Raw genomic sequence first — 57671 nt, forward strand, 5'->3', positions numbered from 1 at the left:
GGTGTGGGATAAAGATGGTTTATCTGCGTTAGTCGCGTTTGCACAATTAACCGCAGAGTTGCACGCTAAAGGGCTGACTATTTGGGATCAATTAGAAGCTATCTATCGTGAGCATGGTTTGTATATTAATGCGCAACGTAGTATTGCACTGGATCCAACCGCAGCGCCTATCGGTGATACATTACGCCATCAACCACCAACAGAGATTGCAGGGTTACCGATTGTATGTACAGAAGATTATAAACAATCGTTGAGAACATTTAGTGATGGTACGGTTGAAGGTATTGAATTACCCGTTAGCGATGTATTGATTTATCACTTACAAGGTGGGGCTCGCGTTATTGTCAGACCTTCAGGAACTGAGCCTAAGATAAAATGTTACTACGAAGTAGTAGAGCCAATGTTACATGAAGATACCATGATTCATGCCCAGCAACGTGCTCAAGAAGCGATGGATATGTTGATTGAAAAGCACCAACAGTCATTGTAGGTAAATCGATCGAGTAGAACGATGATGAGTGCTGCATTAATAGATCACTAATGATCTATTTTGTCGCATTTTTTATGCCGGTGAGTGTGGTAAACAACTTAGAACTAGCGGTGTAGATTAAAGGCCATTTGGCTATGCACGCTAAACGGTAAACAAGATGCTATCGTGAAACATTTACGTGTATAATCAGCAAATAATATACTATTTAAAAGTTAGGGTTTTCCTATGCATGATTTAAATTTATCTATACCTGATGATTACGAAAAAGAGCCAGAGCTTCCTATTCCAGAGCTTGATGAGCAGAAGAAAATTGTTGCTGAATTAAAGCGATTAGAAGAGGCTGGTGAACTAACACCAGAAATTCTTCATGCATTTATGACCGGTGAAAGAAAACCGGAATAAGTATCAATGAAGCCTCTGTATTTAAATGATTCTGTCGAATATACAGGGGCTTCATTTTTTTATAACTATCGATACTAACCAATTGATAGTATGAATAAAAAACATTTAATATGGGTTCTAAGTAGTAACGAAATAGCATATGGAGTAAGCACTTAATTGCATTGTTATGTGTTTATTATTATGGCTGTGCGAGCTTACCTATATATGTATTATGTGACCGCAAAGAATATTTGTTAAGTGGCTGGGGGCGTGCAGGTAAGTTTGATTGTTATGTTTGTATTATGTGTAAAACTAGGCATGAAGCAAGTATTGTTGCAGTGAATGCACGACATCGTTCAGATCTGCAGCGAGTAAAAATACATTCAAAAGTCCCATTATCGTTAACCGAAGATACGTTAAAGGTTGGTCGACATATCCTTACTGCTTATATTGTAAAAGTGCTCGATAAAACTACAGAGCCTAAACTATTTATGCCGAATTATTTTCAATATAGTTCTAAACCGAAAATACTAAAACAATAGTTAAGGTGTCTTATGGGCAGTATTTAGGATCTAATGCAATAACAATACGGTGAAGATCAGATCCTAAAGTATTCAATTAGTGGTGTTTCACGCCGTTACGAACAATGTCTTTACCATTATCATAAACATCTTGGCTTAACCAGCGTCCGTAAATCAACTGCTGATTCTTATCAAAAACAGCGATGAAAGGGCGACCATCAGCGTTATTTTTAGCTAAGCCAATGCCTTCTACATCTTTTAAGCCTAAACCACCATTTTCAATTGAGATAATAAAGGTTTTTAGTTCTTCTAGCGTTTCAATAACGTCTTGTTCAATTTTCATTTGTTAATTACCAAATAGTAAAATAAACGTAAGCTATTTATAAAATAACTTAGATCTGAATTTAACTCTACAGTGTAATACTTGTAGTGGCATAGTGAATTTGGTCACTTAGTTAGAGGTGATATCATCACTTCATACGTTAACAGGTGACACTATGACAAATCGTACAAGACGACTATTCAGCGCAGAATTCAAGCTCGAGGCTTCACAGTTAGTGATTGATCAAAATTACTCAGTGGCAGAAGCCGCCCAAGCCATGAATGTGGGTAAATCCACGATGGATAAATGGGTTCGTCAGCTTAAACAAGAACGACAAGGCAAAACGCCAAAAGCTTCGCCTATGACCCCTGAGCAAATAGAAATTCGGGAATTAAAAAAGAAGTTAGCTCGTCTTGAAGAGCATAATGAAATATTAAAAAAAGCCACGGCTCTGTTGATGTCGGACTCACTGAACAATTCTTGATGATCAAGAAACTCAAGCAGAGCTATAGCGTAAAAACATTATGCGAAGTCTTCAATGTTCATCGAAGTAGTTATAACTATTGGCTAAAGCGTCCAACAGCGATTAGGGCGGAAACAGTCAAACTTCGCAGCTTAGTTAGTGAGGCCCACGCAGCAAGCAACGCCTCTGCGGGAGCGAGGACTATTGCAGATATAGTCACAAATCAGGGTTTAAAACTGAGCCGATACCGAGCAACAAAACTCATGAGAGAGCTTGGTTTAGTCAGTTGCCAACAGCCAAAGCATCGATACAGAAAGGCTTCTCAAGAACATGTTGAGGTTCCAAATCACTTGGGCCGACAGTTTGCTGTTACCGCCCCAAATGAAGTTTGGGTTGGTGATGTTACGTATATTTGGACAGGAAATCGCTGGATGTATTTAGCGGTTGTTATTGATCTTTTTGCCCGCAAAGTGATTGGTTGGTCGATGTCTTTATCACCTGATTCCAGTCTGACAGGCAAAGCTCTTTCAATGGCTTATGAGTCGCGTGGTAAGCCGAAAGGCGTCATGTTCCACAGCGATCAAGGTAGCCACTATACAAGTCGAAAGTACCGTCAATTACTGTGGCGTTTTAAGATAAAACAGAGTTTATCTCGCCGAGGAAATTGCTGGGATAATGCACCAATGGAGCGTTTCTTTAGAAGCTTAAAGACCGAATGGGTGCCAACAGTGGGTTATCGTAGTTTTGCTGAAGCTCAACAAGAGATCATCCGCTACATTATCGGGTATTACTGTCAACTCAGGCCGCATCAATATAATGGCGGCCTAACTCCCAACGAATCAGAACGATTATATTGGGAAAACTCTAAAACCGTGGCCAATTTTAGTTGACCACTACAACTCTACCTCTGATGCTTTATTTTTGAAATGGCTAGCTATGTACCGGATAAGATTAAGTTAAATAAATGAAAGTTTCACAAACGGACTGCATAAAAAACAGCCATATAAACATGATGATATGGCTGGAGATTGCTTGATATTAAAGGTTTTCATTGGCTATACATTGATTCGCAATATACTTTAATTCTGTCAATGGGTAGCGTTTATAAAGTTCACTACAACTGTATATCAGCGTAATCGTGTGATCGTTTCAAGCCAACTTAGGTGAGGGGAAGTCGGTAATACATCACGAGGTTGCTGAAGGTTTTTTCCTACTGTCGCAAAAGCTGCTGTATAACTTTGCCAAAACCATTGTAATGCTGTTTGTTGATCTGGGAAATATTGTAACAGCTCGATAAAAGCGTGAAGGGCAGTAATACCATGTAATAAAGTAGAGTTATTTGTCTTACGGTAATACTCAACGACTAACTGCAATACTTTTTCTATTGTTATATCCACAGGAACGGGGGCAAGCTTTAGATAGTTAGGATGCTGTGCGACTTCAAAAATACGCTGACTCATATTATTCGCTTGGAATGAGCTATTTGAAAAAGCATACGCCAGTTGTTTTAGCTGCTGCTCTGCGTTGTATTTCTCTGTTAACGATAATGGAGTAATAAGTTGATAGCTTTGAACCCAATAGGCTAATGCATAAGCGATCTCACGTTGCTGCTGGCTTTTTATCGCACAAGATAACCGTATCATGCACTGGAAAGCTTGTGCATTAAAACTAGCTATTAACCTTGGCATATAGGCGAACAGTGTTGTTTCAACGCCATCATTCTTAATATGTTGTTCTATTTCATTCGCTTGTTTAATGAAGGACTCATTCGAGCGACGTTTTCAAGCTGTGTTATATATTGATGATAAAAAAGTAATATACACTCGTCTTTAGCACCCATTTGATCAAGTGCAACTAAAGTCATTGGTAAATGAATACTTATCCCATTTTTATAGCTTGGTTGAAATTGTAATCCCGCTACAATTAATTCGTTGGTTAATAATGATGTTTTCATATATCGCTTCCATGCAATTTACAACATGTTCAATATTAGACGTTCAAAATAAGAGTGCCTACTTTAAATAGTTTAACTGATTGAAAAATAGCCATATAACGGCAGCTTTTAATAAATATAAAATAAGCATATTGATGAGGTTTCTAGCAAAAGTTATGAAATCTTATAACTGAGTAATAACACCATACATTTGCAAACTACATTCTTCTATTAAGAGATGATTAATAGGTTGTAGTTTATGGCTTGGCGAATATTTTTAACATTGATAGCGTGCGGTTCAATGATGGCCTGTAATAGTGATAATGCAAATGCAGTAAAAGTAAATACAATACCAGAGCCTGAGCAATCAGAATCGGTTGAAGGCCAAACGGTAGATGATAGCTTGTCTGAGTCTGAGTCTGAGTCTGAGATCTTGACTCAATCGACACCAGAACCTGAATGCGACTTAGAAAGTGTTAATTTACTCGATTTTGTCCCTTGGCAACGTGAAGCAGGCTGGTGGGTTGGCGAATATACTTTTTTAGGCGCAGATGGTGATCCCAATGTTTCTGCAAGTTGGCCATATCGTTACGATCACTATCGTGGATTTATCCATTTAGAAGTCATTGGCAATAGTATTAAACAGCGTAACGTATTTTTGTACCCAGCTAAAAATTCATCTGAATGTGATTCTGTTGAAGATGTTGTTGGCTCTGGTATATGTGGTGATAATGGTAATGAAAAAGTCTTTAGTGCTGATCAAAGCGCGTCAGATTGTGATGGTAATTTATCTGGACCATTTGAAGCTTTTGGCATGACGCTAAGTACAACAACAACATTGATTGGTGATGATACTTTGTTGTATCAAGTGCGTTTACCCGATGGAAGTTTTACCCAAAATCAGCTAACAACACTTCCACCGAATGATACGCGAGTGCGTACTGCTCAAGGTTTCTTTATGGGAGCATCTACATACGTGAGTTACTATCGAGAGCGTAAGGTGACAAAAGAAGAGTTTGTGCAGTTATTAGAACAAACACGCCAAGAATACAATATATTAGAGCTTGATTATTGTGGCTATGATTCGACAGGTAACCCAAGCAATGTATCCTGTGATGAACATTTTGGTGTGGCGTTAGGGAATTAAAATAAAGACTAACAAAACATGTTGGTCTTTATTTTTATAATTACTTAATACTGCGGCTCATTTCAACATTGCCATGAGCTTGAATCGATGTGCCTTCTGACAGTGAGTGAGCACAGCCGATAATGAATATGCTAACAAAGGCTAATATAATCCAATTATTCATTATTTATCTCAGTTATTCGTAGTAAGGAAGGCAACTTTACGCAGTTAAATAAAGAGATTCAAGTGGGCAGAATTTTGTGTGTATCATGAGTAAAGTAAGATGATTAATATTAATCAAAATATTGACGTTATAGATAAGAGAATCAGTTCGTTAAAATTAGAGAGCAGGTCTTGATAAAGATTGGAGCGGATAACGGGAATCGAACCCGTGTCTTGAGCTTGGGAAGCTCAGGTAATACCATTATACGATATCCGCTCTGTGGTTTTACCATAAGTTTTGAAAAGTTCTGAGTCAATTAAAAAATGATAAAGATATATAATTATTAACAAAATGAATTCAATACAGAATTTCTATAACTTATAGCAATTTGTATATGTATGATTTCGATTTCAGATATATATGCCTTGGAATAGTTAGCTATTATAACGCTACGCCAATTCACATTACATATTTAATAATATGAAGAAAAGTTATACAGGTAAGTTAATACTTCGTGTTCGATTATTGTCTGCAAGATTTATGATAAGAAATCTTGAACGTGCAATACGCTTCTGCGTATCTCATCACTATAATAGTATGGCAAATCGACTTTTAAGCCGTTTAGATACTGCTTTTTGACGTTTGAACAGTTATATAAGCAGAAGGTGAGGTAATCCACAACTGTCTATTTAAGAGCGTTAAAGAGCCTTTATGACTAAGATGCGAGCTGTTCTCATTCCCAATGTGTGATACTTGTCACATTTAAAGCTGTTGTTCAAGTTTAGATAAAGAAATGTCATTTTCCTAACAAAAAATTATCGTTGGAGTGGACAATGTCATTCACATATTAAACTTGTATTATCTTACGTTGGATTTCAAGAAATGTCGTTAATTGCTATTAGTAGAAATAAAATTAAAACTATTCGTGAGAATATCAAAATCTGTGTTAAGAATGGTGATGTTGCAAATGTTTCATTATTGTTGTCAGAACTTGAATCAGAATTAAATATTTTTGAGTCATTATACTCATCACCTAAAGAAATATAATCAATAAAGGATTAATAGATAATTATATTTACGAGAGATATTTAAAGATAAATAACGTATTATAATTAGCCCGATAATTTATTGTTTATATACATATGGAAAGGCAAAATATTGCTCCGCCATCAAGTGAAGATGCTTTATCTCGATTGAAGACTGCTTTTAAAGCTGGTGTTACCGCGACACTAGCCAGTATTTCTATTGGGTTTTTATTTAAGATTTGGCTCGCTCAGTGGGTTAATAAAGACGATTTAGCACTATTTAATAGTGTAATAGATATTGTATCTCTGTCGTTAATATTAATGACAGGTTTTCGCTCTTCTATGGTTGTGACTTACAGCCAAACAAATAATGATCGTGACATTATTAACATTTTCCGATTTTGTTTGATCACGATTGTTCTCTTAACATGGGGAGTTGTGCTCCCATACATTAAACACGAATTACACATTAACGTTGGCTATTTTGAAATGGTTGGTGTGATTTTTAGCATGGGAATGAAGGTTTATTTTACCAACTTGATAGCCATGTATCGCTTGTATGATGTGTCTAATAAAGTAACTTGGATAGAGCCAGTTACGAATGTTGTAGGTTTTATTTTTTGTTATTACGTGTTGTACTTTACGCCACTTGCCTCCTTGTTTTACAGCATGGCATTTTCATCGCTTGTTGCTGCCCATTTTATGTATTGGAAGCGACGTAAACAAATTGCCACTAAACCAATAAAATCTGTTCAACTTGATCCTAATATGCGTAATTATGTTCGTAAAAGCTTCACTGCCTCATTAGAAGCAGGAGCGAGTATCTTGATGATTTATATCACGGTTTTATTGACTATCACGCATTTTAGCTTAGATGAGCTTGGTGACTTCCAAGTCGTTGTTCGTCCGATCTTCACTTACATGACGATGTTATTTGTATTTCCTATTTATCGTTTTGTTTTGCCAGAGTTAACCTTATGCATTAAGCAAGGTGTTCACCAACAAATAAAAGCAATAAGGCGTTGGATTTTTCGTCTCGCAGCAATGGTAAGTGTAACATTTTTCCTCATCATGCTTATCGGTGGACGTGAAATTATAGGTTTTGTATTTCCCCCTCAGTATCACGGGGCTGTTATTGTATTATTTCATTTTTCTATGTTCTTTATTTTTATAATGCTAAATGCTTACCAATTAGCCTATATAAAAGCTCATGGGAAATTCACACTAAGTTTACTCATTCGTCTTAGCGGAATCATCACACTAATAGTAAGTTATTATTTATTATCGATATTTACTGCAAATGTTGTCGCTATTATTGTCGCATTATGTTTAGGTTATGTGATGATGTTCATTCTATCGACGATAGCTGAACGTAAAATATTAAGCGGGTATAAGCTGGCCTTATCTAATTGCTAGCTTGTACTTAATACTGTATTGGATTGATTTTAGGGAAAGATAAAATGGCTGGTATCACTGACTTAACAGAACTTCTTGTGAATTTACAACCAGAATTAAGCTTTACGAGGTATATTTTTTGTTGCACAGAAAATACTAATTTAGATGCTATTGCTTCTATGTCACCATTAGCGACATTTCGTGAAGAAGAAGGAATGACATTTATTTTAAGCTATGAAAGTGCAGTCCAATATAATATTGAAATCAATAATGTGTATCGATGTATTACATTAAAAGTACATTCTAGTTTAGAAGCTGTTGGTTTAACTGCTGCAGTAGCATCAGAACTTGCTAAGCATGGAATTAGTGCCAATCTGATGGCAGGGTTTTATCATGACCATATTTTCGTCAATGAAAATCATGCAGATCAAGCTATGCTAGCGTTAACTGAACTATCGCAACGCTAGCTAGCATAGAAAAGTTTTATCTAGAGTACAGGTGACATCCCATAGCTTTGACTATTAAGCAGCAGTAAACCAAGCCCTGTGAGTAATAACCCACCAAATAGCTTAAATACTAATGGGGTAAATGAATGCTGGTGATCCGAGTACGCAAGATATTTTGTCACCAGTTTTTTACCTGAAAGTGTCATAGTCGCAATCGTTGAAGTAGTCAGCGCAGTTCCCACTGCCATCAGTAAAGCACTCACAACACCTAACCAATACATATCAACCATATTGGCAAAAAGTAGTGCTAATATCGCGCCTGTACATGGACGAATACCAATACTTGCGATAATTGCAATGTATTCACGCATATTGGTTGCTTGATTAATACTATCAGCATCAGCAAAGTGTTTGTGCCCACAACCACAATCACTACTATGACTATGACTATGACTATGACTATGACTATGACTATGGTCATGTTTATGTTTTTTCTGTTTGTATAATTGCCAGCTTTGTTTTAAAGCTCGGTAAGCAACAATGACACCCAGTAATAACATGGCAACAAAGCTAAGCGTGATGAATCTGTCTGCTGCGCTATTAATTTCGCGCATAGATGAATTAAAAAATACCAGTAGCACAGTGACTAGTACTATAGCGACAAATGCTTGTAAAAAAGCAGAGATAACCGTCATAATTAAGCTTGCTTTTACTTTCGCTGGGTTTGTTGCTAAGTAGGTCGTTACAATCATTTTGCCATGTCCAGGGCCTAATGAATGGAATACACCATATAAAAAGCTGAGGCCAGCGAGCGAGTAGATTGCGGCTGGGTTTTCTTTTGCATCATAAAGCAAGTCACTTAATTGGCCGTTTATTTCACGTTGCCATTTTATGGTGCTAAGCATTAATGTTGGCCAGTTATTCCAGAGTAAATAACCGACAATAATTAGAAAAGTGGCAACAAGGGTTGCGCCTAACCAATAATTTTCTTTATTCGTATGAGAATGCTGCTCGGAATGATGATGCTCCATGGGAATCCTTTAATAAGAGTTAGTCGGCTGATTTGCAATGCAGTTTTACTGTTTGGGTAAATAATTGACCAAGTGCATTATCAGGATCGGCATCAGGTGGTAATGATTGGGCATAAAGCATCTGCTCGGGAGTTGGGTTAGGCTCAATGAGTTTAAAAGTACAGGCTTTACTTAGCTCTGGCGATAATATGATGTCATTTTTCGCTTTCCATGACATATCGACATAGTAACTTGGTTCAAAGATAAGTAGTCGTAATGAATCTTTGGTTAATGGCTGAGGCTTAGATAATGGAAGTTCAAATGTCAGTGTCGCTTTCGCGCGATCTTTTGTTAATACTCCATCGGTAGCGATTTTATATTTGATTGGTTCTTGGTCATTATAAAAATAAGTGAAGTAGTGCTCATTCATCATATTCTTCATTACAGAATCACCAACACGAGCAAGCGTTTCTGTTTTGCTTTCCGGCGACATATCTTCACCGTCTAGCATATATGCTGTAGTCATGGCATCAAAAGTCCATACCATTTTAAAGCCTGTGATTTGATGTTTATCACCTTGGATATAGGTTTTCATATCAATCCATGAGTGTGGATGTGCTTGGCTAGCAGTTGAAAACAAGGTTAAAGATGAAAGTAATATTGCAGGAAAAGAAATCCAACGCATAGAAAATGCTATCTCCATATTTACAAGCTTGGCACTATGTTTAAGCATCAAAGAAGACTAAGGTAATGTTATATTATAACAGTGCTTCTTGCTTGCTCAAAGTGAATTCAGTGCAAATAATCTTGAGGATATATGGTAATTAAGGTTAGGGCTTTAATTCGGCGAGTAAAAATGCAGAAGTCGCAATAATGATACCACCAAAGATGGCAAGTGGTTGGTTATGTTCAAAACCAGCAATCAGCGTTAACACTACGCCTAGTGAGATATATAGCTTCTGTCTGATGATCATCGAACACTCCAATATGATGTGATTATTTATTAATAACATGTAAAGCGGTAGGTGTGTTAACGACATGTCAAATCTTAGTTGTTAGAATACACGTAGTTTAATTAACTGATTGATAAATGTTTTATATCGTTTAGTGTTTGTAGTTGTATAATTCTGTTATATAAATATGTGCTGTAAGATAATCTATGAACAGGCACTTAGTCTGTAGATAGCACTAATGTTGAACCATGTGATACAGGTAAGGTTAAACTTGGTATTAGTGGTTGTTTTGATAAAATAAAAAACGCCATTTCAAATTATTCATAGCTTTGCCGCTATTTGCTGACTTTCAAGGTATAATAAGCAAAGAAGAAGTAAATAATAGAGTAGAAGAAACTAAGTATGAAATTAAAGCTATTTGCAGCTGGATGTATGTTGTTACTAAGTTCATCAACATGGGCTGAAAAAACAGATACACAACTCCCTATCCAGTTGGAAGCAACTACACAAGATGTTGATGTTATTAATAATGTTACAACATTAACTGGAAATGTTGATATCACACAGGGTGGCGTTCAGATTAAAGCTGATAAAGCCGTGATAAAGTTGGACACTAAAACAAAAGCACTAAAGAGTGTGGAAGTCTATGGTAAACCAGCTTACTTCCATCGTGTAATGGAAGATGGAAAGGTTGTGGATGGAGAGTCGCTTTACGGCATTTATACACCAACAAAAAACATGATGGTTTTAAAAGATAAGGCCAAAATAACTCAAAATGGCAGCACGATCCAAGCTGCTGAAATAAGCTATAATTTGGCGTCTGAGGTGATGAAAGCAAAAGGCTCTAAGTCACGCCAGGTAAACACTGTTTTATTGCCTGAAAAGTTTCAATAATCAATGTGTAAAACAAACAGATATACTTATTGGTTGCTCTTATTTATTTTAGTCAAATTGACATAGATTTTGCACGTTGTTCAAAGAACTGATCAATGATCTTAAAGAAAGACAAATAAAATAGAGAAAGAAGGTCGCTGCAGTGGAATTAGTACAAGTTAATGCTTCAAACATGTCCATTTATTTAAATTTAACTCAGGCATATGAAGCTGAGTTTTCACCACTGACGAAAAAAGTGCCTGATAATGATGGTAAATTTGCGCTGGATACGCCAATAGAAGGTAATGTACTTGGCTTTCTTTTGTATTTTGATGGTGTGCCAGCGGGATTAGCGGCTATTGCTGATTATGGTAACAGTCATTATGAGGTATGTGATTTCTATGTTGTGCCTGTATTTCGTAAAAATAAAGCAGGTCAACGTTTCGCACATAGTTTATTTTCAATGATGCCTGGTGAATGGGAAAGTAAGCAAATTGAAGGCGCAGTGCAAGCGATTGCTTTTTGGCGTCGTGCTATTGGCGCATACACGAATGAACAGTACGTCGAAGATATTTATCACGATAGTTATTGGGGTGATGTTACTCGCCAGCGTTTTACTATTTCAGTTTAGGAATAACAGAATTGATTAAAGGGAGCTTATGCTCCCTTTTTTATAGTGTTACCGTATTGCAAGATAAACTTATAATGCAGTCATTAAGATTTTACGGCTGATCTCTGGCGTTATATCGTGATGTTCACTTAATGCAATCATGCCATGTTTTTTAAGACTTTCGATAAGAATATCGATATCTTTTTCACCTAAATCAACATCAGCAAGTGTTGTTGGTACACCCATTTGTTTGAAAAAGGCGATGGTTTTTTCAATCGCAGCATCAATACGTTGATCTGCTGTGCCTGTAGTTAGACCAAAGATACGCTCAGCATATTGTAATAATTTTGCTTCTTTTTCTTTACGACGTACTTGCATTACTGCCGGTAATACAATACTTAACGTACGAGCATGATCAATACTGTAATTACCTGTTAGTTCATGGCCAATCATATGTGTTGTCCAATCTGATGGAACGCCAACCCCAATTAAACCATTGAGTGCTTGAGTGGCAGACCACATAATATTGGCTCTAACGGCAAGATCATCGGGTGTGGCTAATGCTTTTGGACCTTCTTCAATTAAGGTATGCAGTAAACCTTCAGCAAAACGATCTTGTACTTTTGCATTCACAGGATAAGTTAAGTACTGCTCCATTGTATGAACAAAGGCATCAACAACACCGTTTGCTACTTGGCGAGGAGATAAACTTAATGTTGTTTGTGGATCTAAGACAGCAAATGCGGGTTTTACGAGTGGCGAGCCAAAGAATAACTTGTCTTTACCACGCGAAACGACGGAACCACCGTTACTTTCTGAACCCGTTGCAGGCAAGGTTAATACACAACCAAGAGGAACAACCTTAGTGACAGGCTCTTGCTTAAGTAAAATGTTCCAAGGATCTTCTCCCTGATAACAAGCAGCAGCGGCAACAAATTTAGTACCATCAACAACTGAGCCACCACCTACCGCTAATAGATAATCATAACCTTCTGTTTTAACCAGTTCGACGGCCTTCATCAGTGTGTCATACTGTGGATTAGGCTCAACGCCTGAGAACTCTCCCCAGTTAAATCCGTCTAACGCCGCTGTTACTTGGTTATAAACACCATTTGATCTGATAGAACCACCGCCGTAAATAACCAATACTTTTTTATCTTTAGGAATCGCTTGGCTAATTGACGCGATTTGACCTTGACCAAAATGAATGCTTGTAGGGTTTTGGTAGGTAAACTTATCCATTGTAGGCTCCGTTATATCGTTGTGATATTGATATTCTAATTGTTGTGTTGAGATCTCTAGTGTAGAAGCGAACGTAGGATAAACTAAATACATAATCCTCTTTATTTCTTGCCTATTTCTGTTTTAACTACGTTGCTGTGATATGTTCGTTATAAGGTAAATAAGTGTAGAATGACAAAACAATGACTGTTATGTCGATCGTTAATAAATAGGTTTGATGGGTTTATAATGAGAGCTGAGCTTAAAAGACAGCTAGCTGTAGTTGCTAGTCAATTATGTAATTATTACAAAATATCAGATCAAACTAATCGGGTGCATACGTTGCTTACAGGCGTGCGATTATTTCGTATTGATCGTTATCATAAGCTGACGCCACAAATGTATGAGCAAGGAATAGTTGTTATTTTTCAGGGAAGTAAAATAGGGCATTTAAATCAACATCAGTTTGGTTATGACGTTGAACAATGTCTTATTGTGTCGACATCTTATCCTATAACGTGTGAAACATTTGCTTCTCAGCAGGAGCCATTAATGGGGATTAATATTGATCTTGATATTAATGCTATCAGCCAGTTAGTTTCTGATATGGAATTAGAGTCTAAAAATTGGGGAGAGTTAGATACACGTTGTGGCGTTTCTCCAGCACAAATGACTGAGTCAATGTACCTTTGTATGTTAGAGTTGCTTAATGTTTTGCATAATCCTCTTGATGCTAAGGTACTTGGCCCCTCGATTCTCCGCCAGTTTTTCTATTACTTATTGCAAAGTGAGAAGGGATATTTATTAGCGCACTACTGCGAGCAAGATAGCTCTCTTGCTAAAATATCGACAGTGATTGGCCATGTGCAAAAGAATTTTGCGCAAAAATTACATGTTAATGAATTAGCAGCAATGGCAGGGATGAGTGTCTCCGTTTTTCATAAAGTTTTTAAACAAGTAGTAACTGATCCTCCTTTGCAGTACATCAAAAAAATTCGGTTGAATCATGCAAAAAACTATATTTTACAAGAAGGTCTTTCAGCAAGCCTAGCGTCTCAACGAGTAGGTTATGAAAGTGCAGCTCAATTTAGCCGAGAATTTAAACGTTATTTTGGTGTGCCACCCAGTCGTATTGATGAAATTTCAGATTACTCACGAAAATAATTTATAACTACCAGATTATATTTAACTAAAGTTGATTGTGTAATTTCAGGTATAATAGTTATTCTTTTTAGGGATGTAACTTATTGTTTGTATAAATAGTGCGGAACTTTAAAAACGGTTAGTTATCATATCGTCGTCGTGGAACGAATTATTATTAAAACAGGAAAAACATGCCTGAGTCTCAACCTAAAATTCTGATCCTATTTGCGCACCCTTCGCCAAATCGTTCAGAGATCAATGTACCGTTATTTAATGTATCTAAAACTATTACCAATGTAACGTGCGTTGATTTATATGCCGAATATCCTACCTATCGTATTGATATAGATAAAGAGCAACAGCGCCTTCGTGATCACGACGTTATTGTATTTATGTTTCCTCTCTATTGGTATTCCACACCATCGTTATTAAAAGAGTGGCAAGATTTAGTGCTTGAATATGGGTTTGCATATGGCAGTGAAGGGAATGAATTGGTAGGTAAAAAATTCTTTTGCGCTTTAACTGCTGGAGGTTCTGAAACGAGTTATCGTAAAGATGGTTTTAACCATTATACCATTCGTGAGTTATTGCAACCTTTAGAGCAAATGGCAGAGTTAACCGGTATGGACTTTCTAGCGCCGTTTGCACTCTTTGGCGCGGGTATCGCGAATGAAGAGAACCGTATTGAACAACATATTCAAAATTGGAAACGTGTGCTGATTGCGATTCAGGATAATAAATTTAACTATGAGGTTGCGAGTAAATTATCAAAAATGAATCATAGTTTAGAATTCGTGATTAAATAGAAGAGAGTATTATGACTGGATATTTTTTACAGGCTTTCATCTATTTGGTGGCCGCTGTTATTGCCGTTCCTCTCGCGAAACGATTAGGGCTAGGCTCGGTACTGGGCTATTTAATCGCAGGTGTGATTATTGGTCCCGTTATTGGTCTAGTTGGTAGCGAAACCACTACAATTCAGCATTTTGCCGAGTTTGGTGTCGTTATGATGCTGTTTGTTGTCGGTTTAGAGCTTGAGCCTAAAATGTTGTGGGGTATGCGTCACCGTTTAATTGGCTTAGGTGGTTTACAAGTTGTTATTACCGCTTTAACCGTTATGGGAATTGCACATTTATTCGATATTACTTGGTCTTATGCCCTTGCTATCGGCCTTATCTTTTCACTTTCTTCTACTGCGATTGTACTGCAAACATTTAATGAAAAAGGGCTAAGTAAAACGGAAGGTGGTAAAAGCGCATTTTCAGTATTGTTGTTCCAAGATATTGCCGTAATCCCGATGTTAGCTTTGATCCCTTTACTGGCAGTACCTGAATTAGTGGCAAAGTCACAAGCCGTTGTAGCAAAAACTGTAGAGCATCATGATGAACTTAGTCTAGTAGTGGGTCTTCCAGGTTGGGCTTATGCGATTGTTATTATTTTAGCGATTGCAGGTGTTGTGGTTGGTGGCCATTATTTAAGCCGTCCGTTATTCCGCTTTGTCGCTTCATCGGGCTTGCGTGAAATTTTTACCGCAACAGCACTGATGCTAGTTATTGGTATTGCAGCTTTAATGAGTCTAATTGGTTTATCGCCAGCGCTCGGTACTTTCCTTGCAGGCGTGGTACTTGCCAATAGTGAATTTAGACATGAGCTTGAATCTAATATCGAGCCTTTTAAGGGGTTACTATTAGGGCTTTTCTTTATTACCGTTGGTGCGGGTATTGATTTCCACGTACTGTTTGATCAATTTGGTACGGTGATTGGCTTAACCATTGGTGTGATGCTGGTTAAGTTTATTGTTCTTTTGATACTTTCTTTTATTTTTAAGGTAAAAGGCAGCGATCGTTGGCTCTTTGCGTTAAGTTTGGCGCAAGCGGGTGAGTTTGGTTTTGTATTATTAAGTTATACTGTACAGAACAACGTGCTACCTGAGTCAATGAGCCAAACACTCTCATTGGTGGTTGCGCTTTCCATGTTCTTAACACCTGGTTTATTTATTTTATATGATCGTGTGATTTTACCTCGCTTCTGCGAGGCTAAAAACGAGCGTGAAGCTGATGAAATAGATGAGCAAGGGAAAGTTATTATCGCGGGGATTGGGCGTTTTGGTCAGATTGTAAATCGTCTATTGGCATCGAATGGGGTGCAAACGGTTGTGCTTGACCATTCAGTAACGCAAATTGACAACATGCGTCAAATTAATATTAAGAGCTTCTTTGGTGATGCGACGCGACATGATTTGCTTCATACCGCAGGTATTGAAGATGCAAAACTGTTTATTGTTGCCATTGATGATAAAGAGCGAGCCACAGAGCTTGTTCATTATATAAAGCAAACATATCCTCAAGTACGCGTTTTGGCACGTGCTTATGATCGAGGACATCATTATTCGTTACGTTGTGCTGGCGCTGATTATGTGATCAGTGAAACATACCGCTCTGCATTAGCATTGGGCACAGAAGCATTGAAAAACTTAGGGGTGCATCCATTCAGAGCTGAGCAGCAAAAGGCCACATTTGTTGAAACTGAAGCTCGAAGTAAAGAGAAGCTTTATCAAACATGGTTAGATAGTACAGAAGAAGATCGTTTTAATACCTCCTATGTGGAATTATTTAACCAACTAGAATCAACATTAAGTGATGTGATGAAACAAGAGCGGACTGACAAGCATACGAAGTCAGAGCGTGGTTGGACGCCACCACCTAAGGTTTTTCATGATGAAGTCGAACAAGATTTAGTTGAAAAACATGACTACTAATAGGTGATGAGTCTCATTTTTAACTGATAGAAAGGAGCTGTGATGCTCCTTTTTTATTGAATGAATGATTTAATTAGAAAATTGAAACAGTATCGAATTAATAAGTATCACTTTTATTTATTGAGGATAATGGCTAATAAAAATACACTAACAAGATAAGTTTGTTATTTTTATTAATGGTATGGTGATTTATTGTTAACTGAGTCGAGTTATTTACATTTGGTTAAGAAAAATATAATTCTTTTTAGGAATTAATGCGGTAACAATTTATTAATCCTTATGATAATAAATGTATATTAAACATTTTAAATGACCTCTTGTTTGCTATATTTTTATCTAATTGTTTCATTGTAAATTTAAAAGAATCTTTCTTACCACTATCTATGCTTAATTGGTATTTTACTTAGTATTCTAAGTTTATAAATTGTAATTATTAAAAGTCACAACTACTTTGCTAGAATTAGTTTGAGACTTTTACTTTTTGATAGTTATGAAAAATTACTTAATCAGATCGCCTATTTTATTTTCGACTCTTTATTTTTCGAGCCATGTCAATATTTCCATAGCATCTGAAATTGATGACTTGATGTCGATGGATTTAGATGACCTCACAACACAAAGTGTGACAGTGACGACGGCTGCAAAGAAAGAACAATCGTTAAGTGATGTGCCTGCTGCTATTTATGTTATTACCAACGAGCAAATTAAGCGCAGTGGTGTTCGTTCGATAGCAGAAGCCTTAGCCTTAGCGCCAGGTGTTCAGGTGACTAAGATCAGTGAGTTTAATTGGCAAGTATCATTGCGTGGTTTAAACGAGGCTCTATTTAATAAATTATTAGTAATGGTTGATGGTCGTAGTGTATTTAGTCCTTTAATGTCAGGGACTTTTTGGCACACCATTGATGCTATTCTAGATGATATTGATCGTATCGAAATATTACGTGGTTCTGCTGGGACAATGTGGGGAGGGAATGCGACTAACGGTGTCATTAATATCATTACTAAAAATAGTAATGAAACGTTGGGGCAATTTCTTGAAGTCGCAGCAGGTGAATATAATTATAAAGAAGTTAGTTATCGTAACGGTTTTCAAATTAATGATGTGACAACAGCAAGATTATCAGTAAAAGGTGTTCAATCTGACTATTACACTTTCAATGATGATGAATGGAATAGTTATAATATTTCATTTCGCACTGACTATGTTGAAGATGATCGATTTTTAACATTTCAGATAGGCGGTTATTATACTAAGTCTGAGCATTCTGATTGGTATCGTTATGATATTTTAGAGACCCCCCCTAACCCTAATGATCCAATGAGTGCAATAGTTGGTTATAAAGCAGGTTTGGACGATTTTTCTCGTGGTTTTTATAGTAATTTAAACCTAGGTAAAACGGTTGATGATACGCATTATGAAGCAACATTGTGGATTGATAGTAACTCAAGAACCGAACCATCAGCGAATGGTGAATACGATACACTTAACACGGATGTCTTAGCCATCAAGCAAATAAGTCAAAATAATGAGCTGACATTAGGTTTAGGTGCGCGTTATACCAAAATTAAAGTACCTGAGATAGAAATGGACTTTTACCTTGGTATGGATCCATATCATCGAACTAGTACGAAGCAAACAGAACGTGAACAAATTTATAATGTTTTCTCGCAATTAGAAACTCAGCTAACAGATAAGTTTACCTCCAGCCTAGGGGTAAAAGTTGAACACTTCACTCGTAATAATACGACAGAGATTCAGCCTCAAGCGAGATTGTTGTATCGTGCTTCTGACGACCATCAATTCTGGTCGGGCGTTGGTCGAGCTGTTGTAACACCTTCCTCGGTTGATTCGACAACTGATTTGTATAGATTAGGCTCTGTGGTTGCTCCCTTGCCTAATTGTGATGCTTCATCTCAAAATTGTTATGCGCAATATCCAATGCTTGCGTTAACGACGGGTAATCCTGATATGGATAATGAATCGGTTGTAACATGGGATGTAGGATATAGAGGAAAAATCTCAGATACATTATCTATTGATACAACGATTTTCCTTAGTCACTATGAAAATTTGCGGATGCTTGATGATGGATTATGGTTTTGTCGTTACGGTGAATGTGTTGATGGTTCTACACAACCTGGTCAATTAGCGGTTCATGAGTTTACATTAATTGATGCAATTGATGCACAAAGTTACGGTGCTGAATTGTCACTCTTTTGGCAGCCGACAGAGAATATAAATATCAATACATCATACAGCTATATTGATACTCAGGCTGAATGTAGTACAGAATATATAACATGTGATAGTTATGATAATGGCGGTTATAAAGTTTTGTACAATCTTCAGCCAAAACATTACGTTTCATTACAAATGATGTGGTCGATTAACTCACAATGGCAAATTGATGGCTGGCTAAAACATAAGAGCTCGGTATCATCATATCTTGATTTGTATAGGCCGCCGGAGATAACGACAATGGATGTACGTGTTGCTTGGCAGTACAATCAAGATTGGCCACTTGTTGAGTTTGTAGTTGATGGTTTAGGTAGTTCAACATATGAAGATTTACCGAATAAAGCGCCACTAGAAGAAGCAGCGTTTTTACGTTTTTCATGGACAAAATTGTAATGAGGCGGAATGCAGAGTAACTATTGCACCCCGGGTAAACTTGCGTTGAATAAGATGGTAGGGCTTCTTGTAAAGCCCTACCATTTTTGCCGTTTGTATTTTCTGTTTTTTACTGCTGCAGTATTTATTTGTATCTATACTTTTGAAAATAAAGCCCATGCTGATAGCGTTGCTGACTACGAAATATCAGCAGTCTATATTTACCGTTTTTCTCAGTTTGTTACTTGGCCTCAAGACAACAAAACATTAACCTATTGCACTTTAGGTACCGATAATATCGCCTTAACATTAAGCCGATTACTGAAAGCTAAAAATAACAAAATAGTGACGTTAACGAGTATTAGCCAGCTTGCGCAATGCCAAATTGCTTATATTTCTAGACAAAAAGAACTGGGTTTAACTCACATCCCAATTAAAAAAGGGGTGCTGACGATTGGTACTGGTAATTCCTTTTTAGAAAAAGGTGGGATGATTGAATTACGTCCAGTAAATAATAAAATCCGCCCTGTAATTGCTATATCGAGTGCCAAAAAAGCAGAGTTAACAATAAGCTCAAAATTATTGAAAATTGCGATACTTCCTTCTCTAAATAGCCAGCGGCAGGGAGGGGAAAATCATGCGCAATAATTGGATGAATTCTCTCTCTCTTAATCAACGTTTATATTTGCCATTAGTCTTTTTTGTTGTTGTACTTTTTATCGTATTTCAAACGTTAAGCTCTTATAAGTATATAGAGAGTGAAAAGCAGAATTTAGTCAATAGAATTAAGATATTAAGTACGGGTATTGGCACGAATTTAACTGCCGCTATTCAGTTTGATGATGCGACAACAGGGCAAGAGATTTTATCAGCATTTTCAGCAGATCCTATGATTGTATCTGTCTCTGTGTTAACTGCTAACGATGTTGTCTTTGCTGGATTAAACAATAATGATAACAAATATATATCAGCAAATGATGCAGAAGAAGGCATAGTTAAAGCGCAGGGATATGTTTTTAGTAAACAGTATTTATATATGCAGATTCCTATCTACATCGAGAATACAGAGATTGCAAAAATGCGTATTGTTGTGTCTCTTGATAGATTACATGCTCTTAAATCGTCTCAGATAGAAATTAGTTTGTATTTACTAGTTATTTTAATTTTATTTAGCAGTTTCGTTATTCATCGATTACGACATTGGATGATCAGTCCTATCCGTCAACTGAATGATGCGATGATTAATGTGATTCATTTTAATCAGACTGAAATCGTACAGCATCAAGCCAGTTCGAAAGATGAAATCAGTGAATTGATCGATTGTTTTAATACGATGATCATTAAACTGAATCAGCGTGAATTAAAAATTAAACAGACTATTTCTCAATTAGAATATGAGAAAGAATTTGCCGATGATGTGATCAGCACGGTACAGCATGCGCTGTTAGTTGTGGATCATTCTGGACATATTATTTTAGTCAATGATAGTAGCTCGAAACTATTTCATGATTCACCACTAGTGCTGCAATCTCAACATATTTGTAATGTGATTAAGCCGATAGAACTTGAAAATTTTCAAGTTCAACTAGAGCAAGCACTAAAGGGTAATAAGCAGTTTAGTCATGATTTAGTTAAAACGGTTGGCACAAAGGGGATGGCAATATATCAAGTAGTGAGTCATCCTTTACAGCATAAAAACCAGACTTTATTTGCGTTAGAAGATGTGACGGAACGGAGTGTGGCTGAGCGGCAACAACAGTTAGCAGCTAAGATTTTTGAAAATAGCCGTGAAGCGATTTTATTACTCAATAGTCAAGGTCATATTGAGATGGTTAATCGAGCTTTTTGTGAACTTATAGGTCAAGAACACGGAACAATTATTGGTAAATATTACCGTTCGGTATTAATTGAAACCGAAACGCTACTTATGAGGAAAGAAATTCTAATGTCGCTGTCGCTAGATCAGCAATGGCAAGGAGAATGTTCATTCTTTAATCGTAAGAAGGGTGTTACGACACCATTACACTTGAAAATAAATCAACTTATTGATACTGAAAGCAACGAGAGCCAAATTGTTGTGCTGGCTTCCGACATTAGCTCAGTAAAAGAAGCACAACGCTTAGCGTATATTGCTCAGCATGATGCATTAACAAATTTGCCTAATCGTGAGTTCTTACACCATTATTTAGTAGAAGCGCTTACTTTGCCTCGTAGCGATGTAATGGCTGTACTGTTTATTGATTTAGACGGCTTTAAATTTGTAAATGACTCTTTCGGTCATGATATTGGCGATAAAGTACTTCAAATTGTCGCTAAGAAATTAATGATGAGTGTTCGTAAAAACGATATTGTTACGCGTTTAGCTGGGGATGAATTTGTAGCAGTACTTAATCCAGTAAGAGGTCGTGAGCCTATTTTGAATATAGGAGAGCGTATTATTAACAATATTTCTCAGCCAATTAATATCAAAGGCAATAGTATTAATATTGGTGCGAGTATAGGTTGTTACTATATTGAACCTCAAGATGTGACCGGGATTGATAGTGTTTTACATTGTGCGGATATGGCGATGTATCAATCAAAGATGCAAGGAAAAGGGCGTATCACGGAGTTTAATCAGATGAAAACAGTTATACCTGCCGAATAGTGGCTCAGACAGCATGGTTTTAAAGTGTATTAAAAAGAGAGGGTGCAACTTTCGTTGCGCCCTTAGGTCTTACTTGCAGCTATCCCGCTACTATAGTGCTCCTTGCATCATTCCTTTGATTGCTGTAATCCTTCAGCATAATCCTTTTTCTTCTTCCTGAAGTTGTTCCTATGGCTTCCATAACCCGTCATAACATCCTGTTATAACTCTCATCTCTTTCCTTAGAGGTGTCCTTTACTTCTTCTTGAAGTGTCCTTGTGTCATCCTGACTGGTAAATATCCTATTTACCTTTACTACTTCCTGCAGCATCCATCACAGTCCTTGTGTGATAAACCATCCTAGTTCATCACATCTCATCCTGAGATCACCAACGTCCTTGGTTCCAATCCTGTTCCTGTTGCCAGTTCCCTCTGACACCATTAATGATAGATAAAAGTAGTAATAGAATATAGATATGGAGTGGGAAATACCCTTTGTTGTATCTATTGGTTATTTGTATGCTTTACTATTATTTTTTTAAAAACAAATAATTATAAAAATAGCATGGTCGCTAGATTCAAATTAAAGCGTGATTGTCTTAGTTGTTTGTAAGAGATCTCTTACAAACAACTAAGACAAAATGAACATGATTTTAGTGATAAATGTTTGAGCAGTATTAAATTTTACCAGATGCAAGTTTCGCTTTTTTGATGTGTTAAAGTTAAATCATATTAAAAAAGGAAAGATTCATGAGAAAAACTCTGTTGCTGGTGGGGTATTCGTTAGTTCACATGCAATGGCAAATGATCAGGCTTTGTATAACTATTGGCGAAAATTTTATATGTTGAGCAAGGCATGGCATTGGTAAGGCGTGGGTTATTGTTGATGATAAAAAACTAAAACAGCTTTCGATTAAAATGCTAAATGTTTAAAACAATCGATACAAAAAAGTTCAGGTGAAACAAGCGCTGATTATCAATATCAATGTATTATTGAAAAATAAGAAAATGCTGTCTAGAACGCAAATTAGAAAAATAGCGAGCAAACAAAATGCCCGCTATTTTAATTAAGATTAAATAACTGCCGATGCTAAAGGCGGTTTATAACCTGTTTTTTTATCAGAAATTATTTGTCCATCTTTGATAGTGATAATACGTGGCGTTCTTTCTGCTAGGCTGACATCATGAGTGACGACAATTAAGGTTCTTCCTTGTTGGTACAAGTCATTAAAAAGTGCTTCGATCTCAGCGCCTGATTTAGAGTCCAATGCTCCCGTTGGTTCATCCGCAAGGATAATTTGTGGATCGTTAACCAAAGCCCTTGCAATTGCCACACGCTGCTTTTGGCCACCTGATAATTGATTTGGTTTGTGGTTAATACGATCAGCGAGCCCTACTTGCGTCAATAAATCTGCCGCTTTTTCTCGACGTTCTTTTGTATTAACGCCTCGATACACGAGAGGTAGCGCAACATTATCTAATGCAGTAGCATACTCTAATAAGTTAAAACTTTGAAAAACAAAACCGATTTTGTGATTTCTGATTTTTGCAAGTTGGTGGCTTGTCATTGATGATACATCGTTATTATCCAGCAAATATTCGCCAGATGTCGGCTTATCTAAACAGCCAAGCATGTTCATTAGTGTGGATTTACCAGAACCTGAAGGACCAAGAATGGATAAAAACTCACCAGAATGAATAGTGAGAGAGACATTATCTAATGCTTTTACTAAATTATTTTCTTCGCCATAGAACTTACAAATATGATTAAGCTCAACTAAAGCCGTATGTGCTTGGGGGTTTCCCAATGTATTTGTCATTTTATTCACTTTGTAATGCCTCTAATGGCGTAATACTTGCGGCTTTATTCGCTGGGAACCAAGCGGCGAGAATACCAACCAAGATTAATGCAGAAATTACGATTAACATAACTGACAGTGACAGTTCAGGTTTAGGGCTACCTAAGCGAGCATAAAACCCTGAATCTGAAATAGGGACCGCTTCAATGATGCTAACAAGGCCGAGCGTCATTAATAACCCAATAAAACCACCCATAGCCATTGTCATCATAGCTTGCACAATATAATGCAAACGAATATGGCTAGGGGTTGCTCCTACTGCCATTCGAACACCAATATCACGTGTTGCACGCTTTACACTAGCGTACATGACATTTGCAATACCTATTCCCGCGACTCCTAATGTAACAAAGCCGATAATGCCTAAGAAACTTTGTAACCCTAGTAAAAATGAACGCATGGTTTCTTGCTGTAGCAGCATGTCATCCGTTTGAATTAACTGTTCATCAGTAATATTAGCGTTGTATTTTCGCGCAATCACTTGCCGTATAGTTTTGGCTAATTGTTCACGGTTGGCTGTTGGCTGGGGTTCTATATTAATGCCTTGAATTGGATTATTGGGATAAAAGCGTTGCCATGTCGCCAGTGGGATCAATGTGCTGTATTCAGATGAAGAGCCCGACTCAATGTTACGATCATCTTTTAGTACACCAATTACGGTGAAATCTTCATCACCAATTTTAAATTGTTTACCAACAGGATCGCTGTCGAGTTTGACGCCTTTATCCCAGCTAAACTCAGCTTTGTTAAATATTATCGCTGCCGTTTTTTTTCCTAGAATAGCAACTTTTCGCTGTTCTTTTGTATCAAGAGGGTTAAACCAGCGGCTACCTGCCGTTAATGTTAAATCATTGAGCTTTTTATAATTGTCCTCTACCGCTAGAGGGAACATAAATACTTGGCGATCTTTATAATGCGGTCTTTCTTCCCATGTTGCGGTTGCTGATACCATTTTTACTGCAGGTAGTGCTTGAATAAGCTTTTGATCTTCAATCGTTAAATCAAGTGATTTGCCTTTGTAAAAATTACCATCATTTATAGATGCTACACCGGTAGAAACATAAATTAGATTGCCGTTTCCACTGGTCGAACTGCGAATTAACCCTTGGCGTAAACCTTCACCTGCTGCAAGCATGGTACTGATGCAGACAGTTGACCAGACAATGGCAAGAATAGTAAGACTTAGGCGAAGCTTTTCTGCTGCCATTTCATGAAAAATTTGTTTAACAGGAAACACTTCTAAGCCCTCGCACTTAAAGCAATCACTGGCGTTAAATGTGCGGCTCTACGCGCAGGGAAAAACGCAGCTAATAATGCAAGTACTGCTGTGATCATTAATGTTAAAATGATGGACGTTAACGTCATTACAGGATGACCTATCCAATCGGGTAATGAGATAAAATTTAAGAGTTGAATGATGATGTTAGATATGGCGATACCGGAGAGTGCTCCCACCGCGACCAATAAAGCACCTTCTACCATAAACTGCATCAAAATATGAGTAGGTGTCGCACCAATGGCAAGTCTTACGCCTATCTCACGGGTTCTTTCTGCTACAGATAAAAACATAATATTAGCAACACCTAACGCACCAACCGCGAGTGTCATTGCACCACTAGCACCTAGAAATAGCTGGATACCACGTAATAGGCTGATGTAGAAATCGCCCATATGGCTGAAATCGAGCATTTGTATAGCCTGTTTGTCTTTAGGATCAAACTGGTACTGTTTAGCAAAAAAGTTTTGCATTGCCAAACGTAATGCCATGCTTGAAATACCTTTCGCTGGTTGCACTAACAAATTGGTAGGATTACTTAGCCATAAGTCATTAAATGTTGTACTTGGAATTAATGCGGCACGTTTAATACTAAAAAGCCCACTACTTTCTGTCTTTTTTGAAATACCGATCACTTGAAACGGCACACCATTGATGTTGATGTTGTCGTTCAAACGAATATTTCCGCGTTTAGCTAAACGCCAACCAATGATGGCAACACGAGTATGGTTCGCTAAATCACTCGGCGATATTTTACGTGAGCCTAGCTCTAAACGCGTATTATTAAGTGCCAGAAAGTGATTATCAATACCAAAGACATTACCTTTTAATTGAGTGCCTTCAATATCTGTGACTTGTGCTTTAGCATTCGAATATAAAATAGATACGCGCTTTATTTGATGAACGTTAGACAGCGCACTGAGTTGATTTTCTGTCGCTGTAATTTTTCTTCTTGAAGGGTATCCTTGCCAAGGCTTGCTTGTTTGTGCAAAAGTGACCTGCTGTGTGTCACTCATCAGCATAGAAAAGGATTTTAAGTTTTCACGATAAAATCCTTCACCTAATGCCACTAAGACTAAAACTGAAACAATACCCCAGACTATCGCAATAATGGCCAATGCACTTCTTAATCTATGGGTAAGTAGTGTTTGAACGGTTTGGCTGAGCAATGTGATCATGGCGTTAATGCCTGAGAAATCTGAGTAATTGTTTGGTCATTGAGTTGACCTGTAAGCTTCAGTAATTCAATTCGATTTAACCAGTACTGGTATAGAAGTTGTTGTAACTTTTCTTTACTTTGATACACCGTATCTTGGACGGTTATAACGTCTAATGCTGTTGTACTATCAGCTCCAGAATTAAATAAAATCTCTTTCGTTTTTAGTGCTTTTTCATCGGATTTGACTTTTTCCGCACCCATTTCAACGCGCTTCCAATCCAGAGTAAGTTGGTTAAAGCGTGTCTTCACATTATTTTCGAGACTAAGTTCAACTTTTCTTAAGCGCTGTTTAGCAATTTGTAATTCGAGTTTAGATTGTGAAACTTTGGTTTTAATCGAGCCGTTAAGATCAATTGGAACAGAAACACTAAGCCTTGCATTCATTCCTTTGCTATTGTTATCAAAGTTATTACTGTAAACAACGGATCCGTTAACGGTAGGGTAGTATCCTGCTTGTGCTTGATCTACCGCGAGTTGTTGACGCTTAACATTTTGTTTCGCAATTAATAATTCAGGGCTATTATCTTTTGCTTTGTTTAACCATGCTTTTTCATCATTGACTGCAAGAGCAGGTTGGTGAAGGTTTTGGCTGTCGATTTCATTGACGCGATCAGGCGTTTGGTTGATCACGATAGCGAGATCAGACTGTTTTTCAGCTAGAACAGATTGGCGTTGCAATACTGTTGTTTCAGTGCCAATGACATGCGCTTTAGCATCGTCAATCCCTGTTGACATAATTAAACCGGCTTTGTAACGCTGTTCTGTTAGTGAAAGTAGTTGTTGGCTATCTTTACGTTGTTGCTCTGCAATGGTGAGCGAACGTTGAGCTTGTGCTAAAGTGAAATAAGCTTGAATAAGTTCTTCTGCCAGAGTGTTTTTCTGTTGTGTAACAGCGATTTTTGCAATAACCACATCTACTTGCGACTGATCCAATATAGCCCAGCTTTGGCTATTCCAAATCGATTGATTGAGTGAAATATTATAACTATTACTATTGTCGCCATCTTTAGTCCAACTCGTATTAGCACTTCCTTCAAGGCTAGGGAGTAGTGCACTTTTGTTTAGTGATACATCGTATTGACTCTTACTTTCTTCAAGCTGTTTAATACGGTAATCAGGACTTGTTTGCTTTGCGGCCTCCCATGCTTGATCAATCGTTAATGCGAAGCTTTGAGTGCATACTAAACCTAGAGAAAGAGTCAACAGTGTGTTACGCCATATAACTGTCATTACAAACCCTCGACCATGCTGGCATCGATGATGCTTTGTTTTGGTTCAATGCCTGATAATACTTCGACATTTATACCGTCTGATAAGCCTAGCTTCACGGGAACGTCTTTATAGCCTTTCGTTGAGTCATCTGCGATAAGTACAAAAGGATCATTACCTTTAAAGTACAGTGCACGCTCAGGTACTGTCATTACGTCTGTTGCTTTTTTCAATGTAATATGTGCTGTAGCAGTAAAGCCTGAGCGTAAAGTAATACCTTTAGGAAACTTAATGTCACTGACTTCAACCGCAAAGCCATTATCAAAACTTTGTGTTTGTTGGGTATTGTTATCTTTGTCGTCGTTTAGCTTTTCTGATTGCACCGCAACCTCTGTCAGTTTTCCTGCAATTTTTAGATCAGGATATGGAGCAAGAGTTAATTCAACAGGCATTCCCTCTGTCAGTTGGGCTGCATCATGCTCACTCACTGAACCTTTAAAGATGATATTTTTCATATCAGCCATGGTCATAATTTCGGTCGCTTCTTGGTTTGAACCTGTTGAATCAATCGGTTCACCGACATCGACTTTGACATCTAATACCGTACCGTTAATCGGTGCATAAATTATGGAGGTGAGTTTGGTGGAGCCTGCGTCTGATTCACCTTTACTCATTAGATCAGATTCTTGTTGTTTTTGTTTTAACTCAGCGGTTTTTGATTTCACATCTGCTTGTGCTTGAATATAGGCATCGAAATTGGCTGGAATAATTTTTTGTGCCGCTAAACGTTTTAAATTAGCCAATCTTATTTTGGCTGACTCTAAATCGGCTTTGCTCTTTAATAAGTCAGCATTAACACGTGTAAGATCTTGTGGTGCTGGGTTTGGACGAAGCTTTATAACGGGAGAGCCTACCTCTACTTTATCACCTAAATTGACATAAATTTCATCTACTATCCCTTCTATTTGAGATTTAATCTTTACCGCTTGAGTCGGCATGATTTGTCCAACCGCAATGGCTTGCTTCTCAATGGTTGCATTTTTAGCAGTCAGCATAGTGAAATGGTGTTCATCAGAAGAGGGGGCTTTAACTGCATAAATACCTAAGGCAGCAATAGCGCTTAGGGTTGCAACGACAATCCAGCGTTTTTTCATAGTAATACTCTAAAGGTGTAAATCGAAAAAAGGAATCTAAGTAAGACAACTATGAATAGCAGAATTCATAATTTCAATGATTAGATTTTAAATAGATATAAATTAAAAGTGTTATTTAACTGTCAAGTTATTTTAGAACAATAAAAAGGAAATACTTATTAAGCAGTAAAGTAAACATTGGTATTTTTCTACAGGAGCAATATGAATAAATAAGCGTTACCCTTCTTATCAAGTGATTATATTTTACGTAGTTCTATATTTATTTTACGGGAGGGTTTATGCCTTCCAAGTTAATGAGTGAATATTTTCTGGGGAAGCCACCTTAACATTTTAAAATTGAAACTAACTTAAAATAACCTTTAAACCATTCCTTCCTTCTTTATTTATTAAAATTAATAGATTAAATAACTAATATTTTAATCCTAATCAGAATAATGTTTCTATTTATTTATCTGTTAGATTTGGGTTTTGGAATTTATGTGTTTTTTGGCTTATTCGATTGAAATTAAACATTTTAGCAATATATTATAACGATAATTAACGACTTATTAACACGGATAGGAATGAGGATGTTTAATGAAAATAGAAAATAAATTCTTAATCGAAGCTTTCCAAGTACCGTCAAAGGTAGCAGCGGGAGTTGCCCCATTCTTTGACCAACTACCCCCTGATAAGTACATCAACAGCGATCACCGATTTCGTGCTTACGCGCGTTTTCAGTCTGAAAATGGAAACATCATTAAACTTCCTCATTCAAAATTTAAACAGTCATCTCAAGTTAATCGGGTACTCGGTGACGTTGAACGTGACTTTTCTGATATGTCACAAGACATGGTAAATACCGTTGAATTCCAGCATCTTCTGAAATCATTTATGGAAAGTACTGGAGCTATAGATGATCACTCAATTGTGGATGTTCATCAAATTCGTGTTACTTGCGACCATGATGCTGCAAGTACACCTGCGCCAGAAGGAATACATCAAGATGGCTTCCGGTATGTTGGTATTTTCTGTGTTCAAAGAAAAAATATCTCAGGTGGATATACGCAAATCTTTGCTTCTCCAGTAGAGCAGCATCCACATATGAATACAGTGCTTGAAGAAAATCAATTCGTAATACTCAATGACGAACGCTTTTATCATTACATATCTGAAACATTATCCAATATTGAAGGGCAGAAAGGAGTAAGAGATGTCTTCGTCTTTACCGCTTAGTCAACATGTAGATCAGTTACGTAAACAATTTCCAGCGTTAAATTGTCAGGTTGATGGTCGTCAAGCTATCTATTTTGATGGTCCCGGAGGCGCACAGCAACCGCTTAGTGTGATAGAGAGTTATGGTAATTATCTTAAGCAAGGTAATACTAACCTTGGTGGTCATTTTTCTGTCAGTCGTAAAGCGGTAGAGCTTGTTGATACTTGTCGTGAGAAAGCGGCAGCACTTTTTGGTGCAGCAAAAAAAGAAGAAATTATATTTGGGGCCAACATGACCTCGATGACTTTCCATTTTAGCCGTGCGATAAGTAACGATTGGAAAGAGGGCGATGAGATCATACTGAGCACTGCAGATCATGGTTCAAATCGCTCATCATGGGCTATGGCAGCTCAAGATAAAGGGGTAAAAGTTCATTATATTCCTATCTTGGATAACACTTGCCAACTTGACCTTGAAGCGTTTGAGCACCTACTTAATGATAAAACCCGACTTGTTGCTGTGACTGCAGCGAGTAATCTATCGGGTACGTTAGTCGATATTGAAAAAATAACACGACTTGGTAAAGCCAATGGCAGCGTCGTTTATATTGATGCAGTGCATCTTTTGCCTCATAAAATCATTAACGTTACTTCTTTAGGCGCTGACTTTGTTGCAGGTTCTGCGTACAAGTTCTTCGGTCCTCACCTTGGTGTCTTGTACGGCCGCCAACAGGCATTAGAATATTACTCTCCTTATAAGGTAGAGCCAGCCCCTTCATACTCACCGAATTGCTGGGAAACAGGAACGCTAAATTTTGAGGCGTTATCGGCATTCTCGTCGACAATTGACTATTTAGCGTCTCTAGGAAGTGGAACTGGTTTACGAGAACAATTAGAGAGTGGTTATGAGAATATTAGTAATTACGAGAGTTTTCTTGCGAGCAAGTTCCTGACGCGCTTGAAAGATTACCCTTCAATTGAATTGTTCGGCGAGCCTAGTATTGATAATAGAACAGCAACGTTTGCATTGCGCTTTGGTGAATTGAACCCAGCAGAGGTAGCTGCTCATTTAGGAGAGCAGGAGATTTACACCTGGAGTGGTCATCTTTACGCAGATATGTTGACAGATGCACTTAAAATAACAGAAAAGGGTGGGATCTTACGTGTCGGATTAATGCACTATAACACTGAAGAGGAAATCGAACGTTTTTTCATTGCCCTTGAGCAGATACTTTAACGGTTGAGTAATTTTTAATAAGAGGCCTTACTTTTAAATTGGTAATGTCTTCGCGCTGTTCATACTTGATTTGGCTACGATTCAATTTTCCGTAAACCAAATACGTAAAAATGGGGGTGATGAAACACTCCCATTTTTAATGTGTCACAGCCTTATTGACGCCATGTGTCACTATTTAAGTTCTTCATTGTTTTTACTCGTTATCAATCATGCGTAACGCTTATTTTTGCTAGCTGAGCAGATAATCTCATCTTAAAACGCAGTCATATAAAATCTACAGCTTGAAATGCTGTGCTTTCGAGTCTTTAAAGTGGCGCTAAAGACCACGGCTTGAAATGCACTCTTAATGCTAAGTGGCTACCCTACAATTGCCATGAAAGCAGAAACTTAACGTGAAAAGGTCCTGAGAAAAAATGAGCCCTGAAAGCACTTCCTAGAATGGCAAACTAGTCAAACTTATGCCGAATCCGTTGCTCCAGTTTTAGGTCAGCTGTACCGTCAAAAAGGTGTTGAAGTTATACTCTTTGGCAAAACCTTAGTTAATGCGACAACAATCGATATTATCAAAGCTCACCGTGTTGCAAAGCGATATACTGGTTGTTCACTCACAGTTGAACAAACTCAACCAATTATTCATCATCTTATTAATATGGATTTATCACCTTGTCGTATTGATGTCGGGCGCCTCGCACATACATTTTGGGATTGTAATGAAGATACACATGGGCTGGATGATTTCTTGCAAACAGCACTGAAAGGTTCACTTGAAGATGATCCAATGACAGAACCTTGTGATGTGGTTTTGTATGGTTTTGGTCGTATAGGTCGTTTATTAACTCGATTATTAGTTGAAAAGAGTGGTCCCGGATATCCATTAAGATTACGTGCTATTGTGGTACGAGGTGGAAAAGAGGGTGACTTAGAAAAACGCGCAAGTTTACTACGCCGAGACTCTGTGCATGGCCAGTTTAATGGCAGTATTGTTATCGATCATGAACGTAAAGCCATCATTGTGAACGGTAATTACATTCAAGTGATCTATACCAATAAACCGCAAGATGTAGATTATTCCACTTTCGGTATTAAGGACGCCTTAGTTGTTGATAATACTGGTGTGTGGCGAGATACGGAAGGGCTTAGCCAACATCTTACCTGTAAAGGTACTAAAAAGGTGCTGTTGACTGCGCCAGGGAAAGGAGAAATAAAGAACGTTGTATTTGGTGTTAATGAAGACGTTATTGACCGTGAAGATACGATAATTTCTGCTGCAAGTTGTACAACTAATGCGATTACTCCTGTATTAAAGGCAGTACATGATAAGTTTGGTGTATTGTTTGGTCATATTGAAACAGTACATTCATTTACTAATGACCAAAATCTTATAGATAATTTCCATATCGGAGATCGTCGTGGCCGTGCAGCTTCATTGAACATGGTACTGACATCAACAGGTGCTGCTAAAGCAGTGTCAAAAGCCATGCCTGAAATGGCAGGGAAACTAACAGGTAACGCGATTCGTGTGCCAACTCCAAATGTATCAATGGCTGTAATGAATCTTCAATTAGAGCAGTGTACCGATAAAGAAGCGTTGAACGCTTATTTACGAGAAATAGCGCTCTCTTCAACGTTGTCTGCACAAATTGATTTTACTGACTCGACAGAAGTGGTCTCGACAGATTTAGTTGGCTCGCGTTATCCGGGAGTGGTTGATGGTGTTGCGACCATCGCACAAGAGAATCGTGCAATTCTGTATGTTTGGTATGACAATGAGTTTGGTTATAGCTGCCAGGTTGTTCATTGCATGGAGCAGATGATGGGAGTGCGTTATAAAACGTATCCTTACGTTTAATGAATAGTTTTCTTAAACCGCTCTTAAAATAATAAAGATACCAGTGGAAATATAATGGTTTCACTTGCCTCTTTTTGTGAAGAGGATTGCCACTTAGTACTATTCCCCATAGTGCTGAGTGGCTTTTATCTGCAAGACAATGACTAAAGAAAACAGACAAACAACGCTTTATTGATAAAATCAGGATGAATAAAGCGCTGCGAATCTTACATAGAGAATTGCATACGATGATTTATAACCCCATGTATGCCATTAGTTCACTCTTGATACGATTATATTCTCGATTCGTTACTTTTTGTGATTGATAGTCGATAGATTTTACGAACTCATCTTCAGCGACTTCAATTTCGAGAAAGGGGAACTCATTACTATTGGCCATTAGGTACAAAGCACGATTTCCATCGATTTTATAGTCAAGATCAAAAGCAACAATCGTTTCCATATTGATATAGAGATTATTTACTTTAAGTGCTTTTTTCATTTTACCTCACCCCTTTAAAATCAATATATAAGCATTTGAACAAGCATATTCTCGATTATTTCCTCTGTCTTTATTGAGTTATACAAACATACCTTTTGTTATTGCATAATCGTCTATACGTAAATGATAAGGGAAATTTTCTTACATGAAGATGTATCGAGATTCGCCTTTATTTGAATTCGAAAAGAACTGGCGATGGGGGCTGGGGCAAGGGGGGGCTTAGTATATCATCACCAAGCTCGAATTAATGCTCAATAAACCTCTTATGCAGCGTTTAAAAAACAATTAAGCTCGTAGTCTTAAAGTAGCATTAATTTGTTGATTGGTTTAATCGCTTTGGCTGGATAGCCTATTTCTGAAAGGGCATTTTTAAAGGTTGATATGATCGTTATGACGTCCTGCTTATTAGGTCTTTATTGTAAATTATTTTAAGGATATTGTTGCCAATGGTATTCCATTTGATGTGCCACTTGTTCTGCAAGCACTAAGCTTTGTAATTTTGAGACGAGGTATAAGCTCATATCTATCCCTGCTGATATACCTCCGGATGTTATATATTTACCATCACAAACCCATCTCTTATTATCTATGACATTTAGAGCAGGAAAGGTTTCGATTAACATTGGTATGTCTTCCCAATGGGTCGTAACAAATAACTGGGTAAACAACTGGACTTTCGCGAGTAAAAAAACGCCAGTACATACAGAAACAACGTGTGTTGATGTTTTATCAATATGCTTTATCCATGCTAATACTTCAGCTTTATTCATTTCTTCCGTGTGAATACCACCAACAACAATGAGAATATCTATATGCGGGTGATCGTTAAAGCTGTAATGAGGTAGTACTTGAAAGCCACCTCGTGCAGTCACTGGATCAGGTGTTTCAGCAATGAAAAATATATCCCAATCTTTTGCACGTAAGCGTTTAGCGGTACTAAAGACTTCAAAAGGTCCAGAAAAGTCGAGAACTTCTGCATTCTCGTAAATATAAATACCTATATTCATTTTTGCTCCGTGCATGAACGAGATTAGAGTGGAAAGGAATAGATATAACGTTTAGTGGGTGGGGCTATCATATCGTGCAACATTACTGGAGGTAAGAGAGAAGATTGTGATGAGTAATACATTTTTAAATTGTTTTAATAAAGCAATGAAAAACTCTATTATTAAGTGGTTATTTGAATCAAATTAGAATAATTAGTGAAGTGTTAGCATAATTGTAATAATTACTTTTAACACTTCATACGTGGTGCTAAATCAGTGTTTAGTTAGTGACTTGACCAATAAAAATAAATACAGCAATAACCGTTGGAATATAAGTATATTTGAGAATTTGTTTTAATTTAAAGCTTGTTAAACGAGGCGTAAAGATACTAAATAAAATGCTTACGTTACATAGAATAAAAAGACCGTATGTTTTTATGGTAACGTCGTGAACTTTTAATAACTTAATTTGTGCGAGAATTAATACCACATTAAGAACGATGCTAAAAATGCGTGCAATATTAAATTGTGCAGGTTGCATATCATTCTTTGTATTATCTTGCTCAGTTTGAGCAACAGTGTTTGCTGGTTGGTTCATGAATGTACATTCCTGAATGATGACGTATAAAAGGTTAAAAAAAACCAACAATGGCATGATAATGAGCCATAATTTTTCGATATTTTAACTAAAGAGAAATTTTGTGATACCCCTAATTATGGCTAAAATTGTAATATCAGGTTGGATAATTAATAGCTATTGTATTGGCTATTCAGATTAATGTTTAAGTTGTTCTTTTGCTGTGCTTTTTCGATTTATCATGACGTATTTTAAAATGTTGCATAAAATTTAAAGCAGAAGGAGTTTGTGGTCTTTCAATATGGTTGTCTTTAATAAACGTATTATAACCCTATTTTGTTATCAATTTAGGATAAGTTAGCCCTTTTTAGATTTTCAATCAGTTTGCATAGATGTTATCGGCTCTAGTTAAGAAAGATTAGGTTTACAAAAATTTGCCTACGATAGAAATTAAAAAATGATTACCCGTTATTTTAAATGAATATTAAATAACGGGTATAAGGTATTTGACATCTTTATTTAGTGAATTAAATCAATAAAAATACTTAATCACTCATATTGTAATGCTATTTAGCAATACCACCTTGGGTTAATTTTGCAGGGTCGAGTAATTTTTGCAGCTCTTTACGGCTAAGATCTGTTTCTTCTTCTGCAACATCAATAATTGCGCGTTGCTCTTTGTAAGCTTTTTTAGCAATCTCAGCTGCTTTCAAATAACCAATAACTGGATTGAGTGCCGTAACCAGAATAGGGTTTTTCGCGAGTGCTGCTTGTAAGTTATCTTCACGAACGTTGAAGCTTAATATTGCTTTTTTAGCGAGTTGAACAGAGGTGTTTGTTAGTAGCTCAATACTCTGACTAATATTTAAAGCAATGACCGGAAGCATTACATTTAGTTGAAAATTTCCAGACTGACCAGCAATAGTGATCGTCGTATCGTTGCCAATCACTTGTGCTGCAACCATGGTTGCAGATTCAGGAATAACAGGGTTAACTTTGCCAGGCATGATAGATGAACCTGGTTGTAAAGCTTGGAGTTCTATTTCTCCTAGCCCTGCAAGTGGGCCAGAATTCATCCACCGTAGATCGTTTGCGATCTTCATTATTGCGACAGCGGCTGTTTTTAGCTGTCCTGAGAGGCTAACAATCGCATCTTGGCTCGACATGTTGTAAAAGAAATTGTCACTAGGTTTGAAAGATGATTTCGTTGCTGCGGAGAGATGTTTAGTAAATATACCAGAGAAGGCTGGTACTGCATTGATGCCTGTTCCTACCGCTGTACCGCCTTGTGCTAAGGCTTTTACTTGCGGCAGTGTTTTTTGTATTCCACTTGATGCTGCATCTATCTGATATTTCCAGCCGCGAAGCTCTTGTGCCAAAGTGATTGGCATCGCATCCATTAAGTGTGTTCGACCTGTTTTAACTACATCTTCAAGTGTCTGTGCCTTTGACTCAATGGCTTGGCTCAAATACTGTAATGCTGGAATAAGCTCTTGTTCAGTAGCAAGCGATGCGCTAACGGCGATAGCGGTTGGAATAACATCATTACTACTTTGCCCCATATTGACATGGTCATTTGGGTTCACTGATTTACCGAGTTTTTGTGATGCCAGTGTTGCAATGACTTCATTGGCATTCATGTTAGAGCTTGTTCCTGATCCCGTTTGGAATACATCTACTGGAAATTGCGTTAAATGCTGTCCGTCAATGATTTCTTGGCAGGCAGAGATAATCTCATCAGCGATGTCTGTTTCTAATAGGTCTAATTCGGCATTTGCCTGTGCAGCTGCTTGTTTGATGAATGCTAATGCTTTAATGAATGTAGCTGGCATTGTTAACGCACTGATTGGAAAGTTATCAACAGCTCGTTGGGTTTGCGCTTGATAGAGTGCTGCTTCAGGTACTTGTACATCACCCATACTGTCTGTTTCTATGCGGTATGTAGTCATTAATCTTTCCTTTATAGATCATTGAGGTATTGGATTTCTTTAAGATCTTTTTGAAGTAATAAAAAGTATTTATGGCCTGTTCTTGATTGATTGTAATAATGTTTTAGCGCAATTAGAGGTTCATGAATTTGGTTCAAACAGACCCTACGAAGTATTGGGCACTTTGTTACATCATTAACGGTGTTCAAAAGATTGTAAAATAGACGACGAAGAAAAAGTTCTTCTAATAATGGATTCGCAAAATCAGATTCTTTTCTATACCAAGTAGCGAGGCTTAAACTTGATTGAATGTAATTAGCGACAAGATCATGTTCTAACCCATTCTCATATTGATGAATAAGAAAGAGATCTTCTGCTTTATAAAATGATTGGTATAAAAAAGTGGTTTCCGTCATTATCTGCATCTCGATACAAATCTTATTGATAATTATTATCATTGATTGTTTTGAAAATTATTTCAAGTTTTAATTGTTACTGATAATTATTATCACTTGTATTGATCTTACTTGTTGTTATGTTATAACATAACAACAAGGCAGCAAGGGAGAGTAATAATGAAAGAAGGTATACATCCAGAATATCGAACGGTGGCATTTCATGACACAGGTGCAGACAAGTACATAATGGTCGGCTCAACAATACAAACGTCAAGAACAGTTGAGTTAGATGGAGAAACATACCCATATGTCACATTGGATGTTTCTATGCATTCTCATCCGTTCTACACCGGTAAGCAGAAAATGACGAAGCGGGATGGACGTGTTGCTCGATTTAATAAACAGTTTGCGATGACAGGATTAAAAGGGGAATAACGATGCAAGTATTAAGCTCATTAAAAAGTGCAAAGAAGCGTAGTAAGGATTGCCAAGTGGTTAAACGTCGTGGTCGCCTTTATGTTATTTGTAAATCAAATCCAAGATTTAAAGCGGTACAAGGCAAGGTAAAGAAGAAGAGGTAAGATAACGATAGTGAAAAGATGAATCCCAATAGGCTAGGTATCATCAATCTTATTAAAATATTATATTGTATCTGAGGCCCATTACGAATGTGATGGGCTTTTTTATTATCAACGTTGACAACTGGTACATCCTCGACAAGCTTGCCTTGTTGATTTTCCTGAATAAAGTATAGCTGTGTAGAATGTTACTGGTACTTAGCCGAAGTAATAAACTGACCAAAAGACTCACACCACACGATAACGGTATCATATTTGGCTATATCAATGTTTTGAGGCACATTCACAACGAAATTATCAAAGGTTTTCACGTTTCCCACTAACACCATATCGGCTTTTTCTTGGTTAAATTCTGCTTCGGTTTCTACAAATCTAGGTGATAGGTAAAGTTTATAATCAGGCCCTGGTGCGAGCTTTCCCATTAAGGTTATTTTTGTTGTTGAGATTGAGACTTTACCTTCGCCCCAATGGAGAAAATCGCTACCAGCTAAATCTTTTTTAAACACACCTGAATATTGCGCTTGAGTCGTAAGGCGAGAGACTTCAGATTGTGTTGGTGCCGTTGGCGCAGTCAAAATAGGCAGTAAATAGATCCCTAGCGCAACACCAAATGCACCAGCAAGTAAGTGAGTGATAAGAAGTGTCATTGTTTTTTTGATAGTCATAAGTCTACCTGTACTGAAACAATAGGTTTGTATAGGTATTGCTTAAAAATGTTATAAATTCAAATTCTTAATGCTTTATTTCTAATAAAAATACAAAAATGCCGTAACGATCACTCACTACGGGCTTTGCTTGTTATTTGCTAACCAATTACAAGTTACACATACAGCTATGCGTTGCTGTTTGCGTAGGGAGCATTTTTAACTATTAAAAATTTGCTACTCAAGTGATAAACACAAAAACGCCCTAGCGAGTAGGGCGTTGATGTGAATAGAAAGTGAATTAAACCGCAACACTGTTAGGTTGTAAGTATTGCTGCCAAGCAGTTTGGTACAAGTGTAACGATTCTTGTCGAAGCTTGTTGATTTTTGATTGCTCAAATTCAGATACTGGACGCTTTTCTTGTAGTGCTAAACGTTCAATTTTTTGGATTTGTTCATAAATATCATGCTCTTTACCATTTTTCACATCAGAAATATCTTTTAAGTGAAGCTGTACTTCTGCAATGATTTTACTTTGTGGTAATTCAACTAATACATTTAAATCACGGTAACCAGAAGCAGTTGGTTTTTTAAAGCGGTTTTTAACACCAACAATGGTCGCTTCTTTACTTAATAACTCAAAAGATTGCACTAAAGATGAAACATCGTTAGCGACGAGAGAAGCACGTGCGATATCGGTAATTTTATTGGTTTGACCATTTAACTCTGTTTCAATTTTATGTTGTGCGCGTGCCATTGATTTTACTGGTGGTACTAATGCTTCAGTTGATGAAATAAGGCTAATGCTACGCATAAGATGAGCTAATTCAACTTGTGCTTGAGTTGATGTTTGGTACAAGGTAACAAAGTCATCATAAGGTTGTGCAATGTTGTTATTTTTCCAAGATTGAATGCTATATAAACCGCTTAAATCACGTTGAAATGACTTACGGCTTGCTTGAGATAAGCGTGTTGGTGACGGTTGGTCTGAGATTGTGTATGCGGGCGCAACAGCGGGTGCTGCAACCACCGAACGGCTAAGCATACAGAATAGAATAAAGCTTGTACGTAGAACAGATTTTACATCCATTAAGCAACTCCCAATGATATTGTCCTTCAATATCAAACACACAAAAAGGGTATAAAAAGTGTTGTGTAGTTTGTCGGTGCTTGGTTTTACTTTCTAATCTGATGTTAACAATATAGCCTGAATGGGAGGTAAACTCTGTGCCGATATTCATAAAACGACAAAAAAGCCGCATAAGAATGCGGCTTCGATCACATTATTGTATGTTGTTTTATTAGCTGGCTAGAATGAAAGGCTGAGTATAGGTTTCCCACGCTTTTGCATATAGTGCTTGGGATTTATTCTGCAAGCGTTTGATTTGCATCTTTTCAATATCGTCTAACGCTCGACGTTCAATTATCGAAATGCGTTCGATTTTTTGAATCGCTTCATAGATATCATGCTCTTCACCATTTTTGATTTTTGCAATGGCTTCAAGATGCAATTGAATTTCAGCGATAAGTCCACTATTACTTAATCGAATTAAGACTTTGATATCGCGATAGCCTGATACAGCAGGGGTATCAAAACGGTTCTTCACTCTAACGATATCGCTATATTGAGCTAAGTGGTTATATGCTTTCACTAAATCGCTAATATTTGTTGCGACAACACTTCCACGTACAATATCGGTTAGTTTATTTACGTTACCGCGTAACTCTGTGGCAATTTTTGTTTCAGCACGTTTTTGTTTTTTAATTCCAGGTAAAAAAGCCTGGGAGTTACTAACGAGAGCTGCTGCTTCTAACAGCATGTTGAGTTCTTGTTGAGCTGGATATGCGTACTGGTATAACTTCTCTAACTGACTATATGGCTGTGTAATATTGTGTTGACGCCAGCTAGGAATTTGCTGTAGCTCTTTGATAGAATGCGATGAATTAAATAGTGCACTCGTTTTATTAATTAGCTTGAAATTATGACTATTTTTTGAATCTTGAAACATAGCATCAGCAATTGAGTTATTGCTAACCGCAAGAGGTAGTAGACGATGAGCACGAGCTTCAGTGTGAACAACCATTTTTTACTCCTTTAGCACACAGCTCACTAGCAAATGGTAGCTAAGTCTGTGATTTAATCCTGAACGTCCTGTTCTGGCGCTTAAGATAATACTTTATTTTCAAAAGTGGTAATAAAAATGTGTATTTTTGTTAACGGTAATTCAACATTGTGAGAAGGGTCATAAAACCATAGTCATTGAGAGGTTAATTGTGCTTTTAGTGGGGTGGTAAGTTACTTTTATTGTTTAAAGTTTGTTCAATGTGAACTTATATAATGTTTAATCGAAGGGACAGTAAATAATGCAGGAAAATCTATTAATTGGCTTTATCGTTATTTGGGGAACGCTGGTTGTTGGAAGTGTGATGATATTTCAACGCGGTAAGGATGTAGCAAAAAAGCGTAAATTATGGCCAATTTATACCGTGTTTAGTAACGTTGTGATTGGCGGGTTCATTATTTATATGCAACCACCAACGGTATGGTTAGTTGCGATTCTAGTGTTATTGGTGCCATTAACATTACTGACTATTCGTTCTACCAAGTTTTGTGATAGCTGTGGGCAGGCAACTCGCTCCCCATTTTTTATGAAACCCCCGCAGAAATGCAGTCATTGTAATAAGCCGTTAAGCTAATTTTTCAATTATGATATTAAGCAAGCCATCATCGTATTACTCTTAGTTGATAAAGAGTAATTATCGTGATGGCTTGTTTGTTATTAAGCTTTAGCAGCTAACGGGAATGTATCAAATTGAATGCCAGACCAACCGTATTTAATAAAATGGCGAATATTTTGATGGTCGTTGTTTTCAGGATGTTCTAACACATCTTGACGGTAATATTGACCAAAACAAGCTAGTGTTTCTTGTTCTGATAGTTGATTTAATTGCGCAAAAGCAAAAATTTTACATGAACCTTCATTTGTTCCTGCATCATTTTTTAGCGTATCGCCTTTTATACCATTGTAAAAAGTTGTGGCCTGATAATCGTAATGTTCAGTGATCACAGCCATAACGAGGGCAAATTCAACGGTGGTTGGATTTTGTTTAATAGTTTGAAGTAGTGCGTCCATTTACGTTTTTCTCCTATAAAAAAGGCCAGAATAATTCTGACCTTAGTGTTTAAAAATTCTTACAGTTATTAACGCTGTTTTTTTGCTTGGTTCTTTAGTTCGTAATCTAGCTCGTCAGGGTAGATCACTAAACCTTCTTGATCTTGAATTGGGAATACAACGATAGCCAGTTCGTCATCTTCAAGGCCATGCGTCCAACGACTATGCCATTTGTTTAATGAAATGGCTTCTGTTTTACAATTATCCCACTCACCAGTAGCCCATGCTTCTGCAAACTCTTTATTTGGCCATACTGGTACACAGTCTTCCTCATCGGTATTAAGCATTACACAACCGTGTTCATCGATAAGGATCCAAATTTCACGGTTAGCGACAACTTCTTTAACTAAATGCTTATAACGCTTTTCGGCATCAAAACCTTGGATTGTTTCAATTGCTGTTGCATCTAATGGCGTAGACATGGGTGTATTACCTTGGTAGTTATGTCGATTATTTGTAAGAATAAATCAAAATAGAACAGAGATCTTGTTTTATCCTACTGATATTACAATTTTATAGGGTTTTATTGGGTTGTCATGCAAGATTAAATAACAAAGGAATTTATCTTTATAGCACAAGGAGCCTGTATTGTTTACTTGCCGTTCTATTGCAACTACCGTGTCATTATCATTACTACTATCTGGGTGTAATTTGGTTTACTGGGATGAAGATTTTGAGAGTTATCATGACCTTTCGTCATCTAATCCTTACCCGTTTCATCAAGTTGATATTTATCAGCCGGATAGTGGCGTAGGACGCAATGATATTACGGTACTAAATAGTGGTATTGCAGCATTACAAACCCGTATTGATATGATCCGACGTGCTCATAACACGATCGAGGTGGAATACTTTATTTTTTCTCCAGATATGAGTGGGAAAATAATTGTGCAAGAATTAGTTGCAGCAGCAAAACGAGGAGTAAAAGTTCGGATATTAATTGATAAATCTGCCACTGTATTTGAGTTTGATGAATACTATGCCGATGGTTTAAAAGCTCATGGTATTGATGTTCGCTATTATAATGCCGCTCCGCTGTATTATATTTCTACGATAAACTTTCGTAATCATCGTAAATTGTTAGTGGTTGATGGCAAAGAAGCGATAACTGGGGGGCGTAATATTGAAAATGATTATTTTGATCTTTCAGAACAATATAACTTTCTTGATCGTGACCTACATGTCTCAGGCTCTATTGTGAAAGCAATGCAAGATTCTTTTAATGCGTTTTTTGAACATGATATCAGTGAACGTTATCATTCTCCTGAAGTACCTAACAATCGTATTGAGTTACAAAAATATGAGCGTAAACAGGAAGCCGTTCAAGCCTTTCTTGCTCATACAGAAATAGAAGAGGCCGCAAGAGCGAGAATAGAAGCCATCGCAAGGCCGATTTTAATCGCGAAAAAGACTTACTCGTGCCCTGAAACTACATTTACTTCAGATGCACCGGGAGGATCTTTTTGGACGCGCTTTAAAGATCCGTATAGTGATAATTATCGTTTTTTACGTAAAACAATTTTCGATAAAGTGATGACTGTAGATAACAGTTTAGTATTGGCATCTCCTTATTTACTGAATAATCGAAAATCAGAGCATTTAATGCAAATATTACTCGATAAAAATATCGATATGACGCTATACACGAATTCTTTATCCTCAACCGACGCCACTTATGTAGCCGCACAACTGTATAGTCATGTTTACGATTGGCAAGCTGAAGGGATGCATATCTATCTTCATGCTGGTGAATGGCTAAATGAAACTGCAACAGTGAGTAAAGCTGTGGAAAGTGCGCGATGGGGGATGCATTCAAAAACACAAATTTATAAACGCAATGGTAATGCCCAAAACGAAGTGATGGTGGGTACGTACAATATTGATAACCGTTCTAATCACTATAATACTGAAATGGGACTTTTTTGTCGCGGCAACGATCAACTTGTCGCTGAAATTGAGGAGAGTATTCGTTCACGAGCAAAGAATGGATACCAAATTGTAGGGAATGAACAGGCAATAGATAGTCAAAATAACCCAGTTAATGTCTATGGAGCTGGTGATCCTGACACAACAAAAATGAAATTTATGTGGTTACCGTCATGGCTATTTAATTTCTTATTATAATAAGAATGTAGATATAGTTATACAGTAAAACATAATTAATTAGATAGTAAAAAGATATTTATATCTTGTATTTTTTTGTCAAAAAAAGAATTAGATAAAAATATGATATGAAAAAAAAGTTATAATTAATAAATAAGGCAATGAATTAGATAAAATAATGTTTTATTTGCATTTTGGTATGCAAAATAAACAGTATATATTTTGTTTATTTATAGGTATTAATACGAGGCATATTATTATTTTATTGCCTATATTATAAAAAATAGGGAAATTAACGATATTATAAAAGGTGACTTCAATGGTAGCACAGTGTGATAAAAAAACGTTCAAAGCTAGACTCGTTGCTATTGGCTGTACTTATGAACCTTGGATTGCGCTATTAGAACAAACTGGATGGAAAACACATTGTTGTTATGACCTTCGTACTGCAGATGCCATCTTAGAAGAATATAGTCCTTGTATTTGTATTGTCGATCTTAGTAATAATGATTTCAGTTTGAATAGCATTTCTTTAAGAGCAAATAAAACAAAGCAAGTAAAATGGATAGCTGTTATTAAAAAAGAGCAACTTGGAATGGACTCCATTTGTCAGTTTATAAATAATTACTGCATTGATTATTTTTCTATTCCTATTCCATCGACGCATCTATTAGAAACTGTGGGTCATCAATTAGGCATGTTAGAAATTGAATCTAACTCTTGGACTGAATTAGATGCGCAGCAAGATGTCGGTTTATTTGGCGAATCTAAATCAATCAAGCATTTGAGAGATATGGTTCGACGGGTGGCAATGACAGACGTTAATATCTTTATAAGCGGTGAACAAGGAACCGGAAAAGACCTTATTGCGAACTCTATTCATAATCTAAGTAAGCGAAGAAATGATAGTTTTACTATGATAAATTGTGCATCAGTCATGGATGATGATGAGCAAATAGCCTTTCTAAATATAGACGGTGAACATGTATCTGATAACACCATAAAAGCGGGGACTGTTTTACTTAATGGTGTTGAAGAACTGTCTAAAAACTTACAACAGAAGCTTCTCTCTTATTTACAAAAACCAACTAATGACTCTTTAGAAGATACCATAGAGTGTGATGTTCGTGTTATTGCCTGTTCAAGTGCCAATTTAGAGCAAGCAATTGCGAATGAAACATTCAGTAAAGAGTTATTTTATCGTCTTAATGTTTTCCATATTTCAGTGCCGACATTACGTGAAAGAGGTGCGGATATTATTGCTTTAGCTGAGTATTTCTTACAAAAGTATTCAAGAGAATATAACACTATTGCAACTCAGTATAATGAAGAAGCAAAACAGTTACTTCTTCGTTATAACTGGCCGGGCAATGTACGAGAGTTAGTAAATCAAATTAAACGAGTGTCATTATTAACAGACGGCAATGAAGTTGGTGTTGAACACTTCGATTTACCTAAGAAAATAAATATGAAGCAAAGTTTACGTAATATTAAAGATGAGGCAGAAAAAGACGTGCTTGTTGCAGTATTAGAAACTCACCGTGGTCAGGTGGCATCAGCCGCAAAAGATCTTGGTGTTTCAAGAGCAACAATGTATCGCTTGTTGAATAAACATAATATTGTGCCTGATGTTCGTTACTATAATGGCTCCAATTACGCGACCGAATAAAATTTGATGGATAATAGCCCACTTATTTTATACTTTTTCATAAGGTATCGGTAAGTGGGATTTTTTTGGCTGCAATGTATAACTCGATAAGTTAAAAGAGAAAAACGGTGTAAAACTGAGGCCAAAGAGAATTGGACAGTGATCATTTAATTGGTAACTTGATACCTGTTTGATGGAGTAAGTTACCTGCTGGACAGACGTTATATTAAAATGGTAACTACTAAAACCAAGGTAAATTAATTCTTTATAACAACGGTAATAGGCTTTATTCTTTTCGTTAAACAGTTACTTTTATATGATGAGTTAGCCATTTTAAAGAGTCTTGATGTTTATTATCAGAAAAAGTTGGTTATGTTATTTGTTGTATTAAGATATATACGATGATTAATGTCACCAACCAAGATAAAAGGCTGCTTATTCATCTGTTGTTGTTTTATCCACTTTTGTTGGTAATACTGCTTTTCTCATAATGTTAAAGCTTGAGAGCTTAAGCTTGTTATATCTGCTTACTTTTTAACGGCAATACCGATGAATTGGTTTATCTCATTAAAAATGTCGTCTTTGTTTTTGATTCTTGATGACATGAATATTTGTTACCGGTCGCTAGGAACAATGCGAATAAGACTTGCGGCACTATCGACTTCTTGGAAGGCAAGGATATCAGGTTCATAGGCTAAAAAACCTGTTTTAATATTGTGTAATCTTTCTGAGTACGTTTACCTTTTGTTGTCGATCTGAAAGCCATTGCAAATTCCATGTCATGATGGAAAGTGAAGTTGCATAACTTATATTTGAGGCGGAAAGAAAAATAGTAAGTAATAAGAATATTGAATTGGTATCCCTTACCATGTTCAATAAATTTATTGTGACTCATTATAGTGTATTAAAAAATGTTTTAGTTACTTACTCTGTAATACTTAATTTTAGGGCGAGTTATCACATTACATTGAAATGTGTTGTCGGTTGGATCATGAGCATGATCATCCAGATAATAGAATGCTTAAATTGTGTACTTAAAAGCGCTTAAGCGATTTAGGTATTTTTATATGCTTGTTATGCAGCGATATAACAATTTCGTCCTGATTTTTTTGCATCGTATAAATTGTGGTCTGCTTTTTCTATAAATTGAGTTGAACGTTGGCTTTCCTCATAAGTCGTTATACCTTGGCTGATTGTGACGATATGACTTGTTTGAGAGGCTGGATGATCAATAGCTACTTTAGTTAAGTTCTCCTGAATACGTTGTGCGACTAAAATGGCACCATCAAGATTGGTATTTGGTAGCAAAACGACAAATTCTTCTCCACCAAAACGAGAAACACTATCTATACCTCGAAGCAAGCTCGCATCTATCACCTTTGCGACTAATTTTAAACACTCATCCCCCGCAATATGCCCTTGGCTGTCGTTAAATGCTTTAAAGTGATCAATATCAATTAATACCAGAGACAAAGGGATGTGTAAGCGTTGGGTATTTTTTATTTGCTTTTCAAGTTCTATTTGGAAAAAGCGGCGATTTTTAATTTGGGTTAATTGATCATGAGAAGCGAGTTGGTTTAACTCTTTTACTAAACGTTTATTTTCATGTTCTTGTTGAACACGGTTACTGAACCAGCGGTATAGAACGCGGCGCCCAGATTCAATGATGATGAGAGTGATCATAAACTTTTCAAATGAGAACAGTAATGTTAGGTGCTCATCTTCGATTGTTATCCAAGTACTTAAAGCAAGTATTGGTGTCACCGCTAAATATAAGGCATTTCGATAAGTGTAAAATCCAAGTAATGCTACCATAGTCATCAGGTTAGCTAATACTTCAGAGAGTAAGGTGAATTGTACATACACTCCTAAAATTAAGATGGTTGCTCCCCAACTCAATCCATAGATCAAACTATAAAAGGCACTAATTAAACGATAATTGGCTGGTTCAGTACTGCGATTAAAATAAATGATCCCAAAACCAGAAAGTATCATTTGCCAAATAAACTGTGCAGCCAACAAGGATGATAATTCAGAATCATTAGTGAAATGATTGAGCCATAATGTGACTAACATTAAAGATAAGATCATCAGAGATATCTTAGATGACCATAAAAAACCAATACGAAGGTTTTTATAGGTTACTTTATTGATACGCTGTGTAAGTGTTAAGCCATCCATTAAATATTCAAATCAGCCTTGTAAAAAGTGTTTAAGCAGTCTACTTCATTCAGCAGAAAAGCAAGAAATTTTTCTTAATTTATTTTGTTAAATACCAAATAATTATATTGACAATTGTATATGTAAATTTGCTTTTATAAAGAATTTTGTGACGCATCAAACGCATCAAACGCATCGCTCGGATCGTAATCTCTCCTAAAAATAAATTGATTTGGATCAATGTTTGTTTTTCTAAAATCTCGCCTAATACCCATATCTTGTTGTTACGTGTATGCCGAATGCCTATATTTTGTGTTTGCGTGACGCTGTAATGAATATTGTATATTTAGGAGCCTGGTGTGAAACTTGTTGTGATTAAGCGTGATGGCTGCCGTGTACCTTTCGAAATGCAACGCATTAAAGAAGCGGTAATGGGCGCAGCTCAGTCAATCAATGACATGGATATGAGTGAAGTGGATGCAATGTCTGTTGCTGAAGCGACATTGGCTCAATTCCAGCATGCTGAAGAAGTAGATATTCACGCTATCCAGGACGCTGTAGAGAACCAATTGATGGTTGGTCCTCACAAAACAGTAGCCCGTGCCTATATTGAATATCGTCATGATCGCGATATTGCACGTGAAAAGAAAAGTCGCCTAAATAATGAAATTCGTGGTTTGATTGAGCAGAGCAATGCGTCTTTACTTAATGAGAATGCGAACAAAGACAGTAAAGTGATCCCAACTCAACGTGATCTACTGGCTGGTATAGTTGCTAAACACTACGCGACTCAACATTTGTTGCCGCGTGACATTGTTAAAGCACATGAGTGTGGCGATATTCACTTCCATGATCTGGATTATTCTCCTTTCTTCCCTATGTTTAACTGTATGCTGATTGATTTAAACGGCATGTTGACCCATGGTTTTAAAATGGGTAACGCAGAAATTGATACTCCTAAATCTATTTCTACCGCAACAGCAGTTACAGCTCAGATCATTGCGCAAGTAGCAAGCCACATCTACGGTGGAACAACCATCAACCGTATTGATGAGGTACTAGCCCCTTACGTTACTGTAAGTTATGAAAAGCATTTAGAAGTAGCAAAAGAGTGGAGCATTGAAGACCCAATTGCATTTGCTAATGCACGTACAGAAAAAGAATGTTATGACGCATTCCAATCACTTGAATATGAAGTAAACACACTACATACCGCAAATGGTCAAACACCGTTTGTTACATTCGGTTTTGGTTTAGGAACATCTTGGGAATCACGAATGATCCAAGAATCTATCTTGAAAAATCGTATTGCAGGTTTGGGTAAAAACCATAAGACGGCAGTATTTCCTAAGCTTGTGTTTGCCATTAAAGATGGCTTAAACCATAAACAAGGTGACGCGAACTACGATATTAAGCAATTGGCGTTAGAGTGTGCTTCTAAGCGCATGTACCCAGACATTTTGAACTATGACAAATTAGTTGAAGTAACTGGTTCATTCAAAACGCCTATGGGCTGTCGTAGTTTTCTTGGTCCTTATGAAGAAAAGGGTGAGTTGATCCACGAAGGTCGTAATAACCTTGGTGTTGTAAGTATCAACCTTCCTCGTATTGCTTTAGAAGCAAAAGGTGATGAAGCGCGTTTCTTTGCATTATTAGATGAGCGTTTGGCTTTATCTCGTCGCGCACTTGATGCTCGTATTTCTCGTCTTGATGGTGTGAAAGCACGCGTTGCTCCTATTTTATACATGGAAGGAGCATGTGGTGTACGCCTAAAAGAAGATGATGACGTATCAGAAATTTTCAAAAATGGTCGTGCATCTATTTCGCTTGGCTATATTGGTATTCATGAAACGGTGAATGCACTTTATGGCAACGACATGCATGTATACGACAGTGAAGAGCTACGCCAAAAAGCAGTTGCTATTGTTCAGCGTTTACGCGATGCAACAGATTCATGGAAGAAAGAAACTGGGTATGGCTTTAGCTTATACAGTACGCCAAGTGAAAACCTATGTAGCCGTTTCTGTGCAATTGATACTAAAGAATTTGGTGTTGTTGCCGGAGTGACAGACAAAGGCTACTACACAAATAGCTTCCACCTAGATGTTGAAAAGAAAGTAAACCCATACGATAAAATTGACTTTGAGATGGCTTACCCTGATATCGCGAATGGTGGTTTCATCTGTTACGGTGAATACCCAAATATTCAACATAACCTTGAAGCCTTAGAAAATGTATGGGATTACAGCTACTCGCGTGTTCCTTATTACGGCACTAATACACCAATTGATGAGTGTTATGAATGTGGCTTTACTGGTGAGTTTGATTGTACAAGTAAAGGTTTTACATGCCCTAAGTGTGGCAATCACGAACCATCAAAGGTATCAGTAACACGCCGTGTATGTGGTTACTTAGGTAGCCCTGATGCACGCCCGTTTAACTTCGGTAAACAAGAAGAAGTGAAGCGTCGTGTTAAACACATGTAATTTCTATTTAAGTGCATAGTGTGTTGAGATAAAAGTGCCTAAGAAGGCACTTTTTTTTTTAAGATTATTATTTAAAAAATAACTAGAGAGTGTAGGTGACCGATATGAATTATCACAACTATTACCCTGTTGATATTGTTAATGGGCCGGGCACTCGTGCAAGTTTGTTTGTTTCTGGGTGTATTCATCAGTGTCGAGGTTGTTATAACCAGAGTACATGGCGATTAGACGCAGGACATTTTTTTAGCCAAGAGATGGAAGATCAGATCATTAATGATTTGAACGATACCAGAATTAAACGCCGTGGCTTGTCTTTATCTGGAGGCGATCCGTTACACCCAAAGAATGTGCCTGATATTTTAAAGTTGGTAAAACGTGTCCGTAGTGAATGTATTGGTAAAGATATTTGGTTATGGACAGGGTACATGCTCGCTGAGTTAACTGAGAAACAGAAAGAAGTTATTGATTATATTGATGTTATTGTTGATGGGAAATACGAAGAAGCCAAACGAGATCCTTCTTTGGTATGGCGTGGTAGTGAGAATCAGGTTATCTATTATTTAAATAAAAAAGAAGCATAGCGAGTATTTCATAATAATATGCATTAATGTCGTAATGTTCTTGTTGTTTACAAATTCCACCTGTATGAAAAACATACTAAAAGTGTGTTTTTTCACAGTGTTAGTAAAGTTATCCACTGTTTCTGTGTATAAGTATGGGAAAAGGCAGTGCATGATTTTACCCATGTCTTATTAGCGAGAATACGTTTAAAACATGTCAACGTATTTCACATCTAAATAAATATGCGGTTAATTGTATATTGTTGTTTTCCTTTTATTTATTTGAGGTACCACTCTAAACAGTGTAAGAGACATAATTTTTCAACAATCTCTTACATGCTTTATGTGAAGTGATAGGTAGCACAGTATTTTATAAATTTTCATTTATGATAAGCTGATATGATTAATAGTATAATTTACTTAAATATAATAAGAAGTTAGCGTTGTTCGTGATGATTTAAATGATGTTATCAACACGAATGTTGGTATTGAATAGTGAAATACAGGCAGCATTGAGCTGATAGTATTTATCATAATTAAATAAGAAAATAGTTATGACTGTTTACAGAGTAATGTCAGAGCTCTCGTCGAATAAATATCTTGTTGCTGTTTCAAATGTCTTTATCATGGCCTTACCGCTGGCATTAATCTCGACGTTTTGTGAACTTATAGCGATATTCAGCGAACATTACGGCTATGATTCATTAACTGGCACGATAAGATATGTAGGTGAATCTACAGGGTTGATGTTCCCTATATTGATCAACTTCTACCTTGTTACATACCTATCATCTGTAAAACGTATCCCCAAAGGCGTCTCAATAGCGAGTGCATTAACTGTATATTTTGTTGTGTCCTACCAATGGGGCTTTTTATCGCAAATTATGCCATTACCTAATAGTTTTCCGCTGTCTTTATTAACGGCATATATTACTTGTGAACTCATTTCTCGATTAAAGAAATTTCGTATTTTTAGGGGCAGTGATCGCGACTCTGTCATAGACAGCTCAGCAAACATGTTACTAGGCGCGATAGTTTCAATTGGTGCATTGATATCATTTAGTCAGCTCATTTACTTTGTTGTTAATTTTATAAGTATTCCATCTTCATTATTTCCCTCGCTTGATCCGACCTCTTTTGTTGATGGTCTTATTTATGAGTTATTGCGCGGGGCTTTTTGGTCCGTTGGGATCAATGGACATAATGTACTTCATATGTACAAAGCTGAACTTTACGATATCACCATGATGAATATTTCAGCTTGGCATAATTTTGGTGTAGATCTTAATATTATCAGCACCAATTTTTATGACTTCTTTACAGGTATCGGTGGTAGCGGTAACTTATTAAGTTTAGTCATTTGTATGCTGCTATTTGCAAAAAGTAAAGGTTATAAAGTATTAGCTAAAGCGTCCCTCGTCTTGTGTCTTTTTAACGTCAATGAGCCTGTGCTCTATGGTGTGCCTGTTATTTTTAATCCAATCATGATTATTCCTTTTCTTATTGCACCCGCAATTGGTTTTGTGGTGGCTTATGGGGCGATGTATTTGGGAATTGTGCCACCATTAAGTGAAGTTCAAAGTTGGTTAATGCCTCCTTTACTGAGCGGCTATGTTGCAACAGGAGGTGCTATTTCTGGCGTAATATTACAAGCTGTTATCATATTAATTGGTGTCGTGATCTACTATCCATTCTTTAAAATAATGGATAAACGTAACCTTGGTATTGGCGTATCCGATGTCTTCTCGAACCGTTTATTTACCAGCGATGAGATTGAAGTTAAAACACGTATAACAAGTTTTATACCGTCTTTACATCAAAATTTAAAAGCACAAAAAGAGATCGAACGCTTACAAGCAGAAGGAGAGTTTTTACTTTACTTCCAACCTCAGGTTGATGTGAATACGAATAAGATCATTAGTTTTGAAACACTTATTCGTTATCAAAATAAGGATGGGAAAATTTTACCGCCCACGTTTTTAGCAGCCTTTAGTCAATTAGGATTAATGCCTGATTTAGATTATTGGGTTTTTGACAAAGCATTACGTGCTGGCGAACGATTTGCGAAAGTAAATGAGAACATTAGATTATCGATAAATATCTCACCAGATACTGTCTTATCGAAAAATTTTGTCCAAACGATAAAAACACATATCGAAGAGAGCTCATTGTCATTTTCTCAAATCGAAATTGAGATCACTGAAGAGTTATTGGTTCAAAATGAAGCTGATGTAGCGAAAGTCATTGATCAATTACACCAATTAGGCATAGCAGTTGCGTTAGATGATTTTGGTACTGGTTATTCATCACTGGCTTATTTATCGCGCTTTGATTTTGATAAAGTAAAAATAGATCGAACACTGGTACTGAACTTGGAAACACAGCGAGGCAAAGATCTGTTTAGCTTAGCTGTACAACTCGGTAAGATCACTAATGCTGAGATTGTTGTTGAAGGGGTTGAGCATCTAAAAGAAGTTGAATTTATTCAATCTGTGGGTGTGCGTTATATTCAAGGTTTTTATTACTACCGGCCAATGTCACAACAAGATGTTTTTGCTAATGACTTATTACAAGACTTTGTTTCTAATAACGATATAAATAATGATCTGATAATTAAGAAGGTAACAGCTAAAGACGTATAGTTTAGTGTTGACGGATTTTTAAATAATGCCGTGTTTTTTAAGCTTCCATCTTAAAAGGATATACGGTAAATTTCGTATCCATTTTTATGCTCTACTGGGGACGTTATGTCACGCACTATTATCTATACCTACAAAAATGAAGAAAAAGAGCTTATTTTTTCATTTGATCAATACCGTAATATTCATGAAGCGGTAGCAGCTGCAGAAGGTATCGACTTAACGTCATTTCTAAAAATGGAATTGCAAGTTGAAGCAGTTTCAAATTCAAGTAAAGCAGCACGTGATTATCGTGATAGTCATTTTCGTAAGCTAGGCTTTGGTAAAATTGCTTTAGCGAAAAAAGAAAATCGCGGAGTTGGCCAAAAATAGTCGGCAAATAAACGAAAAATGCTGGCTATCATCGCCAGCTTTTTTGATTTTAATGATTGCTCATAGCTCATTATATTTTTTCGCTGATCCGTAACACCTTTCAATAGGGTACTTGTCAGCATTTTTGATTATTTTTCTCTGGCAAGCCTCTAAAATATCTACGTCGCATTTATCCGCTAATCGAACAAGGTACATCATCACATCCGCAATTTCGTCTTCTAATTGCTGCTTTTTTTCTTCTGAAAGATGTTGGCTTTGTTCGGGTGTTACCCATTGAAATATTTCTGTTAATTCACCAATTTCACCACTTAAGGCCATTACTAAGTTTTTAGGGGTATGGAACTGATCCCAATTGCGCTGTATTGCAAAGTGACGGAGTTGTTTTTGTAGTCGTTTTAGATCAGATTTTTCGGATGGGTTTGATGACATCATAAAACATTCTTATTTGGGTAATAATTGAAGGATAAGCAAAAACACAGAACAACGCACGATGTTTGCATTTTAGATAGTTGCTAATGTGGCAGAGTAACTTTACGTTTTTTATGGAATAAGTTAGGTAATGCTTCAAGAGTGCAAAAGATCAAACCTGCCCAAATAAGGCTAAAACTGATCGCTTTAGTATGATCAAAGACCTCACCAAACAAGAACACCGCTAATAAGAACTGTAATGTTGGCTCAATATATTGCATTAACCCAACCATTGATAAGCTAGTACGATTCAGTGCTAAAGCGAAGAAAATTAACGGTGCGACTGTAACTGGCGCAGAGCCTACATATAATAGGAATGTAGTAGTACCTGATGTCAATGACACACTATCCCCAGTGAAGTAAAGACACAGCATATAAATCACAGCACAGGGGGTAAGAATAGCGGCTTCAATAGTCACAGATGTTAGGGCATCATATTTTATATATTTTTTGGTTAAGCCATAGATAGCAAAAAAGCTTCCCATAAGAAGAGATAACCAAGGTAATTCACCGTACTGCAAGACTTGATAAGCAATGCCTAAGATAGCCAGAACCACAGCGATTACCTGTGCTTTAGTGAGCTTTTCTTTTAAGAAAAACATACCTAAGGCAATAGCAAATAATGGGTTAATAAAATAACCAAGGCTAGCGGCAAGTACTTCACCATGGGTAATCGCCCAGGTAAAAGCATACCAAGAAACACTCATGATACAGCCAGCAATACCGCACATGAAGAATGATTTTTTATCTGCTAATAACTCAGTTACGTTAGGTAAAGGCTGTTTAAGTAGTAGCATGACTAATAACATAACAGGCACTGAAAAAATAATTCTTAGTGCGAGTAATTCATTAATATTGGCTTGTGGCAAGAACTGATAATACAGTGGGATAATTCCCCAAAGTACAAAAGAAAACGCCGCCAGCATATTTCCAGCACGACGAGATTGCATTGATTGACCTAACAGTAAAGTATAAATATATGATGTAAGTGTGCTAGCAAGATTTTGCTATTTCGCGTAAAACAGAGTGAACCCAGACGATAATCGCGACATTCTGTCATTACCTGGGTATATGTCAACATTATTTTATCTCTATGTGGTATAAAAATATAAACAATATTTAATCACTGTTTATTCTGTTTTTTGTTAAACTTCATGAGTTAGAGTACTGTGGTGATATAAGCTATGGTTGCTTGCCATTTAGGTTTACAACTGAGAGAAAATAGATGACTAAATTAACGTCAGATATCCAAGCTAACAAATTAATGTTTGTTGAAGAAACACAAAATACACGTATTGTTTGGAGCCTTCGTAATGAAGAAGGTGATTGGCTATCTGTTGCTTCATCTGAGTTTGAAGATTCGGAAGTAATGCCATTCTGGTCAAATGAGGAAGATGCGAAAGCACAGTGTGCTGATGAGTGGGCTGAATTCCAACCAAGTGAATTACCACTAGATATTTTCTTAGAAGATTGGATGATCACATTAGCTGAAGACGGTGTTCTTGTTGGGTTGAACTGGAATGAAAGTCTTGAAGGTGTTGAAGTTGAACCTAGCGATGTTGCTAAGCTTTACATCTAAGCTTTACATCTAAGCTTTACATCTAAGCTTTATATTGTTGATATAAATTACACCCAATGAAAGCCATTGGGTGTAATTATTTTAGGCTTTGTTTTCTTTTGATGTCTCTTCACTCACCAAATAAGAATCTTTCGTTAATTCATTATCAAGTTGGGCGATCTTTTCTGACATTAGTTGGTGGCATCTTTCCGCTAGCTTTCTTGCGTCAGTAGACTTAAATGTTTGAGTGTCGATTGGGGCTAACATTTCAGCTATTACAGTACCGTTATCAAGTTTATTTAAATCAATCTTATTGTGTGTCGTACTGATCACGACAGGAATAATAGGTACACCTGCTTCTATCGCCATTCTAAAAGCCCCAGTCTTAAAAGGTAGTAATCCACGTCCTTTACTTCGAGTTCCTTCAGGGTAAACCCATACAGATAAATTTCGCTGGTGGATAGCATCAGCAACTTGCTGAATGGTATTACGCGCTTTGGCTTTATTCTCACGATCAATCAGTATATTGCCTGTGATCCAGTAAAGCTGCCCAAAGAAAGGGATCCATAATAAGCTTTTTTTTCCCAGTGACACGGTATTTGGTTGCAACATGCCAGGGGTAGTAACAAAGTCATAAACGCTTTGGTGATTAGAGATATAGACTGCATTAGCAATATTGGTACTGTTACTTAGCCCACGTTGTTCAATACGAACACCTGTGATTTTTTGCAATTGGTTAAACCAACGACAAAAGGTGTAGACATGTTTAGGTGCACGAGGTCGGTTAATTAGGCAGTAAAGTAGTGCACAACAGGTTGTAATTATAATAAAAAGGGTTGCGATGATAATTCGAATAAAAGCCAGCACATATACTCCTTATGCTGTTTAAGTTATTTGCATGACTACATTTTTATACATTACCTAAATAGTTATTATTGTGGTAGTGTGAGCTTACAAATAATTAACATTTTATAGCGCGTTATCACTATTTATAAAAATATAGTGTATCTGGACGGATGACATATTTCTTGTTAATAAAATTAACAGTTACATTTTCAATTCTGACGTGAAGATAATCGCATATGTATCTATAGATAAGTAAATGACTGGATCTTAAATAGGATAAAATTAAGAATTACAAACAGATAGCCAATACGTTATAGACGTAATGATAATCTCTTCTGTTGTATAGATTTTTTAGCTTACTTGACTGTAAGCTTTTTTTTTTACCTTTGTTACAATAATTTAACCATGTTATAGCGCTCGAACGTTACATCGTCACGAATAGCAATTTCTGTATCAATTGTTTCAAAACCTAGCTTTTGAAACAATAGTAGAGATAGTTTACTGGCTGTAACACTCAGTATTGTTTGATGGTTTTTATATGCTAGCTGTTCAAGCTTACTATAAATAGCACTCGCGATACCTAAGCGATTAAATTCAGGCTGGGTATATAGTAAAGCAATATAATTTTTCGGATGAAGCTGACCGAATCCCATCACTTTCCCTTTACTATTAATTGCCATTATCACAGTACCTTGTGTTAATAATTTAGCAAATTCGTTTGGATATTTTCGTGGATAATCTGCCCATATTTTGACTTGTTGTGGATGATAATAAGCAGGAGCAAGCTTAGTAATTGCATCATAGTAAAGCTGAGACAACTCTTGTTCATAGTGTGGATTATAATTAAGTAGTTGAATTGATGTCATATGGTTGAGCGTATGCGTTTAGTGTTTTATATCTAATTTTAAAATATTAGAATTATTATTGTTTGGAATCTGTCAAATTTATTCTGATAGTGTGCACTTCGTCCTTATTATTGGTATTCTTTTGAGCCATAAT

General features: G+C 36.8%; 55 protein-coding genes, 1 tRNA gene and 2 pseudogenes. 29 read left to right on the forward strand and 29 right to left on the reverse strand.

Going from position 1 to position 57671, the window contains the following annotated elements:
• The 3 genes and pseudogenes from SKA34_RS07590 to SKA34_RS07600 all read left to right on the forward strand — a co-directional run.
• Positions 1-490: pseudogene (locus tag SKA34_RS07590) on the forward strand (phospho-sugar mutase); the annotation flags it as partial.
• Positions 491-715: 225 nt separating this feature from the next.
• Positions 716-892, forward strand: a complete 177-nt coding sequence (locus tag SKA34_RS07595) for an ATPase (RefSeq protein WP_005365948.1) — start codon at positions 716-718, stop codon at positions 890-892.
• 281 nt (positions 893-1173) lie between these two features.
• Positions 1174-1413: a hypothetical protein gene (locus tag SKA34_RS07600; protein ID WP_157044460.1), complete on the forward strand. Its 240-nt coding sequence runs from the start codon at positions 1174-1176 to the stop codon at positions 1411-1413.
• A 76-nt stretch (positions 1414-1489) separates the two neighbouring features.
• Here the strand turns inward: SKA34_RS07600 and SKA34_RS07605 are convergent, their stop codons facing one another.
• Positions 1490-1735: a hypothetical protein gene (locus SKA34_RS07605; protein ID WP_005365946.1), complete on the reverse strand. Its 246-nt coding sequence runs from the start codon at positions 1733-1735 to the stop codon at positions 1490-1492.
• A gap of 154 nt (positions 1736-1889) precedes the next feature.
• Here SKA34_RS07605 and SKA34_RS07615 point away from each other — a divergent pair.
• Positions 1890-3067 (forward strand): IS3 family transposase gene (locus SKA34_RS07615; protein WP_086004105.1). Its coding sequence is split into 2 segments (ribosomal slippage): positions 1890-2148 and positions 2148-3067, totalling 1179 coding nucleotides; the frame shifts between segments, so codons are not numbered across the junction.
• 237 nt (positions 3068-3304) lie between these two features.
• Here the strand turns inward: SKA34_RS07615 and SKA34_RS23570 are convergent.
• Positions 3305-3865, reverse strand: coding sequence for a hypothetical protein (locus tag SKA34_RS23570; protein ID WP_232284242.1), 561 nt, complete (start codon positions 3863-3865; stop codon positions 3305-3307).
• A gap of 47 nt (positions 3866-3912) precedes the next feature.
• Positions 3913-4131, reverse strand: coding sequence for a hypothetical protein (locus tag SKA34_RS23575; RefSeq protein ID WP_006644929.1), 219 nt, complete (start codon positions 4129-4131; stop codon positions 3913-3915).
• 238 nt (positions 4132-4369) lie between these two features.
• Between SKA34_RS23575 and SKA34_RS07625 the strand changes: the two genes are divergently transcribed.
• The gene (locus SKA34_RS07625) at positions 4370-5257 is read left to right on the forward strand and encodes a hypothetical protein (RefSeq protein WP_006644930.1); all 888 of its coding nucleotides are present in this window, start codon (positions 4370-4372) and stop codon (positions 5255-5257) included.
• 40 nt (positions 5258-5297) lie between these two features.
• Here SKA34_RS07625 and SKA34_RS23800 read toward each other — a convergent pair whose 3' ends face one another.
• Entirely contained in the window at positions 5298-5420 is a 123-nt protein-coding gene (locus SKA34_RS23800) for a hypothetical protein (protein ID WP_255348821.1), read from the reverse strand.
• Positions 5421-5601: 181 nt separating this feature from the next.
• Positions 5602-5675: transfer RNA gene (locus tag SKA34_RS07630), tRNA-Gly, on the reverse strand.
• Between the two features lie 606 nt (positions 5676-6281).
• Between SKA34_RS07630 and SKA34_RS23325 the strand changes: the two genes are divergently transcribed.
• The 3 genes from SKA34_RS23325 to SKA34_RS07640 all read left to right on the forward strand — a co-directional run bounded on the left by SKA34_RS23325 (position 6282) and on the right by SKA34_RS07640 (position 8286).
• Complete coding sequence (locus tag SKA34_RS23325; RefSeq protein WP_006644931.1) at positions 6282-6446, forward strand: hypothetical protein; 165 nt, start codon at positions 6282-6284, stop codon at positions 6444-6446.
• A gap of 95 nt (positions 6447-6541) precedes the next feature.
• Positions 6542-7840: a lipopolysaccharide biosynthesis protein gene (locus tag SKA34_RS07635; protein WP_006644932.1), complete on the forward strand. Its 1299-nt coding sequence runs from the start codon at positions 6542-6544 to the stop codon at positions 7838-7840.
• Between the two features lie 44 nt (positions 7841-7884).
• Entirely contained in the window at positions 7885-8286 is a 402-nt protein-coding gene (locus SKA34_RS07640) for an ACT domain-containing protein (protein WP_006644933.1), read from the forward strand.
• A gap of 20 nt (positions 8287-8306) precedes the next feature.
• Here the strand turns inward: SKA34_RS07640 and SKA34_RS07645 are convergent, their stop codons facing one another.
• The 3 genes from SKA34_RS07645 to SKA34_RS23330 form a co-directional block, all read right to left on the reverse strand.
• Entirely contained in the window at positions 8307-9296 is a 990-nt protein-coding gene (locus SKA34_RS07645; RefSeq protein ID WP_006644934.1) for a nickel/cobalt transporter, read from the reverse strand.
• 19 nt (positions 9297-9315) lie between these two features.
• Complete coding sequence (locus tag SKA34_RS07650) at positions 9316-9960, reverse strand: DUF1007 family protein (RefSeq protein WP_232284243.1); 645 nt, start codon at positions 9958-9960, stop codon at positions 9316-9318.
• A gap of 145 nt (positions 9961-10105) precedes the next feature.
• Positions 10106-10249, reverse strand: a complete 144-nt coding sequence (locus SKA34_RS23330; RefSeq protein WP_006644936.1) for a hypothetical protein — start codon at positions 10247-10249, stop codon at positions 10106-10108.
• A gap of 381 nt (positions 10250-10630) precedes the next feature.
• On the opposite strand from SKA34_RS23330, the gene lptA reads away from it, so the two are divergent.
• Both lptA and SKA34_RS07665 read left to right on the forward strand, forming a co-directional pair.
• Positions 10631-11122: a lipopolysaccharide transport periplasmic protein LptA gene (gene lptA / locus SKA34_RS07660; protein ID WP_006644937.1), complete on the forward strand. Its 492-nt coding sequence runs from the start codon at positions 10631-10633 to the stop codon at positions 11120-11122.
• Positions 11123-11264: 142 nt separating this feature from the next.
• On the forward strand, positions 11265-11732 hold the full coding sequence (locus SKA34_RS07665) for a GNAT family N-acetyltransferase (protein ID WP_006644938.1): 468 nt from the start codon (positions 11265-11267) through the stop codon (positions 11730-11732).
• Positions 11733-11801: 69 nt separating this feature from the next.
• Here the strand turns inward: SKA34_RS07665 and SKA34_RS07670 are convergent, their stop codons facing one another.
• Complete coding sequence (locus tag SKA34_RS07670) at positions 11802-12953, reverse strand: iron-containing alcohol dehydrogenase (RefSeq protein WP_006644939.1); 1152 nt, start codon at positions 12951-12953, stop codon at positions 11802-11804.
• Between the two features lie 228 nt (positions 12954-13181).
• On the opposite strand from SKA34_RS07670, the gene SKA34_RS07675 reads away from it, so the two are divergent.
• The 6 genes from SKA34_RS07675 (at position 13182) to SKA34_RS07700 (ending at position 22091) form a co-directional block, all read left to right on the forward strand.
• Positions 13182-14096 (forward strand): AraC family transcriptional regulator, encoded by a 915-nt coding sequence (locus tag SKA34_RS07675; protein ID WP_006644940.1) that lies wholly within the window; start codon positions 13182-13184, stop codon positions 14094-14096.
• A gap of 170 nt (positions 14097-14266) precedes the next feature.
• Positions 14267-14881 carry an NAD(P)H-dependent oxidoreductase gene (locus SKA34_RS07680; RefSeq protein ID WP_006644941.1) on the forward strand — a complete coding sequence of 205 codons (615 nt, stop codon included), beginning with the start codon at positions 14267-14269 and terminating at the stop codon, positions 14879-14881.
• Positions 14882-14892: 11 nt separating this feature from the next.
• A complete protein-coding gene (locus SKA34_RS07685; RefSeq protein ID WP_006644942.1) occupies positions 14893-16833 on the forward strand; it encodes a monovalent cation:proton antiporter-2 (CPA2) family protein in 1941 nt (646 codons plus the stop codon).
• Between the two features lie 586 nt (positions 16834-17419).
• Positions 17420-19465 carry a TonB-dependent siderophore receptor gene (locus SKA34_RS07690; protein ID WP_006644943.1) on the forward strand — a complete coding sequence of 682 codons (2046 nt, stop codon included), beginning with the start codon at positions 17420-17422 and terminating at the stop codon, positions 19463-19465.
• 9 nt (positions 19466-19474) lie between these two features.
• Complete coding sequence (locus SKA34_RS07695; protein ID WP_006644944.1) at positions 19475-20092, forward strand: YfiR family protein; 618 nt, start codon at positions 19475-19477, stop codon at positions 20090-20092.
• Positions 20082-22091, forward strand: coding sequence for a diguanylate cyclase domain-containing protein (locus SKA34_RS07700; RefSeq protein WP_006644945.1), 2010 nt, complete (start codon positions 20082-20084; stop codon positions 22089-22091). The genes SKA34_RS07695 and SKA34_RS07700 overlap by 11 nt, the downstream gene beginning before the upstream one ends.
• 1052 nt (positions 22092-23143) lie before the next feature.
• On the opposite strand, the gene SKA34_RS07705 is transcribed toward SKA34_RS07700, so the two are convergent.
• Genes SKA34_RS07705 through SKA34_RS07725 form a run of 5 tightly spaced genes read right to left on the reverse strand, consistent with a single transcriptional unit; the run spans position 23144 to position 28787 of the window.
• Positions 23144-23890, reverse strand: a complete 747-nt coding sequence (locus tag SKA34_RS07705) for an ABC transporter ATP-binding protein (protein ID WP_050764782.1) — start codon at positions 23888-23890, stop codon at positions 23144-23146.
• 1 nt (position 23891) lies between these two features.
• A complete protein-coding gene (locus SKA34_RS07710) occupies positions 23892-25136 on the reverse strand; it encodes an ABC transporter permease (RefSeq protein ID WP_198138484.1) in 1245 nt (414 codons plus the stop codon).
• A 32-nt stretch (positions 25137-25168) separates the two neighbouring features.
• Positions 25169-26383, reverse strand: coding sequence for an ABC transporter permease (locus SKA34_RS07715; RefSeq protein ID WP_006644949.1), 1215 nt, complete (start codon positions 26381-26383; stop codon positions 25169-25171).
• Positions 26380-27654 carry a TolC family protein gene (locus tag SKA34_RS07720; protein ID WP_006644950.1) on the reverse strand — a complete coding sequence of 425 codons (1275 nt, stop codon included), beginning with the start codon at positions 27652-27654 and terminating at the stop codon, positions 26380-26382. The genes SKA34_RS07715 and SKA34_RS07720 overlap by 4 nt, the downstream gene beginning before the upstream one ends.
• Positions 27654-28787 carry an efflux RND transporter periplasmic adaptor subunit gene (locus SKA34_RS07725; protein WP_006644951.1) on the reverse strand — a complete coding sequence of 378 codons (1134 nt, stop codon included), beginning with the start codon at positions 28785-28787 and terminating at the stop codon, positions 27654-27656. The genes SKA34_RS07720 and SKA34_RS07725 overlap by 1 nt, the downstream gene beginning before the upstream one ends.
• Before the next feature lie 576 nt (positions 28788-29363).
• Between SKA34_RS07725 and SKA34_RS07730 the strand changes: the two genes are divergently transcribed.
• The 3 genes and pseudogenes from SKA34_RS07730 to SKA34_RS07740 all read left to right on the forward strand — a co-directional run.
• Positions 29364-30002, forward strand: coding sequence for a 2OG-Fe dioxygenase family protein (locus SKA34_RS07730; protein WP_006644952.1), 639 nt, complete (start codon positions 29364-29366; stop codon positions 30000-30002).
• Positions 29980-31218 carry a cysteine desulfurase-like protein gene (locus tag SKA34_RS07735; protein ID WP_006644953.1) on the forward strand — a complete coding sequence of 413 codons (1239 nt, stop codon included), beginning with the start codon at positions 29980-29982 and terminating at the stop codon, positions 31216-31218. The genes SKA34_RS07730 and SKA34_RS07735 overlap by 23 nt, the downstream gene beginning before the upstream one ends.
• A gap of 424 nt (positions 31219-31642) precedes the next feature.
• Positions 31643-33067, forward strand: a pseudogene (locus tag SKA34_RS07740) (glyceraldehyde-3-phosphate dehydrogenase); the annotation flags it as partial.
• 232 nt (positions 33068-33299) lie between these two features.
• Here SKA34_RS07740 and SKA34_RS07745 read toward each other — a convergent pair.
• The 5 genes from SKA34_RS07745 to SKA34_RS07765 all read right to left on the reverse strand — a co-directional run bounded on the left by SKA34_RS07745 (position 33300) and on the right by SKA34_RS07765 (position 37455).
• Positions 33300-33548 (reverse strand): hypothetical protein, encoded by a 249-nt coding sequence (locus tag SKA34_RS07745; protein WP_006644955.1) that lies wholly within the window; start codon positions 33546-33548, stop codon positions 33300-33302.
• A gap of 428 nt (positions 33549-33976) precedes the next feature.
• On the reverse strand, positions 33977-34555 hold the full coding sequence (locus SKA34_RS07750; RefSeq protein WP_006644956.1) for a DJ-1/PfpI family protein: 579 nt from the start codon (positions 34553-34555) through the stop codon (positions 33977-33979).
• A gap of 259 nt (positions 34556-34814) precedes the next feature.
• The gene (locus tag SKA34_RS07755) at positions 34815-35132 is read right to left on the reverse strand and encodes a hypothetical protein (protein WP_006644957.1); all 318 of its coding nucleotides are present in this window, start codon (positions 35130-35132) and stop codon (positions 34815-34817) included.
• Between the two features lie 545 nt (positions 35133-35677).
• Positions 35678-37060, reverse strand: a complete 1383-nt coding sequence (locus tag SKA34_RS07760; RefSeq protein WP_006644958.1) for an aspartate ammonia-lyase — start codon at positions 37058-37060, stop codon at positions 35678-35680.
• Positions 37061-37071: 11 nt separating this feature from the next.
• Positions 37072-37455 carry a hypothetical protein gene (locus SKA34_RS07765; RefSeq protein WP_006644959.1) on the reverse strand — a complete coding sequence of 128 codons (384 nt, stop codon included), beginning with the start codon at positions 37453-37455 and terminating at the stop codon, positions 37072-37074.
• A 159-nt stretch (positions 37456-37614) separates the two neighbouring features.
• Here SKA34_RS07765 and SKA34_RS07770 point away from each other — a divergent pair, with 159 nt between their 5' ends.
• Together SKA34_RS07770 and ykgO are read left to right on the forward strand one after the other, a co-directional pair.
• Positions 37615-37872 (forward strand): type B 50S ribosomal protein L31, encoded by a 258-nt coding sequence (locus tag SKA34_RS07770; protein ID WP_006644960.1) that lies wholly within the window; start codon positions 37615-37617, stop codon positions 37870-37872.
• Between the two features lie 2 nt (positions 37873-37874).
• Entirely contained in the window at positions 37875-38018 is a 144-nt protein-coding gene (gene ykgO, locus SKA34_RS07775) for a type B 50S ribosomal protein L36 (RefSeq protein ID WP_039859827.1), read from the forward strand.
• Positions 38019-38203: 185 nt separating this feature from the next.
• Here ykgO and SKA34_RS07780 read toward each other — a convergent pair whose 3' ends face one another.
• From SKA34_RS07780 to SKA34_RS07790, 3 genes are all read right to left on the reverse strand, one after another.
• Positions 38204-38680 (reverse strand): DM13 domain-containing protein, encoded by a 477-nt coding sequence (locus SKA34_RS07780; protein ID WP_006644962.1) that lies wholly within the window; start codon positions 38678-38680, stop codon positions 38204-38206.
• A gap of 280 nt (positions 38681-38960) precedes the next feature.
• Entirely contained in the window at positions 38961-39749 is a 789-nt protein-coding gene (locus SKA34_RS07785; protein ID WP_006644963.1) for a hypothetical protein, read from the reverse strand.
• A 211-nt stretch (positions 39750-39960) separates the two neighbouring features.
• On the reverse strand, positions 39961-40743 hold the full coding sequence (locus SKA34_RS07790) for a hypothetical protein (protein WP_006644964.1): 783 nt from the start codon (positions 40741-40743) through the stop codon (positions 39961-39963).
• Positions 40744-41023: 280 nt separating this feature from the next.
• Here SKA34_RS07790 and SKA34_RS07795 point away from each other — a divergent pair, with 280 nt between their 5' ends.
• Positions 41024-41356 carry a hypothetical protein gene (locus tag SKA34_RS07795; protein ID WP_006644965.1) on the forward strand — a complete coding sequence of 111 codons (333 nt, stop codon included), beginning with the start codon at positions 41024-41026 and terminating at the stop codon, positions 41354-41356.
• An 83-nt stretch (positions 41357-41439) separates the two neighbouring features.
• On the opposite strand, the gene SKA34_RS07800 is transcribed toward SKA34_RS07795, so the two are convergent.
• Together SKA34_RS07800 and SKA34_RS07805 are read right to left on the reverse strand one after the other, a co-directional pair.
• The gene (locus SKA34_RS07800; protein ID WP_006644966.1) at positions 41440-41793 is read right to left on the reverse strand and encodes a HopJ type III effector protein; all 354 of its coding nucleotides are present in this window, start codon (positions 41791-41793) and stop codon (positions 41440-41442) included.
• Between the two features lie 68 nt (positions 41794-41861).
• The gene (locus tag SKA34_RS07805) at positions 41862-42254 is read right to left on the reverse strand and encodes a DUF2750 domain-containing protein (RefSeq protein WP_006644967.1); all 393 of its coding nucleotides are present in this window, start codon (positions 42252-42254) and stop codon (positions 41862-41864) included.
• A gap of 166 nt (positions 42255-42420) precedes the next feature.
• On the opposite strand from SKA34_RS07805, the gene SKA34_RS07810 reads away from it, so the two are divergent.
• Both SKA34_RS07810 and SKA34_RS07815 read left to right on the forward strand, forming a co-directional pair.
• Complete coding sequence (locus tag SKA34_RS07810; RefSeq protein ID WP_006644968.1) at positions 42421-43956, forward strand: phospholipase D family protein; 1536 nt, start codon at positions 42421-42423, stop codon at positions 43954-43956.
• A gap of 298 nt (positions 43957-44254) precedes the next feature.
• Entirely contained in the window at positions 44255-45604 is a 1350-nt protein-coding gene (locus SKA34_RS07815; RefSeq protein WP_006644969.1) for a sigma-54 dependent transcriptional regulator, read from the forward strand.
• 1053 nt (positions 45605-46657) lie between these two features.
• Here SKA34_RS07815 and SKA34_RS07820 read toward each other — a convergent pair.
• On the reverse strand, positions 46658-47764 hold the full coding sequence (locus tag SKA34_RS07820) for a GGDEF domain-containing protein (protein WP_006644970.1): 1107 nt from the start codon (positions 47762-47764) through the stop codon (positions 46658-46660).
• Between the two features lie 338 nt (positions 47765-48102).
• On the opposite strand from SKA34_RS07820, the gene nrdD reads away from it, so the two are divergent.
• The 4 genes from nrdD to SKA34_RS07840 all read left to right on the forward strand — a co-directional run bounded on the left by nrdD (position 48103) and on the right by SKA34_RS07840 (position 53800).
• Positions 48103-50229, forward strand: a complete 2127-nt coding sequence (gene nrdD, locus SKA34_RS07825; RefSeq protein ID WP_006644971.1) for an anaerobic ribonucleoside-triphosphate reductase — start codon at positions 48103-48105, stop codon at positions 50227-50229.
• 104 nt (positions 50230-50333) lie between these two features.
• Positions 50334-50810: an anaerobic ribonucleoside-triphosphate reductase-activating protein gene (gene nrdG / locus SKA34_RS07830; protein ID WP_006644972.1), complete on the forward strand. Its 477-nt coding sequence runs from the start codon at positions 50334-50336 to the stop codon at positions 50808-50810.
• A 533-nt stretch (positions 50811-51343) separates the two neighbouring features.
• Positions 51344-53431, forward strand: a complete 2088-nt coding sequence (locus SKA34_RS07835) for an EAL domain-containing protein (RefSeq protein WP_006644973.1) — start codon at positions 51344-51346, stop codon at positions 53429-53431.
• Between the two features lie 105 nt (positions 53432-53536).
• The gene (locus tag SKA34_RS07840) at positions 53537-53800 is read left to right on the forward strand and encodes a DUF2960 family protein (RefSeq protein WP_005365828.1); all 264 of its coding nucleotides are present in this window, start codon (positions 53537-53539) and stop codon (positions 53798-53800) included.
• A 60-nt stretch (positions 53801-53860) separates the two neighbouring features.
• Here SKA34_RS07840 and SKA34_RS07845 read toward each other — a convergent pair whose 3' ends face one another.
• Positions 53861-54229: a nucleotide pyrophosphohydrolase gene (locus SKA34_RS07845; RefSeq protein WP_006644974.1), complete on the reverse strand. Its 369-nt coding sequence runs from the start codon at positions 54227-54229 to the stop codon at positions 53861-53863.
• 83 nt (positions 54230-54312) lie between these two features.
• Positions 54313-55218 carry an EamA family transporter RarD gene (gene rarD, locus SKA34_RS07850; protein ID WP_006644975.1) on the reverse strand — a complete coding sequence of 302 codons (906 nt, stop codon included), beginning with the start codon at positions 55216-55218 and terminating at the stop codon, positions 54313-54315.
• A gap of 275 nt (positions 55219-55493) precedes the next feature.
• On the opposite strand from rarD, the gene SKA34_RS07855 reads away from it, so the two are divergent.
• The gene (locus SKA34_RS07855) at positions 55494-55847 is read left to right on the forward strand and encodes a DUF2750 domain-containing protein (RefSeq protein WP_006644976.1); all 354 of its coding nucleotides are present in this window, start codon (positions 55494-55496) and stop codon (positions 55845-55847) included.
• An 81-nt stretch (positions 55848-55928) separates the two neighbouring features.
• On the opposite strand, the gene SKA34_RS07860 is transcribed toward SKA34_RS07855, so the two are convergent.
• Positions 55929-56693 (reverse strand): 1-acylglycerol-3-phosphate O-acyltransferase, encoded by a 765-nt coding sequence (locus SKA34_RS07860; protein ID WP_006644977.1) that lies wholly within the window; start codon positions 56691-56693, stop codon positions 55929-55931.
• Positions 56694-57061: 368 nt separating this feature from the next.
• Positions 57062-57538 carry a GNAT family N-acetyltransferase gene (locus SKA34_RS07865; protein ID WP_006644978.1) on the reverse strand — a complete coding sequence of 159 codons (477 nt, stop codon included), beginning with the start codon at positions 57536-57538 and terminating at the stop codon, positions 57062-57064.
• Positions 57539-57671: the final 133 nt, after the last annotated feature.

This window comes from Photobacterium sp. SKA34, from assembly GCF_000153325.1.
In the GTDB taxonomy this organism is placed as follows: domain Bacteria; phylum Pseudomonadota; class Gammaproteobacteria; order Enterobacterales; family Vibrionaceae; genus Photobacterium.

What these genes read in the sequence shown, in the direction of transcription:
- SKA34_RS07625 (WP_006644930.1), top strand. Translation starts at nt 4,370, where the DNA reads ATGGCTTGGCGAATATTTTTAACATTGATAGCGTGCGGTTCAATGATG.
- SKA34_RS07865 (WP_006644978.1), bottom strand. Translation starts at nt 57,538, where the DNA reads ATGACATCAATTCAACTACTTAATTATAATCCACACTATGAACAAGAG.
- SKA34_RS23325 (WP_006644931.1), top strand. Translation starts at nt 6,282, where the DNA reads ATGTCGTTAATTGCTATTAGTAGAAATAAAATTAAAACTATTCGTGAG.
- SKA34_RS07845 (WP_006644974.1), bottom strand. Translation starts at nt 54,229, where the DNA reads ATGTCATCAAACCCATCCGAAAAATCTGATCTAAAACGACTACAAAAA.
- SKA34_RS07640 (WP_006644933.1), top strand. Translation starts at nt 7,885, where the DNA reads ATGGCTGGTATCACTGACTTAACAGAACTTCTTGTGAATTTACAACCA.
- SKA34_RS07750 (WP_006644956.1), bottom strand. Translation starts at nt 34,555, where the DNA reads ATGAATATAGGTATTTATATTTACGAGAATGCAGAAGTTCTCGACTTT.
- SKA34_RS07765 (WP_006644959.1), bottom strand. Translation starts at nt 37,455, where the DNA reads ATGACGGAAACCACTTTTTTATACCAATCATTTTATAAAGCAGAAGAT.
- lptA (WP_006644937.1), top strand. Translation starts at nt 10,631, where the DNA reads ATGAAATTAAAGCTATTTGCAGCTGGATGTATGTTGTTACTAAGTTCA.
- SKA34_RS07695 (WP_006644944.1), top strand. Translation starts at nt 19,475, where the DNA reads ATGCAGAGTAACTATTGCACCCCGGGTAAACTTGCGTTGAATAAGATG.
- SKA34_RS07685 (WP_006644942.1), top strand. Translation starts at nt 14,893, where the DNA reads ATGACTGGATATTTTTTACAGGCTTTCATCTATTTGGTGGCCGCTGTT.
- SKA34_RS07605 (WP_005365946.1), bottom strand. Translation starts at nt 1,735, where the DNA reads ATGAAAATTGAACAAGACGTTATTGAAACGCTAGAAGAACTAAAAACC.
- SKA34_RS23800 (WP_255348821.1), bottom strand. Translation starts at nt 5,420, where the DNA reads ATGAATAATTGGATTATATTAGCCTTTGTTAGCATATTCATTATCGGC.
- SKA34_RS07725 (WP_006644951.1), bottom strand. Translation starts at nt 28,787, where the DNA reads ATGAAAAAACGCTGGATTGTCGTTGCAACCCTAAGCGCTATTGCTGCC.
- SKA34_RS23570 (WP_232284242.1), bottom strand. Translation starts at nt 3,865, where the DNA reads ATGCCAAGGTTAATAGCTAGTTTTAATGCACAAGCTTTCCAGTGCATG.
- SKA34_RS07855 (WP_006644976.1), top strand. Translation starts at nt 55,494, where the DNA reads ATGACTAAATTAACGTCAGATATCCAAGCTAACAAATTAATGTTTGTT.
- SKA34_RS07835 (WP_006644973.1), top strand. Translation starts at nt 51,344, where the DNA reads ATGACTGTTTACAGAGTAATGTCAGAGCTCTCGTCGAATAAATATCTT.
- SKA34_RS07785 (WP_006644963.1), bottom strand. Translation starts at nt 39,749, where the DNA reads ATGGATGTAAAATCTGTTCTACGTACAAGCTTTATTCTATTCTGTATG.
- SKA34_RS07760 (WP_006644958.1), bottom strand. Translation starts at nt 37,060, where the DNA reads ATGACTACATACCGCATAGAAACAGACAGTATGGGTGATGTACAAGTA.
- SKA34_RS07815 (WP_006644969.1), top strand. Translation starts at nt 44,255, where the DNA reads ATGGTAGCACAGTGTGATAAAAAAACGTTCAAAGCTAGACTCGTTGCT.
- SKA34_RS23330 (WP_006644936.1), bottom strand. Translation starts at nt 10,249, where the DNA reads ATGATCATCAGACAGAAGCTATATATCTCACTAGGCGTAGTGTTAACG.
- SKA34_RS07670 (WP_006644939.1), bottom strand. Translation starts at nt 12,953, where the DNA reads ATGGATAAGTTTACCTACCAAAACCCTACAAGCATTCATTTTGGTCAA.
- SKA34_RS07780 (WP_006644962.1), bottom strand. Translation starts at nt 38,680, where the DNA reads ATGACTATCAAAAAAACAATGACACTTCTTATCACTCACTTACTTGCT.
- SKA34_RS07800 (WP_006644966.1), bottom strand. Translation starts at nt 41,793, where the DNA reads ATGGACGCACTACTTCAAACTATTAAACAAAATCCAACCACCGTTGAA.
- SKA34_RS07715 (WP_006644949.1), bottom strand. Translation starts at nt 26,383, where the DNA reads ATGATCACATTGCTCAGCCAAACCGTTCAAACACTACTTACCCATAGA.
- SKA34_RS07730 (WP_006644952.1), top strand. Translation starts at nt 29,364, where the DNA reads ATGAAAATAGAAAATAAATTCTTAATCGAAGCTTTCCAAGTACCGTCA.
- SKA34_RS07820 (WP_006644970.1), bottom strand. Translation starts at nt 47,764, where the DNA reads ATGGATGGCTTAACACTTACACAGCGTATCAATAAAGTAACCTATAAA.
- SKA34_RS07675 (WP_006644940.1), top strand. Translation starts at nt 13,182, where the DNA reads ATGAGAGCTGAGCTTAAAAGACAGCTAGCTGTAGTTGCTAGTCAATTA.
- SKA34_RS07745 (WP_006644955.1), bottom strand. Translation starts at nt 33,548, where the DNA reads ATGAAAAAAGCACTTAAAGTAAATAATCTCTATATCAATATGGAAACG.
- SKA34_RS07690 (WP_006644943.1), top strand. Translation starts at nt 17,420, where the DNA reads ATGTCGATGGATTTAGATGACCTCACAACACAAAGTGTGACAGTGACG.
- SKA34_RS07645 (WP_006644934.1), bottom strand. Translation starts at nt 9,296, where the DNA reads ATGGAGCATCATCATTCCGAGCAGCATTCTCATACGAATAAAGAAAAT.
- SKA34_RS07635 (WP_006644932.1), top strand. Translation starts at nt 6,542, where the DNA reads ATGGAAAGGCAAAATATTGCTCCGCCATCAAGTGAAGATGCTTTATCT.
- SKA34_RS07700 (WP_006644945.1), top strand. Translation starts at nt 20,082, where the DNA reads ATGCGCAATAATTGGATGAATTCTCTCTCTCTTAATCAACGTTTATAT.
- ykgO (WP_039859827.1), top strand. Translation starts at nt 37,875, where the DNA reads ATGCAAGTATTAAGCTCATTAAAAAGTGCAAAGAAGCGTAGTAAGGAT.
- SKA34_RS07595 (WP_005365948.1), top strand. Translation starts at nt 716, where the DNA reads ATGCATGATTTAAATTTATCTATACCTGATGATTACGAAAAAGAGCCA.
- SKA34_RS07840 (WP_005365828.1), top strand. Translation starts at nt 53,537, where the DNA reads ATGTCACGCACTATTATCTATACCTACAAAAATGAAGAAAAAGAGCTT.
- SKA34_RS07770 (WP_006644960.1), top strand. Translation starts at nt 37,615, where the DNA reads ATGAAAGAAGGTATACATCCAGAATATCGAACGGTGGCATTTCATGAC.
- SKA34_RS07805 (WP_006644967.1), bottom strand. Translation starts at nt 42,254, where the DNA reads ATGTCTACGCCATTAGATGCAACAGCAATTGAAACAATCCAAGGTTTT.
- nrdG (WP_006644972.1), top strand. Translation starts at nt 50,334, where the DNA reads ATGAATTATCACAACTATTACCCTGTTGATATTGTTAATGGGCCGGGC.
- SKA34_RS07795 (WP_006644965.1), top strand. Translation starts at nt 41,024, where the DNA reads ATGCAGGAAAATCTATTAATTGGCTTTATCGTTATTTGGGGAACGCTG.
- SKA34_RS07600 (WP_157044460.1), top strand. Translation starts at nt 1,174, where the DNA reads ATGTGTAAAACTAGGCATGAAGCAAGTATTGTTGCAGTGAATGCACGA.
- SKA34_RS07680 (WP_006644941.1), top strand. Translation starts at nt 14,267, where the DNA reads ATGCCTGAGTCTCAACCTAAAATTCTGATCCTATTTGCGCACCCTTCG.
- SKA34_RS07735 (WP_006644953.1), top strand. Translation starts at nt 29,980, where the DNA reads ATGTCTTCGTCTTTACCGCTTAGTCAACATGTAGATCAGTTACGTAAA.
- SKA34_RS07710 (WP_198138484.1), bottom strand. Translation starts at nt 25,136, where the DNA reads ATGGCAGCAGAAAAGCTTCGCCTAAGTCTTACTATTCTTGCCATTGTC.
- SKA34_RS07720 (WP_006644950.1), bottom strand. Translation starts at nt 27,654, where the DNA reads ATGACAGTTATATGGCGTAACACACTGTTGACTCTTTCTCTAGGTTTA.
- SKA34_RS07705 (WP_050764782.1), bottom strand. Translation starts at nt 23,890, where the DNA reads ATGACAAATACATTGGGAAACCCCCAAGCACATACGGCTTTAGTTGAG.
- SKA34_RS23575 (WP_006644929.1), bottom strand. Translation starts at nt 4,131, where the DNA reads ATGAAAACATCATTATTAACCAACGAATTAATTGTAGCGGGATTACAA.
- SKA34_RS07650 (WP_232284243.1), bottom strand. Translation starts at nt 9,960, where the DNA reads ATGCGTTGGATTTCTTTTCCTGCAATATTACTTTCATCTTTAACCTTG.
- SKA34_RS07790 (WP_006644964.1), bottom strand. Translation starts at nt 40,743, where the DNA reads ATGGTTGTTCACACTGAAGCTCGTGCTCATCGTCTACTACCTCTTGCG.
- SKA34_RS07755 (WP_006644957.1), bottom strand. Translation starts at nt 35,132, where the DNA reads ATGAACCAACCAGCAAACACTGTTGCTCAAACTGAGCAAGATAATACA.
- rarD (WP_006644975.1), bottom strand. Translation starts at nt 55,218, where the DNA reads ATGCAATCTCGTCGTGCTGGAAATATGCTGGCGGCGTTTTCTTTTGTA.